Origin of the sequence: Mesorhizobium sp. B2-8-3, assembly GCF_006440815.1 — a bacterium.
In the GTDB taxonomy this organism is placed as follows: domain Bacteria; phylum Pseudomonadota; class Alphaproteobacteria; order Rhizobiales; family Rhizobiaceae; genus Mesorhizobium.
Genome location: NZ_VFTW01000038.1, coordinates 1 through 42,351 on the forward strand (window position 1 = coordinate 1; position 42,351 = coordinate 42,351).

Consider the following 42,351-nt stretch of genomic DNA (forward strand, 5'->3'; position numbering starts at 1 on the left):
GAAGGCCATCAAGCGAAAGGCCCACGGCCGACGCGAAAAGTCATGGTTCCGCATCGGACTAGACGCCCTCAGGGCATAGATCAACTTCTCACCCCAAAACGCTCTAACCGCATGGCTCAGCACTTTCCCTAAGACCATCAAAACCCAATGAGTCGTGTACTGTGGGATCCGCTTCAGCGCGACGCGCTTTACGCGCTTTACGCGGCTTCGCCGTAGCTGTCCGTCCGGAATTGCGTCAAAACGGAGAGGGAGCGCTTTGCCGGCGGAGGCCCTTAACCGGCTGTTCACCATAAAGTCCGATCCTGTGCTCCCGGCTGACGATGCGCCGGAAACCCCATCCGCCCCCCGCGCGACCTGGGGAGACTGAAATGATGGTTGCCGACATGAACAGGTTGGAGCAGGCCGCCCGCGTCTCGATGAGCGGCTTCCAGGATGCCGAGCCGCCGCCGGCGCCGCGGTCGTCGCATCTTTCGCTCCGCCTGGGCGCGATCGCGCTTCTGGCCGCCATGGCGCTGACCGCGGCCTGGCAACTGCTCTGACCCCGCATGCGGCTTTGACGTCCAGACTTCAGCGCGCCGCCATTTCGCGCGGAGCGCTTCAAGCTCCGGCCCCGGAACTTTTGTTCGCCGAGATTCGTTGTTGGCGGCGAGAGGTTTGGAGCCATGGAACACATCGCCGCATTGCTCTTCGTCGTCGGCTGTTCGAGCACGATGGCCGATTGCCGGGAACTCCAAGTGCCCGTCAGCGTCTTCGAGACGGCGCAGGCCTGCGTCGCCGAAAGGCCATTCGCCCTCGGCGACCTGCAGGGCCAGGCCCCCCGCATCATCGGCAAATGCCTCGCCGTGGATCCCGCGCTGGAGGACGACTACGACCGGATCGTCTGGAACGTGCGGCCCGACGGCACGCTGGCAGCATCGCTGGAGGTGTCCGGCATGCTTGTCGCGTCGAACGGCGGGCGCTCCGAAAAAGACTATGTTAGGCAACAGTAGAATCTGGCAGGCAAAACAGGTTTTTTCATGCTAAACGGTCGCTGGCACTGCCGAAAGTGAGGACAAAAGTGAGGAGCAATTCTATGCGGAAGATGATCATTGCCATGGTTGCTGTGGTCGCCGTCAGCGGCTGCACCACGACCGAGCAGGACGTTGTCGGCGGCGGCCTGATCGGCGCCGGTGTGGGCGGCCTGGTCGGCGGCAGCAAGGGTGCGCTGATCGGCGCGGCCGTCGGCGCCGGGTCGGGCCTCTTGGTTCGCAACCTTCGCAACGGCTACTGCGTGTATCGCCGCCATGACGGCACGACCTACCGGGCCCGCTGCAACTAGTTCCTTAGCGAAGAGAACCGGAGGCGGGTAGCCGGCCTCCGGTTCTCTTCGAATTCAGCCAAGGGCTGTTGGCCCGCTCACGCGATCAGCGGGATCCTGATTTCCACCTTCAATCCATCGTCGTGATAATCGCGCGCGATCGTGCCGCGCAATTCACGTGTGACGTTGAGATCTATCAACTTGGTGCCGAAGCCGGTCTTGACTGGCGCCTCCAGTTCCGTCTGACCCGCCTCGCGCCAGTTCAGGACCAGCGTCCTCTCGCGGTCGCGGCCTTCGACGCTCCAGTCGACCTTGAGAGCCCAGCTTCCCTTGACCGAATTGGCCGAACCGCCGGCCTCGCCATATTTCAGCGCGTTGGTGGCGAGTTCATGAAAGGTGAGCCCGAGCGCCTGCGTCGTCGTCTCGTCCAGCAGCACTTTCGGCCCTGACAACACGCCTTCGGGAAGGTCCTTGCCGAATACCTGCCCGAGCTCGATGCGCAGCAGGTCGCCGAGATCGGCTTTCTGCCAGCGCGAGCGCGTGAGCATATCCTGCGATGCCGCCATGGCCTGCAGGCGCGCCGAGAACGAAGCCGAAAACTCCTTGACGTCGGTGGCTTGCGAGGCCGTCTGCCGCGCGATCGCCAGCACGCGGGTAATCGAATTCTTGATGCGGTGCTTCATCTCCTGCAGGATCAGGTCCTTTTCCAGCAGGCTCTTTTCGGTCGCCTCGTGCAGCGCCGATTTCGCGTCATAGGCGCGTTCCTGATAGCGCGCCACCAAGGCGATGGCGCCGGCGAGCAGCAGCCCGAACAGCCCGAGCATCACCGGGATGGCGCGCGAGGACGGCGGCTCGAATGCGCTTGTCGGCCGAAACAACAAGGTCCACGGCTCGCCCGCCACGACGATATCGCGGCGTGCCAAAAGCTTCGCGCCGATGCGTTCCGCCGGCGGCGCCTCCGAACGGAACAGCAAATTGCCGGCCTCGGGCTTGCCGTCATAGACCTCGACATTGACCGGCAGAAGCGGCGAATGGCTGAGCGCGACCTGGAACAGATCCTGCGCGCGGAAGGCAACGTAAAGAAAACCGGCCGTCGAGGAGCGGCTTGCATTGATGACGTCGGGCGCGGTTTCGACGTTCAGCCGCACGAAAACCAGGAATCCGGTGAAGGTCTGCGCCACGCCGGCGCCCTGGCCGAGCTGGACCATGCCGCTCGCATGCTGCTGGTCATCCGCCATCGCCTCTTCGATCGCCGCGCGCCGTACCGGCTCGGTGAACATGTCGAAACCGATGATCGACTGGTTGGACGTGTCGAGCGGCTCGAACAGCACGATCGGCGTTCGCCATTGCTGCGTCGTGGCGGGATAGATCGGATGCGCCGACCCATGGTCGTGCAGGATGTCGCGTTCCACCGCCGCCTCGTCGCCGGTCTTGGCGAGCCTCATGAAGCCGATGCCGCGCAGCCCCGCGAAATTGTCGTCGATGTCGAGCGCGGTGAAGAAGGCCTTGAATTCGCCGCGCGAGATGTCGCCGTTGCGGGCATCGAACAGCGCCTGCGTCGAACGCAGCAGCGACAGATGCAGGTCGATGCGGCTCTCGATGCGGCTCAGCGCGTCATCGGCGGTACCCTCGAACTTGATCCGAGCCGCCTCCTGCGTCGCGAAATAGGCAAACCCCGCCATCGTCAGGCTGATCAGCGCGACGGCGACGAAGGCAACGATCGGAAAGAGCTTCTTCAAATCAAGGATGCGGCCCGTGGACGGTCGACGACCTTTATGGGCAAGTCTCCGCGCCAACACAATGGCGCGGTCAAATCATCACTGCGGCTGGTACATCACGCAGTCGTTAATTAGCCGGCTATCATCATGCCGCTATCTTCAGCGCGCCTGGACCCGGAATGGCGCCTGGCGGGCATTTGCCCAGGATGATCATTCCGAGCACTTCGTCCTGGGTGACGTCGGTGGTGCGCGCGGTCCCGACCACCTGGCCGTTCTTCATCACGCAGACCCGGTCGGCGAGCTCGAACACGTCGTGGATGTCGTGGCTGATCAGGAAGATGCCGATGCCGTCGGCCTTGAGTTGCTTGACCAGTTCGCCGACTTGCGCCGTCTCTTGCGGACCGAGCGCCGCCGTCGGCTCGTCCATGATCAGGATGCGGGCGTTGAACAGGATCGCGCGCGCGATCGCCACCGACTGCCGCTGTCCGCCCGACAGCTTGATGACCGGCTCCTTGAAGCGCTGGAAGCGTGGATTGAGGCGGCCCATCACCTTGCGCGCCTCGGCTTCCATGGCGACGTCGTCCAGCGTGCCCCAGCCCGTCATCAGCTCGCGGCCGAGGAACAGGTTGGCGGCGGCATCGACATTGTCGGCCAGCGCCAGCGTCTGGTAGATCGTCTCGACGCCATATTTCTTGGCATCGCGCGGATTGGAGATCGAAGCCTCCTCGCCATTGATGAATATCTGCCCGCTGTCGCGCTTGTAGGCGCCGGACAGGATCTTGATCAGCGTCGATTTGCCCGCGCCATTGTGGCCGAGCAGCGCCATCACTTCGCCGGGGAAAAGATCGACCGAGGCGTCGTCGACGGCGCGGATGCCGCCGAAGGCGATCGAGATGTTGCGCATGTCGACCAGCGGAACGCCGGCGGGAGCGATTTTGTCAGCCATGATCCTTCTCCTCCCTATAGTCCATGCTTGAGCATGGTCTCGTCCGAAAACCGGTTTCCACTTTTCGGCATCATGCTCAGACACGCTTGCGATAGATGGTGTCGAGCCAGACCGCGACGACCAGTACGGCGCCGACGACGATGCTCTGCAGCGGCGAATCGACGCCGAGCAGCACCATGCCGGACTGCAGCGACTGCATCAGCAATGCGCCCAGCATGGCGCCGAGCACGGTGCCGGAACCGCCGGCGAGCGACGTGCCCCCGATGACTGCCGCGGCAATGACCAGCAGTTCGTCCAGCGTCCCCAGCACATTTGTCGAGGAGTTCTGCCTGGCCGACGAGATCGCCGCCGCGATCGTCGCCAGCACGCCCATGATCATGAACACCTTCATGGTGATCCAGCGCGTGTTGATGCCGGCGAGATTGGCTGCTTCCGGATTGCCGCCGATGGCGAAGACGTAGCGGCCGAAACGCGTGCGCTTGGTGACGAAGGTCATGATCAGGCCGACGGCAACGGCCATCAGCACCGGAATGGCGATGCCATGCGCGATGAACAGCCCGCCTTCGGGAACGGCGATGTTGTTGGCGGCGGCGTAGCGGTTCACGATACCGACCGGCCACGGATAGGAATTGGCGAGCCACACCGCGCCCAGGATGACCGCGCAAGTGACCGTGGCGAGCAGCGTCTCGGCCCAGACCGGACGCAGCGGGAAGCGGAAGCGCTTGCGCTGCACGCGGCCGTTGAAATGCATGAAGATAACCGCCAGGCAGGCGACGATGCCGACGGCCCAGCTCCATCTGGCGCCGATCGAGCCCGCCGGGCCGCCGCCCATCAGCTGGAAGGTGGCGTCGAGCGGCGCCACCGTCTGGCCGCTGGTGACCCACCAGGCAGCGCCACGCCATACCAGCAATCCGCCCAGCGTCACGATGAAGGCCGGCACTTCGAGATAGGCGATGATGAAGCCCTGGAAGGCGCCGATGATGAGGCCGAGCGCCAGGCCGATCAGCAATGCCAGCACCCATATCCACGGATTGCCCAGCTCAAGCCCGACGAAGCGCACCAGGAAATGCACCTGGGCAAAGCCCATGACCATGCCGATCACCCCTTCGGCCGATCCGACCGACAGGTCGATGTTGCGCATGACGATGACCAGCACCATGCCGGAGGCCATGATCGCCACGGCCGAAGTCTGCACCGACAGGTTCCACAGGTTGCGCGGCGTGAGAAACGTGCGGCTGTCGAAGTCGAGCGGATTGACGCCGAGGCGCAGGCTGGAAATCACATGCAGCCCGATCCAGATCAAGAGCAGCGCGCCGATCATGCCGAGCATGCGGGTATCGAGCTCGGTCGCCTTCAGGAACCGGGCGACGGCGCCGAGTTCCGACGCGCGCGCGGTGTCCGCCGGTTGGGTAGACGTCGTGTCGGTCATGATTTCCTCCCGCCGGCCTGCCCGTCTGGCGCGGATGCCTGGCCAAGCCTAGAAGCTATCCGCCAGAGGCGGAAACACAAATCTTTTTGAGAAAACGCCGCGGCTTTCAGGCCGCGGCGCAGGGATTTTGATCGAGAGCCGGCAGACTTAGTTGCAGGCCTTGACGCTACCGGCGGCAACGCCCGCGCAGACTTCGTCCTTCTTGATCCAGCCGGCGTCGATGACGACGTTGAGATTGTCCTTGGTGATCGCGATCGGAGTCAGGAACAGCGACTTGACGGTGTTGCCGCCGGGCGTCGTGAAGTCCTTGGCGCCGGCGATGTCGCCCATCTTCTTGCCGTCGGCGAGCTGCAAGGCGATCTCGGCGGCGTTCTTGCCGAGCTCGCGCGCGTCTTTCCACACCGACACGGTCTGCGTGCCGAGCGCGATGCGGTTGAGCGCCGCGTGGTCGCCGTCCTGGCCCGAGACCGGAACGGTGCCGGCCAGGCCTTGCGCCGTCAGCGCCGCGACGACGCCGCCTGCGGTGCCGTCATTGGCCGCCACGACCGCGTCGACCTTGTTGTCGTTGGCGGTCAGGAACTGCTCCATGTTCTTCTGCGCGTTGGCGGGCAGCCAACCGTCGGTATAGGCCTCGCCGACATTCTTGATCTTGCCGCTGTCGATCGCCTCCTTCAGCACTTCCATGGAGCCCGAGAACAGGAAGTCGGCGTTCGGATCGGCGCCCGAGCCCTTGATGAAGACATAATTGCCTTCCGGCTTGACCTTGAACACCTCGCGGGCCTGCATGCGGCCGACTTCCTTGTTGTCGAAGGTCAGGTAGAACACGTCCTTGTTCTCGATCAGGCGGTCGTAGCCGACGACCGGAATGCCTTCATCGAGCGCCTTCTGCACCGCCGGGCCGATTGCCGAGGCATCCTGCGCCAGGATGATCAGCGCGTTGGCGCCTTGCGAGATCAGGCTTTCGACGTCGGTCAGCTGCTTGCCCGGATTGGACTGCGCGTCGGCCGAGATGTACTTGTCGCCGGCGGCCTCAATGGCGGCCTTCATCGCCGCTTCGTCGGTCTTCCAGCGCTCTTCCTGGAAATTCGACCACGACACGCCGATCACCTTGTCCTTCGCCTCGGCGACCGACGCCAGCGTCAGCGACATGGCAACGCCCGCCAGAATGGCGGCTGCGAATTTCTTCATGATATCCTCCCTGCGCCTGTGCGGCGCGACCCAGACTGGCCCGAAGGCCGGCATAGAGGCTTTTTTTCGAGCCTCAAAAAAATAGTGATCCAGCAAAACGACGCTGTCAACTGCGATTCTGATGGGTTTTGATGGGTCAGGGCATTTTTTTCGACATCCGCAATAAATAATGACACAGGCTGCGGCTTCTGCCACTATCCCTAGCATGTCACCGACAGGCCATGGCATCATCATCACAAGGCCGCGATGACTGGGAGGACGTGCGAGACGATGTCGGTCGGAATCCGTCACGACGATTTGCGCCGGCGCAACCGCGCCATGGTGATTTCGGCCGTGCGCCGCGCCGGCCAGCCCTCGCGCACGGAGATTGCTGCCACCACCGGGCTCAGCCACTCGACCATTTCGGCGATCTCCGCCGATCTGATCCAGGAAGGCATTCTCACCGAAAGCAAGGCCAGCGAGCCGACGGCGTTGAAACGCGGCCGGCCGCAGATCGGTCTGGCGCTGAACCCCGAAGCCGCCGCGGTGCTGACCGTGGTGCTGTCGCTGAACTTCCTGTCGGTCGCCGTGATCGATTATGCCGGCCAGGTGGTTGCCGAGGAGCAGCAGCGCCTCGACACGCTTGTCATGCCCCGCGACGAGCTGATCGGCGAATGCATGGCGATCGTGCGGCGCCGGCTGGGGGATCCCGACCTCGACGTGGGCAGCGTCGCCCGCATCGCCATGGGCATTCAAGGCATCACCGATTCCCATTCACGCGCCATGCTGTGGTCGCCGATCACGCCGCTGACCGACATCCCTTTCGCCGACCTCCTCGAAAGGGAATTCGGTATTCCCGCCACCATGGAGAACGACTGCAACATGATGGCGGTGGCGCTGCAATGGCGCGATCCCGAGCGCTATCGCGACGACTTCATCGCCATCCTGCTCTCGCACGGTATCGGCATGGGCCTTGTGCTGAAGGGCGCGCTGTTCAGCGGCACGCATTCCTCCGGCGGCGAGTTCGGCCATATGATCCATCGTCCGGGCGGCGCGCTTTGCCGCTGCGGCCGCCGCGGCTGCGTCGAGGCCTATGCCGGCAATTACGCGATCTGGCGCAGCGCCATGGGAATAAGCGAGGACGCCACCCCGACCGACGTCGGCGACGCCGATATGCGCGCGCTGGCCGCGAAAGCCCGGCAGGAGGACGGACCCGAACGGGAGGCTTATCGCCGGGCCGGCGAAGCGCTCGGTTTCGGCCTCGGCAGCCTGTTCGCCCTCATCGACCCGGCGCCTGTCGCCATGGTCGGCGTAAGCGCGGCCGCCTTCGACCTGATCGAGCCGGCGCTGCGAGAGGCGATCGCCCAGACCGCCGGCGGCCAGCACTCGGAATCGATCTCCTTCGACACCGAGCCGAACGAACTGCCGCTTATCCGCGAAGGCTGCGCCATGCGCGCGCTGACCTTCGTCGATCAGGAGATTTTCGCGCCGGGGGTGCAGGCCAGAGCGGGGGCCGGGAAGAACGTGGCCTGAGCGAACATGGCGCTGAAGCCGCGAATCGCACCAACGTTGGAGATTGGCCGAAGCCACCGCGACTTCGTCATTCCAGGGCGGAGCAAGGAGCGAAGCGACGCGCGCAGACCCTGGAATCCATGCCGTTACCTCGATCGTAGGGTGCAGCGGTGCAGAGTTCTGCGCCATAGCGGCGCGTGGAAGTCACGGCATGGATCCTCGGGTCTGCGCTGCGTCGCTACGCTCCTTGCTCCGCCCGTGGATGACGAAGCGCAAGCGTCTCGACTACCCACCAGCGTTAATGTTGGAGTGCCGATCCCGTCGGAACTTCCGCCCTCGGGACTAATCCTCCCTGATCGCGTACCCCGCCCCGCGGATGGTGCGGATGACGTCCGGCATGCGGCCGTTGTTGACCGCCTTGCGCAGGCGCCCGACATGGACGTCCACGGTGCGCTCGTCGATATAGATCGTCTCGCCCCAGACATTGTCGAGCAGCTGGCTGCGCGAGAACACGCGGCCGGGATGACGCATCATGAATTCGAGCAGGCGGAACTCGGTCGGGCCGAGCCTGATCTCGCTCTTCTTGCGGTAGACCCGGTGCGATTCGCGGTCGAGCACGATGTCGCCGACCTTGAGCACGCTGGACAGCACCTCCGGCTTGGCGCGGCGCAGCAGCGCCTTGACGCGCGCCATGAACTCCGGCGTCGAGAATGGCTTGACCAGATAGTCGTCGGCGCCGGTCGAGAGGCCGCGCACGCGGTCGCTTTCCTCGCCGCGCGCCGTCAGCATGATGATCGGCAGCCGCTCGGTCTCGGGCCGCATCCTGAGACGCCGGCAGAGCTCGATGCCGGAAACCGCCGGCACCATCCAGTCGAGCACGAGCAGGTCGGGAACGTTTTCCTGAAGGCGGATTTCGGCCTCGTCGCCGCGGGTCACCACTTCGACCTGGTAACCCTCGGATTCGAGATTGTAGCGGAGCAGCACCCCCAGCGGCTCCTCGTCCTCCACCACCATGATGCGTGGCGCGATCATTGGGGTAACCTTTTCGTCAGGCCGCCGGCGCCGACATTGCGGTCTCGTCCTGCTTCGGACGATTGGCGGGCAATTGCGTGCCGGTCAGCACATAATAGGCATTCTCGGCGATGTTGGTCACATGGTCGCCGATGCGCTCGAGGTTCTTGGCGCAGAACAGAAGATGCGTGCAAGCGGTGATGTTGCGCGGGTCTTCCATCATGTAGGTCAACAGCTCGCGGAAGACGGACGTGTATTTGACGTCGATGCGCTCGTCGTCGTTGCGAAGCTTGGCCAGCGCCGTGGCATCGCCCACCATGTATTCCTGGATCACGGCCTGGACCTGGATCAGCACCAGCTGCGCCATCGAATCGATCGAATGCGTGAGGTCGCGCGGCGCGGCGCTGACGCCGACCGAGCCGACGCGCTTGGCGATGTTCTTGGCGAGATCGCCGATGCGTTCGAGGTCGCCCGCCATGCGGATCGAGCCGACCACGTTGCGCAGGTCGTCCGCCATCGGCTGCCGCTTGGCGATCAGCGTGATGGCGCGGTCGTCGAGCTCGCGCTGACGAGCGTCCATGATGGCGTCGTCGGAGACGACGCGCTGCGCCAGCGCATTGTCGGTCTCGAGCAGCGCCCTGGTCGCACCGCCGACCATGGAGCTGGCGAGATCGCCCATGTCGTTGATGAGCCGGCTGATCTGCCTCAGATCCTCGTCGAAGGAGGCGACGGTATGTTCGGCCATGATGATGTCCTCGTATGAACTCAGCCGAAGCGGCCGGTTATGTAGTCCTGCGTGCGCTTCTCGCGAGGCGAGGTGAAGATCTTCTCGGTCCGGTCGAACTCCACCAGCTCGCCCAGATACATGAACGCCGTCTGCCGCGACACGCGCGCCGCCTGCTGCATGTTGTGGGTGACGATGACGATCGTGTAGTCGGCCTGCAACTCGTCGATCAGTTCCTCGATCTTGGCGGTCGACAGCGGATCGAGCGCCGAGGCCGGCTCGTCGAGCAGGATGACCTCGGGCTTCACCGCCACGGTGCGGGCGATGCACAGGCGCTGCTGCTGGCCGCCCGAGAGGCTGAGGCCGCTGGCGTTGAGCTTGTCCTTGACCTCGGTCCACAGCGCGGCGCGCTTCAGCGCCTGCTCGACGCGGCTATCCATCTCGGCCTTGCTGATCTTCTCATAGAGCCTGACGCCGAAGGCGATGTTCTCGTAGATCGACATCGGGAACGGCGTCGGCTTCTGGAACACCATGCCGATCTTGGTGCGCAGCAGGTTGAGGTCCTGCGAGCGGTCGAGGATGTTCTTGCCGTCGAGCAGCACCTGGCCCTCGGCGCTCTGCTTCGGATAGAGCTCGTAGATGCGGTTGAGCACGCGCAGCAGCGTCGACTTCCCGCAGCCCGACGGGCCGATGAAGGCTGTCACGCTGCGCTCGGGCAGGGACAGGTTGATGTCCTTCAGCGCCTTCGACTGGCCATAGTAGAAATTGAGGTTCTTGACCTCGATCTTGGCCTTCTCGACGGTCGTATCGGCTGCGTTCAGGTCGGTGGACAACATCGGTTTCATCTGTCCTCTCTGCGTCCGGTTAGGCTGCGGGCGATGATGCTCAGCCCGAGAACCGTCAGGGTGATTATGAGTGCGCCCGTCCAGGCCAGTTGCTGCCATTCCTCGTAAGGGCTGAGAGCGAACTGGAAGATGGTCACCGGCAGGCTGGCCATCGGCGCATTGAGATTGCTCGACCAGAACTGGTTGTTGAGCGCGGTGAAGAGAAGCGGCGCCGTCTCGCCGGAGATGCGGGCGATCGCCAGCAGGATTCCGGTGACGATGCCCGACATTGCCGCGCGGTAGGCGACGGAGCGGATCACCACCCAGCGCGGCGCGCCGATGGCGGCGCCTGCTTCGCGCAGCGCGTTGGGCACAAGGTTCAGCATGTCCTCGGTGGTGCGCACCACGACGGGGATCACCAGGATCGACAGCGCGACGGCGCCGGCAATCGCCGAGAAGTGCCCCATCGGCCGCACCATCAGCTCATAGACGAACAGGCCGATGATGATCGATGGCGCAGACAACAGGATGTCGTTGATGAAGCGCACCACCGTCGTGAGCTTCGAGAAGCGGCCATATTCGGCCATGTAGGTGCCAGCCAGCACGCCGATCGGCGTGCCGACGACGATGCCGATGATCGTCATGACGATGCTGCCGTAGATGGCGTTGAGCAGGCCGCCGGCGTCGCCGGGCGGCGGCGTCATTTCAGTGAACACCGCCAGGTTCACCCCGGAGAGCCCCTTGTAGAGCAAGGCGCCGAGGATCAGCGCCAGCCAGGCGAGGCCGATGCCGGCCGCGACGACGCACAGCGCCATCATCACGGCATTCTTGCGTTTGCGGCTTTGGTGAAGCGATGCGGCAGTCGACATCGGTCAGGCTCCCGTGCGGCTATCGATGCGCAACAGCATGTAGCGTGCAAGCGCGAGGATGATGAAGGTGATGATGAACAGGATCAGGCCGAGCGATACAAGCGAGGATGTATAGAGATTGCCGTCGGCTTCGGTGAATTCGTTGGCGATGGTCGCCGAGATCGTCGTGCCCGGCGCAAACAGCGAGGCGCTGATGCGGTGCGCGTTGCCGATGACGAAGGTAACCGCCATCGTCTCGCCGAGCGCGCGGCCGAGGCCGAGCATGACGCCGCCCATGATGCCGACGCGGGTATAGGGGATGGTCACGCGCCGGGTCACTTCCCAGGTCGTGCAGCCGATGCCGTATGCCGATTCCTTCAGCACCGCCGGCACCGTGTCGAACACGTCCTTGGTGATCGAGGTGATGAAGGGCAGCACCATGATGGCAAGGATCAGCGACGAGGTCAGCAGGCCGATGCCGTAGGGCGGGCCGGCAAACAGGCTGTTGAGGCCGGGGATGCCTTTGAAGAGCCAGATGACGAAGGGCTGGATCGTCGTCTGCAGGAACGGCGCGAACACGAACAGGCCCCAGATGCCGTAGATGATCGAGGGAATGCCTGCGAGCAGCTCGACCGCGATGGCGATCGGGCGCCTGAGCGGACGCGGGCAGAGCTCGGTCAGAAAGATGGCGATGCCGATGCCGATCGGCACAGCGATGAGAATGGCGATGGCCGAGGTGACGATGGTGCCGTAGATGGGCGCCAGGGCGCCGAAATTCTCGGTGACCGGGTTCCAGGATTCGGTGGTCAGGAAGGAGAAGCCGAACTTCGACAGCGCCTCCCACGAGCCGGCGACCAGCGAGATCGCGACCCCGCCGAGCAGAACCAGCACGAGGATGGCGGAAAGGCGCGTGGCCGTCCGGAATGCCATGTCGGTGAAGGCGAAGCGGCGCACTGTCGCTTCCCTGGTCCGCAGGGCGGACGATGTCGCGGCGTCGGAAACGGCTGTCATTTAGCCCCTCGCATTTCGAAAGAGACAGGAGGGCGCCGGAGACGCCCTCCTTATTCGCTAGGAATTACATGCCGGAGTAGAGCGGCTTGCCGCTCGCGTCGACGATGTCCTTGCCCCACATTTCCTCGACGCTCTTCACGACCGCGTCGGGCATCGGAACGTAGTCCAGGCCCGCGGCCAGCTCGTCGCCCTTGGCATAGGACCAGGCGAAGAACTTGAGCGCTTCGGTCGTGGCCGCAGTGTCGTCGGGCTTCTTGTAGACGAGGATCCAGGTGGCCGACGTCATCGGCCAGGATTCAGCACCGGCCTGGTTGGCCAGGATGACGCCGTAGCCCGGCTGCGAGCTCCAGTCGGCATTGGCCGCGGCGGCCGAGAACGCGGCGGCGGTCGGCTCGACCTTCTTGCCGTCCTTGTTGATCAGGTCGGTGTAGGTCAGCTTGTTCTGCTTGGCATAGGCGTATTCGACGTAACCGATCGCGCCGCCGGTCTGCGAGACGTTGTTGGCGACGCCTTCATTGCCCTTGGCGCCGATGCCCACCGGCCATTCGAGCGCGGTGTTGACGCCGACCTTCGACTTCCAGTCGGCGCTGACGTCGGCCAGGTAGTAGCTGAAGTTGAACGTGGTGCCTGAGCCGTCCGAACGGTGGACGACGGCGATCGCCTGGTCGGGCAGCTTGGCGTCGGGGTTGAGCTTCTTGATCGCTTCGTCGTTCCAGTTGGTGATCTTGCCGGCGAAGATGTCGGCCAGCGTCGGACCGTCGAGCACCAGTTCGCCCGGCTTGATGCCTTCGAGATTGACGACCGGAACGATGCCGCCCATCACCATCGGGAACTGCGCGAGCCCGGTGGAGTCCAGATCCTCGCCCTTCAGCGGCGCGTCGGAAGCGCCGAAGGTCACGGTCTTGGCCTTGATCTGCTTGATGCCGCCGCCGGAGCCGATCGACTGGTAGTTGAGACCGATGCCGGTCTCCTTCTTGTAGGCGTCGGCCCACTTCGCATAGATCGGATAGGGGAAAGTGGCGCCGGCGCCGGAGATATCGGCTGCCATTGCGGCGGAGATGCTAAGGGTTGATGCCGCAGCCATTGCAATCGCAACGGCCGCCGAGCGGATGAAATGTCTCATGTGGCCTGCTCCTGTTCGGAAGATGGTCTTTCGGCACCCGTTCTATCGGCGCCCGGTGAGCGCAATAGCCTTCGATTATTACAGTCGCATGACAGTTTCGTGTCAGCCCGGTAACGCCTGAACGGGGATGCTCGGAAGGGTCCGCGGCGGCCTCGAAGGACCGGCCGGAGTTTGCCGCGGGAATCAGTAACTTGTCTGACTTTTGAAACAAAATTTATCCCGGCGGCCGGATGACGGCCGCCGGGAAATAAAATCCGGACGAGAGTGCGTTGCCTGAATGCCAGAGCGGATCATGGCCTGGCCATCGCCGAAAACAGGTCCGTTGGGGTAGAGTCGACGCTGTTTCTTGTTGGCGGTCGCTGCTCCCGCCCGTAACCGAAGAGCGGAATCAATGTCACGATTGTCCGAGCTTGGCGTTTGCTTTGATATGGTGCGATCGCACCATACGCATGCGTCAACGCCCTGCGCCCGCCAGCCGGCTAAAATCCGCCTTGACTCTTGATTTCGCGCAGTTCCGGGACGGACGGCTACGCGAAGGCGCCGGAGCCTGAGCGTTTCACGCTTTTCCCGATATTGCTCTAACCTGCGTTGCGCCGGGTCTCGACGTCCGAGCCCAGCCATCGCTCGAGCTTTTCGAGCAGCGCCCGCGGACTGATCGGCTTCGGCAGGTAATCGTCCATGCCGGCCTCCAGGCAGCGTTCGCGGTCGCCCTTCAGCGCGTGCGCGGTGACGCCGACGATCGGCACATGCGTGCCCATGTCCTCCTCGAGCCTGCGGATGGCGCCCGTCGCCTCCAGCCCGTTCATTTCCGGCATCGACACGTCCATCAGGATCATGCGCGGATTGAGCCTGCCGAAGGCGTCGAGCGCCTTGCGGCCATTGCCGACGATCTCGAAGCGGTAACCGGTCTCGCCGAGGATCTGGGTGAACACCATCTGGTTCACCTCATTGTCCTCGGCGACGAGGATGTCGAGCCCGCGCTCCGCATCGGCAGGGCGTGGACGCGCCCGCGCCGGCGGCGGCTGCAGCATGGCGCGGTCCGATGCCGCCGTCTGCGCCGGAGCGGCTTGCGGGGAGCTGCCGGCGCCAATGACGGGTTGCGGCTGCGCGGCCGTGCTGCTGTGGCGGTGGCGCTGGATGGTCGAGACCAGCGTTTCCAGGAGAATGGAGGAGCGCGCCGGCTTGATCAGTTGCGCATCGATGCCGAGGTCGCGATAGGCCGTGCCGGCAAGCGACTGGTCGACCGAGGTCAGCATGATGATGGGCGTATGCGCCAGGCCCGCCGTGTTGCGCACGATGCGCGCCATCTCGGCGCCGGTCATGCCGGGCATCTGATAGTCGAGCACCACGCAATCGACCGGCACGCCATAGGCGGCGGCGGCAATCAGCACCTTCAACCCCTCGGCGCCGCTTTCGGCCGCGCAGGAATCGAACGTCCACGACGCCATCTGCTCGCTCAGGATCGAGCGGTTGACGGCGTTGTCGTCGACGATGAGCACGCGCGCGCCGGTGACATCGACCGGCATGATGCGCTGCCCGCCCTGCTCGGCCCTGGGCAGCGTGACGGTGAACCAGAAGGTGGAGCCCTTGCCTTCGGCGCTGTCGACGCCGATCTCGCCGCCCATCATCTCGACCAGCCGCGAGGTGATGGCAAGGCCAAGCCCGGTGCCCTCATGCCGCCTGGTCGAGGAGGTGTCGACCTGGCTGAATTTCTCGAACACCAGCTTCAGCTTGTCTTCCGGAATGCCGATACCGGTATCCGTCACGGAAATGGTGAGCTTCGTGCCCGCGGGGACCCGGTCGCCCGTCACGTCGACCAGGACATGGCCCTCGTCGGTGAACTTCACGGCGTTGCCGAGCAGGTTGGTGACGATCTGCCTGATCCGGCCGACATCGCCGACGAACTGGCCGTCGAGCCCCGGCTGGACACGGACGATGAGCTCGAGGTCCTTCTCCTTGGCGCGCGTCGACACCAGCGTCGCCACATCCTCTATCGCCTCGGCGAGATTGAAGGGCGCCGGGTCGAGCACCATCTGGCCGGCATCGATCTTGGAGAAATCGAGGATGTCGTTGATGATGGTGAGCAGCGCGTTGCCGGATTTGACGATGATGTCGGTGAACGTCTTCTGCTTCGGATCGAGGTCCGACTTTGCCAGCAGCTCTGCCATTCCAAGAACCCCATTCATCGGCGTGCGGATCTCGTGGCTCATATTGGCGAGGAATTCCGACTTGGCCCGGTCGGCGAGCACGGCGCGCCGGCGCGCCTCGCTGAGCTCGGCCTCGCGCTGCTTGAGCTCGGTGATGTCGGTGGTGGAGCCGATCAGATAGAGCGAGCCGTCAGAGGCGATCATCGCGCCCTTGCGGGCGAACTGGTGCCTGACGCTGCCGTCCGGCATCGTCACCGTCTCTTCGATCTCCTGCGTCTCGCCGGTGCGCAGCACGGCCAGGTCGCTGGCGACGAAGGCTTCGCCGTCCGCGCCGAAAATCTCGACATCGGTCTTGCCGACGGCTTCTTCCTTGCTGAAGCCGGTGAGATCGCACCAGCCCTTGTTGACGTAGAACTGCCTGAGGTCCGAGCGCTTGGCGTAGATCGACACCGGCACCTTGTCGATGAGGCTGCGGAACACCTCGTTCTCGCTCATGCTCTGCCGGAGCGCCTGCTCGCGCGCCTTGACGTCGGTGATGTCGGTGCTGGAGCCGACCAGATGCACGGAGCCGTCGATCGCCACCAGCCGGCTCTTGCGCGTCATCAGCTGCCGGACCGTGCCGTCGCGGTGGGTGACGGCCTCCTCGATCTCGCGCCCCGAGCCGGTCGCCACGACGTCGGTGTCGTCATTGCTGAAACCGTCCGCCTCTTCCGACGCGAAAAGCTCGCGATCCGTCTTGCCGAGCACCTCGTCCTTGGCGAAGCCGGTCAGCGCGCACCAGGCCTTGTTGACGAATTCAATGCTGAGATCGTCGGCCTTGATGAAGGCGGCCACGGGCAGCTCGTCCATCACGTGCCGGTAGAGGTCGATCTGGCGCATGGAGTCGCGCAACGCCTTCTCGCGCGTCTTGATGTCGGTGATATCGACGCGCACGCCGATGAACGTCCCGTCGTCGGTGCGCATGTCATAGACCTGGTACCAGCGCCCGTCGGCGTTGAGGCGTTCGTAGGCGGAGCTCGGCAAACGGTAGCGCGTGAGCATGGCGTCAAGCCAGCGTTCGGTGTCGACGCCATACAGACCGTCGATTTCGGCGTCGCCGCTCGAGCGGAAGTAGCCGACCGAATGGCCGAGAGACAACGCCTCGCGGAATGTGCGGCCCGGCTGCCAGGCCGGCTTCAGCGCCGGCAGCGTATCCTGCAGCTTGCGGTTGGCGAAGACGAAGCGATCGTCGCGATCGTAGATGATGACGCCGGCCGGCAGCGACTCCAGCACGGTGGCGAGGTTCCTGCGTGCGTCCTCCGCTTCTGTCTCGCGCTGTTTCATGTCGGTGATGTCGACATAGGAGATCAGCCGCTTGCCTCCGGGAAGCGGCGCCAGCGAGGCGATCAGTGTGCGGCCGTCCTTGCGCGGCAACTGCCTGGACCCCGCGGCTCCGGCGCGGATTTCGGCCTCCCGTTCGGCCACATGGCTTTGCCAGGCCTGTTCCTCGCCGCCGAACGGATCGGCGTCACGGCTGGCTTCCATGAGGTCGCGAAAGCGACTGCCGGCCGGAGCGCGCCGCGGATCGATCTTCCAGAAATCGTAGAATGCCCGGTTGACCACCTCCGCCCGCAATTCGGCATCGAGAACGATGACGCCGATCGGCATCGAATCGACCATCAGGCTCAGATTGGCAAGCGCCTCCGAAGTCCCGGCCATATCGTGGACGCCACCGAGAAAGGCCCCGTTGTCGCGCATATCCGCCTTGTTGAAGCTCCGCGCGCTGTCCGCCTCGACAGTTCCGTCCGTGTCCGCCATTCCTACCCCCAGGACCGAACCGTGCCGGTCCGTCGGCGGAATGTGCCCGACAAGCATTAACGATCCGCTAACCATAATGATTGCAACCGCCTGCCGCCGGTCCCGTTGAGCCAGATTCCGGTTGTGGCGCCGGCTGCGATAATCCGCCCGTTGGCGATCGAGGCAACGACGCATTATAAGGTGCCTGAGGTGTTGCTAATGTTTGGTCGAATCGCGGCTTTCGTCCTGTGCCCGGCGCTGCTTGCAGCGGGCGGCTGCGTGCGCAGCGACGACGGCACGGTGATCGTTCCCAACCGGATGGATGTCAGGCGTGTCTGGGACGAGGCGCCGCCGGGAACGACCGGGCCGCGGCAGATCGCGTCGGACGTCTTTCCTCTGCCGCCAGGCCCGCCGCCGGGCCCGGCCGTCCGGCGCTACCCCAGGCGCGCTTCGATGACGCCATCCCTGAGCCAGGACATGCCGGACGAGTCTTCCGGCGAGCAGAGACCCCTCGCCTGCAGGAATGTCGGCGAAAACGGCAAGCGCTACCGGGTCGTCTGCGAATAATGTTGCCTGGTCAAAATAGCCAGGCGGCCCTGCCGCAAGGCAGGGGAAGATGGCCCGATCAATTCGCGGGGAAGAAGGCCGGCCCGACCACGCGCACCGGCTTTGCATCTGCCGGGACAAGCGCCTCGGGCTGCGCGATCGAGCTGGTCGCATCCGCTCCCGCGCCCTGAGCACCGCTCGATGGAATCTCCGAGACCGTGCCCATGTCCGGCCTTGATGTCGGCAAGGGAATGATGGCGTTTTCCATGTTGCGCGGCCTCACCGTGCGCGCCCTGAGCTCGGCCACTCGCTGGGAGTAGCGCTTGAGGTCGCAGGCCTTGAACTCGGCGGCATCGCGATAGCGGAAGGCGGTTGGGAGTTCGGTATAGGGCTTGCGCGTCTCGACCGCGACCATCTGGTCGGTCTCAAGGCTCGGATCGCTCAGCGTATAGAGATCGACACCCGCATCGTCGCAGATGTAGCGGCATTGATCGACCGTATCTTTGAGGTCCCCGCCTCGCGCGAATTGCGAATTCGGTGCAGGGAAGAAATAGCCGTCCGAGAGGCGAACGCAAAACAGCATCGCATTCCCGCCATATGCCGGGGTGGAAGCCTCTGGGTTGGACGCCTGCTGCTGCGGCGCCTGCTGCCGCTTGGGAGCCCCCTGACAGCCAAGCGCCACGTATCTCGCCTGCAACCCGGAGGAGTCGCGGCCGGAATTGCCGATGCTGGCGATCCGGCGCTGCACCTCGGTCCGATTCCGGGCAAGATCCGCGCAGGCATTGAAGAAGCCCCCGACGGCGCCGACGGCGCTGCAGCGGCGCTGCCTCTCCAGCCCCTGGATCGCGGCGAGCTGGCGCCGCAGTTGCCCAAGCTCGGGGCTCGCCGCGTCGCGGCCACCGGACAGGATCTGGCTTCTCAGCGCCGAGCAAGAATCGGCATAAGAAACCTGCGTCATCGCCAAGATCGCCATGACCACCAGCAATGATATCTTAAGAAGCCGCAACCTCGTCATCGGGCGCCACCCCTGTTCGAAGATTTAATTGATACAAGCTAATTGAGAGATAACTCATATACACAAAGCTTAGCCGGGAACTCACCTATATGATTCAAGTGTTACGCCAAAGCTTGTGAAGCGAATATTACGCTTTCATTTCAAGATTGAGACAGTAGCCGAAAAACCATTTTCAGGTCGGCCAAAGCAGGGCCGCTGCGCGATCACGGACTGCTGATGAAACCTTTGACCGGCGATAAACGTTGTTGGCGTTGATGTGAGCCGCGCAGTGCAGAGGAGACTGAAGATGTCCATTCACTTCACCGTCTCTGGCTTGACCAGGAACCTGATCCATTCTCTTGGGCTGGATCATGAGCAGGCGCCGAGACCCCTTACCCCCGAACAAAGCCTTCTGCTGGATTGCTACCTGGCCGGGCAGATCCCGGACTCCGCCTGGAACGATTACGTCTTCGAGATGCCGGAATTGGAAAAACACGCCCAGGTCAGACGCGCACGCGGTTGACTTGAGCGCGGCACGGCCGGGCTCGGCGCCTTAGAGGACTTCCAGGAAAGTGCGAGTGGCTAAAGCGCGTCGCCTGAATCCGTTTCAGCGCGACGCGTTTTAGGTCTTCGGCGAGTTGAACTGCAGCGTGAAGACGTTTCCGGCAACGCCTTGCGCCAGCGACGGCGAAAAGCTGAGCGGCAGGCAATCGTTCAGGGCCTTGGTCGCCGCATCGACATAGGCCTTGCGCGCCTTGTCGTCGCCGCTGACATGGATGGCGGTCGTCCTCGGCGGCCCGATCAGCGTGCCGTCGCGCTTGAAGCTGAAGCTGAGCGTGACGGAGGAATTGTCGGAATTGGCCGGCGGTGTCCAGCAGGCGAGCAACGCGGCGCCGACCTCGTTCATGCTGCTGAGCGACGCGGCGGCCGATGGAAACGGCGCGATCGACAGCGCGCCCGCCATCATCAAGGATCTTGCCATGTTCATCGCGGATTCCTCGTTGCCATCGCTCAACCGCCTGGCGGCATCGTACGACCCATGACGGAGATGACAATAGGCTTTCAACCCGCCCGTCGGCGCCGCAATCATACTGTCGTGATTGCGGCGCCGACGGCCGCGAAAAAAAGCAAAAGGCCGGCACGGAGCCGACCTTTCCCTTGCCTCGTCATGGCGCCAGTACATCCGTGGTCGCGGCGAGGACTGCGACCAGTAGACAGGCCTTAGGTAAACGAAACCTTAACCCCGAGGAACTGCTACGCCCTGGCCTGCGATTTCACATGCGCGATGTAGCCGCGCACGTCGCCGGCGGGTTCGGCATAAGCCTTGCCGAGCTTCTTCTCCAGCGCCGCCATATACTCGTTCGCCCATTTGGGCAGCACGTAGTCGATGACCGCCAGGAATTCGAGCGTTGCCGCCAGCCTTATATCGGCGATCGACGGGTTGTTGCCGCCGATGAACGGTTTGCCGTCGCGGAAGAAGGAATGAAACACCTCGAGCGGCTCCGCGATCGCAGCCATCGCCGCCTTCTGCGCTTCCGATTTCTTGTCGGGATGGGCGTCGCCGTGGCCGACCTCGCCGGCATATTGCGGGAAGCCGAGGGCCGGATACGTCGCGCGCGCGACATACGGATAAAGTGTGCCGACCAGATAGAACATGGCGCTGTCGATCATCGCCCGCTTGGCCGGCGCCTTCGGATAGAACTTATCCAGCCCGTGCTTGTTGGCGAGATACTGCATGATGGCGCAGCTTTCCCACAGCACGCCGCGCGGCAGGCCCTTATCCTCGATCATCGGCGTCAGATGCGCCGGATTGCGCGCCAGGAATTCGGGCGAACGCGTTTGGCCCCAGGCATCGGTCTCCGTCGGATCGAGCCCGGCCGCGCGCGCGAACACCCGCACCGTCATGTTGTTGACGCTCGGCCTCAGCACGCTGAGTTTCACGCCGGGCTTCTTGGCCGGCTTCGCTTTGGGCGCCGCTTTTGCCGCCGGCTTTGACGCCGCCTTGGCCGAAGCTTTGGCGGCCGGCCTGGCCGCCGCTTTCGGCGCCGCCTTGGCCGCGGGTTTCTTTGCACTCTTCGCTGCAGCTTTTGCCATGTCGGTCCTCCCTGACCCGTTAATAAGGATTTTTAGCCGCCCTGCTTTCCGACAGGGTTTCGCGTGACCGCTCGACCAGCGCCTGGATGGCGTCGGCCAGATGCAGTTCGGCGATGTTGTAGTCGCCGCGCGCCACGCGGATCTTGTGCGCCTCCATCAGCACGTCTGCAGGGGTGAAGCCGGCCGGCGGTTCGAAGCGGTAGGAAGCAAGCTCGACCAACAGCCCCAGCGGATCCTCGAAATAGATCGAGTCCATGAAACCGCGATCCTTCACACCGCTGTGCTTGATGCCGCGCTCGTCGAGCCGCGCGACCGCCTGCAGGAAGGTGACCCGCGATACCGAGAACGCGATGTGGTGGACGCAGCCGATATCGGTCGGTGTCCGCCGCTTGACGGGGACCCGAGTCTCGTCGGTGAAGACCGTAATCAAACGCCCGTCGCCCGGATCGAAATAGAGATGGCTTTCGCTCGCCTTGTCGAGATTGGGCTGTTCGAAGATGAAAGGCATGCCGAGCACGCCCTCCCAGAAGTCGATCGAGGTCTGGCGCCCGGCGCCGACCAGCGTGATGTGATGAACGCCTTGCGACTGCAGCTTCCGCATTGGCTCCTCCCCGCCTGCACTTGCGCCTTGCCGGTTTCCAGGTGCCTGGCCGCGCTCGGATCAGCCTCGGCACGCGACCACCGCCCGGTTCTCGTTGCACTCCGCATTCCGCATCCTGTCGGATCGCGGCCGGAGCGCGATGAGGGGATGCTAATTCAATCCGGGACGTTACGCCAGAAGCGCCGCCGAGCCTTCACTGCGCTTGCGAGCCGTTGCCGCCGTCGGCGATGATGCGGATCGATCGCCGCTGTCCGGTTTGGATTCGGATGGCGGCCAGGCACTCACTCGATTCATGACCCCAGTTCTGCCCCTTGCAGGCGAAGTCGATCCCCGATCGGGGAACGATGCGCCGCTCTTTGCCAGCGGTGTTGACGGCAAGCGGGTCCGGATCACGCGCGGCGGAAGAGGTAACGCTCGATAGCCAACCGATGGCGATCAGCATCAGACAACAGCCGCATCCGATCAGGACGGCCATTCGCCACTCGGGGATCCCCCTCAGCGGCCACGGGGAACGGCTCTCTGTCGCGTTCATCTCACTCACCCACACTTTGCCCGCCGATCTCGAAGCGCGCGCGGGCGCCGCCGCGGGCGTCTCGATCCTCAGGTCAGGATCCACGCCACGGTCCTCCCGGCATCGGCCGGCACACCTCCGATTCCGGCGGACAGATGAGGCGAAATGGCACCGAGCGGCACATCCAGGATGTGCGCGATCGCCTTGAGGGTCCGGGTGGAGGCCGTCTTTCCGGAGCGCTCTATCTGCGACAGCATGCTCGGGGTTATTCCGGCTTGGGCGGCGAGTTGCCTTCCGCTCAGGCCGCGCAGGACCCTGACGGCGCGAACCGGGTTCTCGCCGGCGGCGATCCTGTCGAGGACGCGCTTGGGCAATGGACTGTTGGGGGCAGGCTCATCGAGCTCGCTCACACCCGCCATCGCGGTCCGCTTGAGTATGCGGAACTGGGATTCCGGCAGCACGACCATGCGCTCTTTCGAGCCTGGGTGCTTGATGAATTGGACGTTTAGCTTCATGGCGACCGGCGTTCGGGTTTGGCTTGCTGCGCGGCTCGAGACGGAGCCTCGATTACCTGAAAATAAAAAGCACGAAGATCAGAAATGAGATCGACAGGATCGCGGCTACGGACAGAAGCGCCAATATCTGAAAGCTGATCGGCAACTGCCGAAACCGTCTCCACGTCCACGGTTCCTTTTCCCAGTGCTGAAATCGCGGCAACCCCAGCTCCCTCGGCCTGAGCCCGTCGTGCCGGCGAACCGGACGAAGATCATCGTTTCAAACCACGTCGACAGGTTGCCGATGTCGACGACCTTCGACATAGCCCCTTTGGCGGGGGCGTGACATCTGTCGAAAGTCAGGGGCGATGATGACGAAAGTCATATTCGTTTGCGGCCGGTTCGGGCTTACGTCAAAGTGGACTGCCGCGCGCTGCGGCTGTTTTTGCGAGAACGAATGATCGATATCGGCACAGAATTACTGCCGGCCGCGCAAGCGGAAGTCATCGGGCTTGCTGTTTTGCGGGCCGACAGGACAGTTCAGCAAAAAGTGGGGCGCCTGGTCGAGTGGCTCCCCGCCCTTGGAGCGGACTGCTGCCTGTGCACGCTCCTGGTCGGGATGGAAGCCGAGATGGCGGCCTTGTCCGAGGGACGCCGCGATCTGATCGCCTTGTCGGGCGTGCGGGCCGAATTGCCGGGGCTGGACCGTCCCGTCACCGCGGTCATCCTGTGGAATGGCGATCGATCGCACTACGTCGTCATCGCGATGCCCGACTTCACCGCGCGCCAGGCCGAGATCATGTTCGAAAGCGAGCGGCGCGCCCGACGCTTGATGGAGCAGCAGCTCGAAGCCGCCAATTCCGAGGTGCGCTTCGCCTCGCTCGCCCGCACCCGCCTTCGCCTGGCGCGCGACCTCCACGACACGCTCGTGCATTCGATCGTCGCATTGCTGACGCAAATCCGGCTGACCAGGCATTTCCTGGCGACCGATCCAGCCCGCGTTTCGGACGGGCTCGCGGTTGCCGAGGAAGCCGCGATAACCGGCTTGGCGCGGGCGCGCGACGCCATCGCCCGGCTCAGGATGCCCGACGACCTCGAACCGGGTTCGGATGTCGAGAAGATGCTGTCGGACTTCGCGCAGCAGACCGGCATCGAGGTCTCCATGCAAATCGCTGACGGAGCCCGCCCCGGGCTGCAGGATCACGAGACGACGGTTCGGCGCATCGTCGGCGAAGCGTTGCGCAACGTCGAGGCGCATGCGAAGGCGCGACGGGTCCGGTTCGACGCGGCCGTGGAAAGAACCGAAGCTGGCGCAAGACTCATCGTCGATGTCCGCGACGACGGACGTGGCTTTGACGGGACCGTCCCCAAACAGGGACATTTCGGGCTGATTGGAATGGCCGAATTCGCCGAGCTCGCGGGGGGGCAATGCGCGGTGGAAAGCGCGCCGGGGGCGGGCACGCTGGTTCGGACATCCCTTCCCCTGACCGTGCCGGCAACGAACGACCGGTCCGGCATCGTGGGTGCGTAGAAAGTTGGGGGTGTAGCAAGATGACCGATCCGCGCCTGAAATCCGAAAGGATACGCGTGCTGATCGCCGAGGATCAGACATTGATCCGGGAAGGCCTTGCCACGCTGCTTGCCCAGCAAAACGACGATTTCGAAATTGTCGGCGCCGCGGCCGACGGCGAGCAGGCGATCGAGTTCGCGCGCCGGTACCGCCCGGACGTCGTCCTGATGGATCTGCAAATGCCGCGCGCCGACGGCGTCACGGCAACCCAGCGTATCCTGCGCGAATTTCCGGGAACCGGCATCGTGGTCCTGACCACGTTCGAGACCAACGACCTGATTTTCGAGGCTGTCAGCGCCGGAGCCAAGGCCTATCTGCTGAAGGACTCGAGGATCGACGAGATCGCGGCGACGATCCGGACCGTGGCGAACGGCCAATCCGCGCTTTCACCCGGTGTCGCCGCGAAAATTCTCGAGGAATTCAAGCGATTGCGTCCGCGGCACGCCCCGGCGAGCGCGTCGATCCGCAACGACCTGACCGCGCGTGAGAACGAGATCCTGAAACTGATCATCGAAGGCAAGAGCAATGGCGAGATCGGCGCGCAACTGCATCTGGCCGAGGGCACGATAAAGAATTACGTCAGCACGATCCTGGAGAAGTGCGGCGCCAAGAACCGGACCGAACTGGCCATAAAAACGATAGGCTGAACGACCGTTCGGTGCGCCGCGACCTTTGGGTTTCTCCCACCGGACCTGCCGGGCGATCGAACGCGCAAAAAGGCCCGCGGCTCCGAGGTTTTTGCGGGGAAGCCACGGGCAGTCTTGTTGCCCGCAAGCAGGGATACGAGCGCGTCGGCATGCCCGGCTTCCATCTCGGCCAACTGGGCTTTGACGGTCCGCATGGTGTCGTCGAGCCTCGTGAGCAATTCCGCGCCGATTTTCATTGTTTGAAGCCTTGCCCATGGTTCGCGCGGGCAGGCGGAACGCTGTGCCGGGGATTTCCGCTGGTCGGCCGCGAAGGCTCGCGGATCGAGAATCGACGCAAGGCTACGCAGGGTCGGAGGCGGCCGGGCCTGACCCGGCCGCCTCGGACGATCCCGCTATTTTCTCGCGAGCAGGTCGCGGATTTCGGTCAGCAACTGTACGTCGGCCGGCGGCGGTGCAGCGGCAGGCGCGGGCTTTTCGCGCTCCAGACGCTTGCGCATATTGTTCACGGCCTTGACCATCAGGAAGATAATAAAGGCAAGGATCAGGAAGTTCAGCACCACGGTGATGAAGCTGCCATAGGCGAAGACCGCGCCCTCTTTCTTGGCATCGGCCAGCGCGGTCGAATGAACGTTCGAGGACAGTCCGAAGAAGTAATTGTTGAAGTCCAGCCCGCCGAAAATCGCGCCGACGATCGGCATGATGATGTCGTTGACCAAGGAATCGACGATCTTGCCGAAGGCGGCGCCGATGATGACGCCGACGGCCAAGTCCATCACATTGCCCTTGGAAATGAATTCCTGGAATTCTTTCAGCATCCCCATCTCCTCTTAGCCCATTTGCCTGTTTGCACCGTCAGGCGAAGGCGTTCTCGCGCCTGAAATGCTTGACGAGCAGGTAGTAGAAGACCGGGCGGTGTTTGTTGCGGTTGGTGCGGCCGTACTGGTCGATGACCCTGGCGAGCCCCGCGTCCAGGCCGGCATCGGCCGTCAGCCCCAGTCTTTTGATGAGAAAGTTCTTCTTGACCCGTTCCAGCTCCTCCTTGTCCGAGGCCGAAACGGTGGATGCATCCTTGTCGTAGATCGCCGGACCGCAGCCCTTCGTCACCTTCGTCAAGAGATCCAAATCCGCCGTAAGGCCGCATTTGACCCTCAGGTCCGCCGCATATTTGCTGATCAGTTCGTCCTGCTTGCTCACACGCTTGCCCTCTCGTTTTCGGCTGGACAGCGACACCGCTGTCGAGTCGCGCGGCGTGGTTGCCGCAAAAGCCGTCTGGATTTGTCTTGCTGTCCGTCAGTGTCAGCCGCGGTGCGTCGCGAGCACCCCGTCGGGGCTGGCCTGGTCGACCGCGGCCGGAAGATGTTGCGCCAGGGCAGCGGCCACCTGGTCCAGCGGAATCCCGAACTGGCTCGCCAGTTGCTGAAGACGCTGGTCGCCAAGCGCCGCCTTGATCTCGTCGGGCGCGACGGGAAGATTTGCGGCATTGGTGCTCAGCCAGGATTCGACACGGTCGCCGAGACCCGACTTCTGCAGCATGGCAAGCACACCCTGATAACCGCCAACGCCGGTCAGCGCATCGGCCAGGAGTGACGAGCCTCCGCCCTGCTGTTCGCCTTGCAAGGCACTTTGTAGACTGTCCAAAAATCCCATCTGGAAACCTCCCGTCGAAAAATCACGTCCGCCGTCGCGCAGCGTTCCGGCGTGCTGATCTAGGCCGTTTCAAGGGGTTGCGGCACCTGACGAAGGTCAGGACCGGAGATGACGAAAGTCATATTCGGCAGCAGCCGGATCGCCCTCGAACCGGGCATCGCTCCTGGCAAGGCGGCTCCGCGTCTTTCCCGGTGCAGGGGCTGCTCGGCCTGCATTCGATTGAGCTCGGATTCGATTCAGCCCCGAAGGGCGACTGGCGTGCGAGCAGTCATTGCGATAGGTGACGATTGATAGGGCGGCACAATTGCCACGCTCGACGCGAGATAGCTCCCACAAAGGCAATAAGTCGATTGCCTGTCACACGAATTAGGATTTGATATAACGGTCGTCACCGTATCAGTGAGCGTGAGAACCGAGGAAAGAACATGAAAGCCGCCGAGCAAGCCGCAAAAGCCGCGGATGGAGCCGCATCCGCGAACGGATCCGAAGCCAAAATCCATGCCGAGGCGACGATCGACCAGGTTCGCAATCTCCTGTTCGGAGGCGCGCAGCGGTCGCTCGAAAGCAACCTTGCCGACCTGCGCGAGGAGATGCAGGCCACCATCAAGCAGCTCCAGGCGGACTTTGCCAAGGAGCTCGCAACGCTCCAGGCGCACGTCCTGGAACTGGAGCGGGAAACCGAACAGAAGCGGCTCGCCTCGCAAAGGGATATCGGCGCCGCGATTTCGGACCTTGGAGCAACCATCAGCGGGCTAGGGTCCGGGCGCGCGGGAAAGTAGCATGACGTCCGCCGCCGGCCAGAACCGTGAGATCGAGCAGCTTAGAAAACTGCTCTTTCAAACGGAGGCGGCGCGTCTCGAGGCGCTGGGCGCGGACGTCGCCCTGCTTCAGCAATACATCGGCAGCCCCGACCGTCTGGAAACGGCGACGGCAGACATATTGGTCGCCGCGCTGGAGCGCGCCGAAGTCGTTCGGCCGCGCGAGCTGGCGAACGTCATCGCGCCATCGGTAGTCTCCGCGATTCGCAGCGAGATCAGGAACTCGCGCGACCTCATGGTCGACGCGCTCTACCCGATCACGGGCAGGCTGGTCAGCGCGGCCGTGGCGAACGCCTTCAAGGAGCTCGTCGCGCGGCTGGAGCAGCGCCTCAACGCCCTGACATCGACGGAGCTGTGGATCGGGCGCGTCAAGTCGCTGGCGACCGGCCGGCCGATCAGCGAGTTCGTTCTGGCAAACGCCAGTCCGCCGCGCGTCAACCGGCTGCTGATGATCGAACGCGGCAACGGTCGCCTCGTCGCGGACTGGAAGCGCGAAGAGACCTCCGACGAGCGGGCCGACCTGCTGAGCGCGATGGTCGCGGCGATCCTGGAATTTTCCGTTCAGGCCCTAGCGGGGGAAGGCAATCTGCAGCAGCTCGATTTCGGCGGACGCGAAATCGTGCTTCGCGCCTCGCCTCGGTTCATCCTGGCCGCGGAATGCATCGGCCCCCTTCGCCCCGTCGACAATGACAGGATCAATTCGCTTTTCTTCGACACGATCGAGAACATGGATCGCGGCCTCGACTGCGACGCCGCCATGCTGGCGTCGCTGGCCGCCTCCATCGAAGCCGCTCCCGCCGCGGAGCGTAAAGCACGTCGGGCCGGAAAGGTCGTCCTGTTCGTCCTCGCGGCTCTCGTCGCCGCCGGGCTGGCATGGCTGGCGAGCGTCTATTTGACCCGCACGATGCTGGAGCGGCGCACCAACGATGCGCTCCAGGAACTGGCCGGCAAGCAACCGCTGCTGGAAACGTTTCCCCTGCGCCTGGATTTTGATCACCGCAATCGCAGCGTCTCGGTCTCCGGCATAGAGCCAAGCCAGGTGCAGACGGCTCCGCTGATCGACGCCCTGGCCAAGGCCGCAGCGCCCTATCGGGTCGTCGGCCGGATCGGCGTCGTGCCGGGCACGGAGCAGGTGGCGGCGCTCAGCGCCGACATCGAAGCCCTGCGGCAATCGGTGACCGGCCTCCAGGCGGGTATCGACGAAAACCACCAGGTGATCGCCGAGCTGCGGCAATCTCTTGCCGGCTTGCAGAAGTCCGCCGGCGAGACCGGCGAAGCGGTTGCCGGCCAGAAGCAGTCCCTCGCGGGCTTGCAGGCCCGCATCGACCAGACGCGCGGACCAAGCGAAGAAGAGCTGCGATCCCTTGCCGGCCTGCGGGCGGGCATTGATGAAACACGCGCGGCGCTCGCCGAGGAGACAAAATCCAGGAACCAGCAGTACGACGCCCTGCAATCGATGGTCGACAGCCCGGCCGAGCGGCTCAACCGCTTCATGGCCTCGACGGCAATTTTCTTTGGCACAGGCGACGCCTTCGCCGACGACAAGGAGGCTGGGCAGCAGATTGCCAATCTTGCCGGGCTTCTCGCCGGCAACGATCTAAGAATCCGTGTCGTAGGGCACGCGGACGATACCGGAACGGATGTCGCCAACCGGGTGGTTGCCCGCAAGAGGGCCGACCAGGTGGTGCGAAGATTGACCTCGCTCGGGATCGAGCCGTCGCGATTGTTTGTGGTGTCGCGCTCGTCATCGCTGCCGATCTCCGACGTGCCGAGCGAAGGCAACCGCCGCGTCACCTTCGAAAACGTGTTCCGCGCCGAGCGCCCTCAATGATGCTCAGCGCAAAGGTCATGCTGCTTGGCGACATGGGTGTGGGCAAGACATCCATCATGTACCGTCTCGTGCACGATCGTTTCGACGGCGAATACAAATCGACACTCGGCGTCGAGGTGCTGAGCTACGATGTTCCGGCCGATCCGGTTCGCGGCGGCGACACGGCGCGGCTTGTGCTGTGGGACACCGACGGCGATTTCGGGACGCGTATTTTCGACACCGTCTACGTCACCGGCGCGTCGGCCGCGATCGTCGTGTCGGACGTGACGCGCCCGCAAACCGTGACGCGCATGGTCGAGCTGGTCCGCAGCTTCGAGGCGAGATTTCCAGGCAGGCCATACCGGGCCCTTGTGAACAAGATCGATCTCGCCGAGGCCCCCGGCAGCGCCGAAGAGATCGGCCAGCTGCCGCGATCGAGCGTCAAGTTCGTGAGCGCCAAGAACGGCGAGGGAATCGTCGATGCCTTTGCCGAACTCGCCGAAACGATACGGCGCCGGCAGTTGTAGTTCGGCAAAAAGTTCGGCTTGTTTGATTGTCTTGGTACGCCCAAGGGGAATCGAACCCCTGTTCCCGCCGTGAGAGGGCGGTGTCCTGACCGCTAGACGATGGGCGCGCTCAAGAACCGGCTACATAGGCTGGCGGCCGGGAAAAAGCAACCGAGCAGATTCGCGAAAAGTGTCGTACGGTTTTCCGACAAGAATCTGCGACAAAACAAAAGTCCTAAGCGGAGCATTCATTGGCTTGCCGATGAGTGCTCCGCCTAGGGTTTCGACCGCTTCGCGCGCTTTGCTGGCCGCCACCGATCAGCCCTGTCGTTTCGGCTCGATCAGGTCCCAGAGATTGCCGTAGAGATCGGAAAAGACGGCCACCGTGCCGTAGGCCTCGAAGCGCGGCGCCTCGCGGAATTCGACACCCTTTGCGAGCATCGCCCGATGGTCGCGGGAAAAATCGTCGGTCTCGAGAAACAGGAAGACGCGGCCGCCGGTCTGGTTGCCGATGCGGCTTTCCTGCTCTTCGCCGAACGCTTCCGCCAGGAGCAGCCGCGCCCCATGGCCCTTCGCCGGCGCGACGGTGACCCAGCGCTTGCCGCCGCCGAGGTCGACATCCTCGCTCAGCACGAAGCCGAGCCGCTCGACATACCAGGCGACCGCCTCGTCGTAATTGGCGACGACGAGCGCCACGGTCGCGACGCTGCGGCGTTCGGCAAAGCCGCTCATTTGTTACGGATCGAGAACTGGCCGATGATGCGGCGTTCGGCGATGTCGTAGACGAAGATCGAACGGCTGCCGTCGGCAAGCTCGGCATCGATCGACAGGCGGTTGCCGGAGAGCGACTGGCTGATCACCTTGGCGCCGACGGGCAGCACAATGTCGCCCGACAGCGGCGCGCCGGCCGGAGCCTGGACATCGCCGGCGGGCGCCGCCACCGGCGCGTTGCGGGCTTTGTAGACAAGCGCCCCGATCACCACCATAAGGGCGAGGAACAGTAGGCCGAGATTGACGATCATGAAGCGGACGAGCTTGCGGCGCACGTTCTCGGCCGCGGGGTCGAGCGGCTTTTCCTCATCTTCTTCGGCGATTGGCCGGGCCATGGCTAGACAATCCGCAACGGTTTTCGATGAGCGCTCATAACGAAGAGACCCCGATATTGATAGAGGACGAATTGGCGGACGAGGAATTGGCTGCTGGCGAAGCCGTCGTGCTGGAAACCGGCGCCGACGCCGCCGGCCAGCGTCTCGACCAGTGGCTTGCCGCCCGGCTCGGGCCGGAGCTCTCGCGTAGCCGCGTGCAGGCGCTGATCAAACAGGGCGCGGTCTCCATCGCCGGCAGGCAGGTGCTGGAAGCCAAGCGCAAGCTGATCGCCGGTGAGCGGATCGAAATTCTGGTGCCCGCGCCGGAGCCGGCCGAGCCGCAAGGCGAGGACATTCCCCTCGACATCCTCTACGAGGACGACGAGCTGATCGTCATCAATAAGCAAGCCGGACTGGTCGTCCATCCCGGCGCCGGCAACTGGACCGGCACGCTGGTCAACGCGCTGATCCATCATTGCGGCGACAGCCTGTCCGGCATAGGCGGCGTCAGGCGGCCGGGCATCGTCCATCGCCTCGACAAGGAAACCAGCGGCGTCATGGTCGTGGCCAAGACCGACCGCGCGCATAAGGCGCTGTCGGAGGCCTTTGCCGACCACGGCCGCACCGGCGATCTCGAACGCGCCTATCTGGCGCTGGTCTGGGGCATTCCGCAACGGCCGACGGGCACCGTCGACGCCGCGCTCGGCCGCGCCGCCGATCGCATCCGCCGCGCGGTGGTGCCGGAAAGTCGTGACGATGCCCGCCATGCCGTCACCCATTTCAGCGTCGTCGAGCGCTTCGGCGAAGGACAGCAGGCTTTCGCCACCGCAAGCCTGGTCGAATGCCGGCTGGAGACCGGCCGCACCCACCAGATCCGCGTCCACATGGCCCATATCGGCCATCCGGTGATCGGCGACCCGGATTACGGGCAGGCCTTCCGCACCAAGGCCAACCGGCTGCCCGAACCCTTGAAAGCCAAGGTCAGCGCCTTTCCCCGGCAGGCCCTGCATGCCTGGCTCCTTGAATTCCGGCACCCGACCACCCATCTATCGATGAGGTTCGAGGCGCCAATACCAAGGGACATGGAGGAATTGGTCGGCGGCTTCCGCAAGCTCTGAAACCTGCCATTAAGACGCTTCAAACCGACCATCAAAAAACCTGACTGGCGTTGTTCACTTCAGCGTGACACACTGTTTCGTGTTGAACAAATGCTGTCTTTTCTGGTTTTGTTCCTATATACACAGGTTGTCGCGGATGAGCCTTTGGCATCCGTGACGAATGCCCGCCGCTTTTCGGGGGCATCCACTCCAAAGAGAGAGGGGCGCTATCATGGCCCAATCATTACCCAGTATCGTTTCCGGTGAAGGCGGTCTCGCCCGTTACCTGGAAGAAATCCGCCGCTTTCCGATGCTTCAGCCGCAGGAAGAGTACATGCTCGCGAAACGCTACGCCGAGCATCAGGACACCACGGCTGCCCACAAGCTCGTCACCAGCCATTTGCGGCTCGTCGCCAAGATCGCCATGGGCTATCGCGGCTACGGCCTGCCGATCGGCGAGGTGATCTCGGAAGGCAATGTCGGCCTCATGCAGGCCGTTAAGAAATTCGAACCGGAGCGTGGTTTCCGGCTCGCCACCTATGCCATGTGGTGGATCAAGGCCTCGATCCAGGAATACATCCTGCGCTCGTGGAGCCTGGTCAAGATGGGCACCACCGCCAACCAGAAGCGTCTATTCTTCAACCTGCGCAAGGTGAAGGGCAAGATCCAGGCGCTCGACGATGGCGACTTGAAGCCCGACCAGATCGCCGAGATCGCCACCCGCCTCAACGTTTCCGAGGCGGAAGTGGTATCTATGAACCGCCGCCTGTCGGGCGACGCTTCGCTCAACGCCCCGATCCGGGCGAGCGAGGGCGAGTCCGGCGAATGGCAGGACTGGCTGGTCGACGACCACGAAAGCCAGGAAGAGATGCTGATCGAGCAGGACGAGCTGGAAAACCGGCGCTCCATGCTGTCGGGCGCTCTGTCCGTGCTCAACGACCGCGAGCGGCGCATCTTCGAGGCGCGTCGCCTCGCCGAAGAGCCGCTGACCCTGGAAGAGCTGTCGGCCGAGTTCGACATCAGCCGCGAGCGCGTGCGCCAGATCGAGGTACGCGCCTTCGAGAAGGTGCAGGACGCGGTCAAGGCCGCCGCCAAGCGCCAGATCCAGGCGCTGCGCACCATCGAGGCGCAGCCGGCGGCGTAAAGCCACCGCGCATTGAGTAGCAAAACGGCGGCGCCAGAATCTGGCGCCACCGTTTTTATTTGGCGAAAGCGGTGGCGCGCCCCCTTCTCCCGTCGCTATGCCAGGAGAAATGCCCGGTTCACCCTCCGCAGCCGCAGCGGAGGATGGGCAGCAATCAGGGGCAGCGCCGAGGCTGCGAGGTTGTCAAGTCAGAACAAACAATCGGACCGGGGAGCAGGCGCGCGCTCATCTTCGACCGCCGCGCCGCCCCTCATCCGCCCTTCGGGCACCTTCTCCCCGTTTAACAGGGAGAAGGAAAAAGGCTCATCACGCCGAAGGCTGCTTCGTCTTGCGCAAATACGGCAGCACCGTCTCGTACGCCCCGAAGCGCTTGATCGCGTCCTCATTGGAGACGGCGGCGGTGATGATGACGTCGTCGCCCTGTTTCCAGTTGGCTGGCGTCGCCACCTGGTGCTTGGCCGTCAGCTGGATGGAATCGATGACGCGCAGGATCTCGTCGAAGTTGCGGCCCGTGGTCATCGGATAGGTCAGCGCCAGCTTGATCTTCTTGTCCGGGCCGATGACGTAGACCGAGCGCACGGTGGCGTTGTCGGCCGGCGTGCGGCCCTCAGAGCTGTCGCCGGCGCCCGCCGGCAGCATTTCATAGAGCTTGGCGACGTGCAGGTCTTTGTCGCCGATCAGCGGATAGTTCACCGTCTGGCCGGTAGCGGTCTTGATGTCGGCCTGCCATTTCTCGTGGCTCGACACCGGATCGACGGAAATGCCGATGATCTTGACGTTGCGCTTTTTGAAATCGCCTTCCAGGCCGGCCATGGTGCCGAGCTCGGTGGTGCAGACCGGGGTGAAGTTCTTCGGATGGCTGAACAGCACCGCCCAGCCGTCGCCGATCCAGTCGTGGAACTTGATGGTGCCCTGCGTAGTCTCGGCCGTGAAATCCGGCGCGATATCGTTGATACGAAGACTCATGACCTATCCCTACCCTTTTTTGTGAAACCGCCGGCGCACCCCCTTTCGGCGGTGGCCGGACGTTAGTTCTAGCACCATGAAGGTAGGGTTCAAACGCCGGGAGTAGGAAGCTTGCCCATGGCAGGCGAAAATTTTTCGCCGTCGCCCGCAATTGGAGGCAGGATTTTCGATTTACCGCTGGCGCCGGGCGCTCAGGCTTTCTTTAGCGCGAGCGTCGCCGCGAGATCTTCCATGCGCTGCGCAAGCGCGCCGAGCGCCGTTGTGAGCACGCTGTCGCTCTTGTCGGCTTTGGTCAGCGCCTCGTCACGCGTCTTGCGCAAGGTCAGCACTTCGCTCTCCATGCCCTTGACGCGCTTGGTGAGCTCCGAAAGTTCGTCCATCACCATGATGCCGGCCATGACGGTAAGCCGCTGGTCGCCGATCTCGCCGAAGGAATCCTTCAGATGCGAGACATAGCGGTCGAAGCGCTCGGCAAGGTCGATCAGGTGCTCTTCCTGGCCCTCGTCGCAGGCCATGCGATACTGTTTGCCGTCGATGGAAACGGTGACCTGTGCCATTGCCTTACCTGTCCAGAACCGCGCGGATGGTTTCCATGGCGGTCACCAGCCGCCGCGACACTTCCTTGTTGGCATCTTCCAGACGCTCGGCGCGCGCTTCGGAATTGTCGAGCTCCTGCGCCAGGCGCGAACGGTCGGCGTTCATGCGCTGCACCTCGGCCTCGGCTTCCGAGTAATCGCGCTCATGCTCGAGCTTCGCCGCCACGGCGTTTTCCAGCCCTTCCATGGCCTTGCCCAGCCTGGCGATGACTTCCTTGAGGGTCGTTTCCCCGGTCATGGCCTCGTCCTATGCCCTGCCCATCACCGAATCGCGCGCGTTCAGAATGCGTTACCTCGGAAAGATTAGGCACCGGGTGAAGGGCGCGTCAACAAAGCTCTCGCGACTGTCCCCCGCTATCGCTAATGTAAGGCGCTCGATGCCATCACAAGCCCGGCAAAATCCGCCCCGATTTGTTGACTAAAAGGCCGTGCCTGCTATGTGTCCCGGCATCCTTTTCCAAGGGTTCTCCCAAGCTCCAACCCACTTCCGGAGGAAGCATGACGTCGCGTGAACAACATGATCGGATGGCCAACGCGATCCGTTTCCTTTCCATGGATGCCGTCGAGAAGGCGAACTCCGGTCACCCCGGCCTGCCGATGGGCTGCGCCGACATCGCCACAGTGCTGTTCAGCCGTTTCCTGAAATTCGACGCCAAGGCGCCGCACTGGGCCGACCGCGACCGCTTCATCCTCTCCGCCGGCCACGGCTCGATGCTGCTCTATTCGCTCCTCTACCTCACCGGCTATGAGGACATGACGATCGACCAGATCAAGAATTTCCGCCAGCTCGGCTCCAAGACCGCCGGCCACCCGGAATACGGCCATGCCGCCGGCATCGAGACCACTACCGGCCCGCTCGGCCAGGGCCTGGCCAATTCGGTCGGCTTCGCGCTCGGCGAGCGCATCATGAACGCAGCCTTCGGCAACGACCTCGTCAACCATTATACCTATGTGCTGGCCGGGGACGGTTGCCTGATGGAAGGCGTCTCCCACGAAGCCATCGCGCTGGCCGGGCATCTGAAGCTCAACAAGCTGATCGTCTTCTGGGACAACAACAACATCTCGATCGACGGCCCGGTCTCGCTCGCCGACAACACCGACCAAGTCGCCCGCTTCCAGGCGTCCGGCTGGAACGCCAGCCACATCGATGGCACAGATCCGGAAGCGATCGCCTACGCCATCGAGGCGGCGCGCCATTCCGACAAGCCGACCATGATCGCCTGCAAGACCACCATCGGCTTCGGCGCCCCGACCAAGGCAGGCACCAACAAGGCGCATGGCTCGCCGCTGGGCGCCGAGGAAATCGCCGGCGCGCGCAAATTCTTCAACTGGGACTCGCCGCCCTTCGAGATTCCGGCCGACATCCTCGATGCCTGGCGCGCCGTGGGTAAAAACAGCACCAAGGCACGCACCGACTGGGAAGGCCGTCTGGCCAAGGCCGAGCCGAAGCTGAAGGCCGAGTTCGAGCGCCGCCTTGCCGGCAAGCTGCCGTCGAACTTCGATGCCGTCATCGCCGATTACAAGAAGAAGCTGTCGGCCGACAAGCCGAAGGTCGCCACCCGCAAGTCGTCGGAAATGGCGCTGGAAGTCATCAACGGCGCCGTGCCGGAGACCATCGGCGGCTCGGCCGACTTGACCGGCTCCAACAACACCAAGACCAGCCAGACCAAGAACATCACGCCCGACGATTACGGCCAGCGCTATGTCCACTACGGCATCCGCGAGCACGGCATGGCGGCGGCGATCAACGGCCTGACACTGCATGGCGGCCTGATCGCCTATGGCGGCACCTTCCTGTGCTTCTCCGACTATGCCCGCCCCTCGATGCGCCTTGCCTCGCTGATGGGCATCCGCTCGATCTTCGTCATGACGCATGACTCGATCGGCCTCGGCGAGGACGGCCCGACCCACCAGCCGGTCGAGCATCTGGCGGCGCTGCGCGCCATCCCGAACCACAATGTCTTCCGCCCGGCCGACGCGGTCGAAACCGCCGAGTGCTGGCAGATCGCGCTGGAATCCGAAAAGACGCCGTCGACCCTGGCGCTGACCCGCCAGAACCTGCCGACCGTGCGCACCGAACACTCAGCGAAGAACCTCTCCAGCCAGGGCGCCTACGAACTGGCCGCCGCCAGCGGCGAGGCCGTGGTGACGATCTTCGCCACCGGCTCCGAGGTCGAGATCGCCCTCGGTGCGCGTGACCTGCTCGAAAAGCATGGCCACCCGACCCGCGTCGTCTCGGTGCCCTGCTTCGAGCTGTTCGACCAGCAGAGCGAGGACTATCGCAAGAAAACGATCGGCGACGCCAAGGTGAAGGTCGCGATCGAAGCCGGCATCCGCCAGGGCTGGGACCACCTGATCGGCATCGACGGCATCTTCGTCGGCATGCACGGCTTCGGCGCCTCGGGCACGATCGAACAGCTCTATCCGCATTTCGGCATCACCGCCGATGCCGCGGCCAAGGCGGTCGAAGCCCGTCTGCATGGCAAGTAGGAATTGCCTCGGGCCTGGCAACACCGATTGGCGGTTTTGCCGGGCTGGACCAACCTAATCGATTTAAATGCGACGTTCTGCGGCTGGATTCTTGTGCCTTCCGCCGTTATGAAACTGCGGACCCATCCGCTTTCCAGCCCCCAAGGGAGAGAACAATGACCGTCAGAGTTGCCATCAACGGATTTGGCCGCATCGGCCGCAACATCCTGCGCGCCATCCACGAATCCGGCCGCAAGGACATCGACGTGGTCGCCGTCAACGATCTCGGCCCGGTTGAGACCAACGCGCACCTGCTCCGCTATGACAGCGTGCATGGCCGCTTCCCGCATGAGGTTTCGGTCGACGGCGACCAGATCTCCGTCGGCAAGGAGACGTTCAAGGTCACCGCGATCAAGGACCCGACCCAGCTGCCGTGGAAGGAGCTCGGCGTCGACATCGCGCTCGAATGCACGGGCATCTTCACCGCCCGCGACAAGGCCGCGGCTCACCTGACCGCCGGCGCCAAGCGCGTCATCGTCTCGGCCCCGGCCGAAGGCGCCGACCTCACCGTCGTCTACGGCATCAACCATGACAAGCTGACCAAGGACCACATCGTCATCTCGAACGCGTCCTGCACCACCAACTGCCTGGCGCCGCTGGCGGCCGTTCTGCACGAGACCGTCGGCATCGAGAAGGGCATGATGACGACGATCCACTCCTATACCGGCGACCAGCCGACGCTGGACACCATGCACAAGGACCTCTACCGCGCCCGCGCCGCGGCGCTCTCGCAGATCCCGACCTCGACCGGCGCCGCCAAGGCGATTGGCCTCGTTCTGCCCGACCTCAAGGGCAAGCTCGACGGCATCTCGATCCGCGTGCCGACCCCGAACGTCTCGGTCGTCGACCTCAAGTTCATCGCCAAGCGCTCGACCACGCCGCAGGAGATCAACGAGGCGCTGATCGCCGCCTCGAAAGGCAAGCTGAAGGGTGTTCTTTCCGTCACCCATCACCCGAACGTGTCGATCGACTTCAACCACGACCCGCATTCCTCGATCGTCGCGCTCGACCAGACCAAGGTGATGGACGGCAACTTCGTTTCGGTGCTGTCCTGGTACGACAACGAATGGGGCTTCTCGAACCGCATGGGCGACACCGCCGTCGCCTTCGGCAAGACCATCGCCTGATCGTAGCTTTGCTCCGCAGTTTGAAACGCCCGGCCTCGGCCGGGCGTTTTTTTATTGGCCGGCTGAGCCAAAAACCACGCCGTTGCCTTGCACTGGTCATGTCTTCGCCCCACTCTCCGGTAAAGCGGAAAACAGAGGGTTTGGGAGGGGGCAATAGCGGATGGAGCATGCGATCTATCTCGTGACGCTGGTCGGTACGGCGCTCATTGTCGCCGCAGCGTTTTCGAGCCTGATCGCCTTCCGCTTCGGCGCTCCCTTGCTGCTGCTCTTCCTCTGCATCGGCCTCGCCACCGGCGTCGACGGCCTCGGCATCGAATTCGACAATGCGCGGCTGGCTTATTTTGCCGGCTCACTGGCTTTGGCGATCATCCTGTTCGATTCCGGTTTCGGCACGCCGCTCAACGCGCTCAGGCAAGCAGCCGGGCCCGCGCTGTCGCTGGCCACGATCGGCGTTATCCTGACCACAGCCATCTTCAGCGCCGCCGCTTCCTATGTTCTCAAACTCAGCTGGCTGGAATCCTCCCTGCTCGGCGCCGCCGTCGCCTCCACCGACGCGGCCGCCGTCTTCTTCCTGCTGCGCGCCGGCGAAATCCATCTGCGCGAGCGCGTGCGCGCCACGCTCGAGGTGGAATCCGGCACCAACGACCCGATCGCCATCTTCCTCACCATCACCCTGGTCGAGATCATCGCCGCGCATGCCAACCCGGAAGCCAATGTGCTGGCCACCAATCTTTTGCTCGGCTTCCTCGCCAATATGGGGCTCGGCGCCGTCATCGGCGTGCTCGGCGGCTTCGGCATCGTGCGTCTTGTCGAGCGGCTGAACCTCGATCACGGCCTGCTGCCGATCTTCGTGCTGACGCTGTCGCTGATGGTGTTCGCGGCGGCCGGCGCCATCGGCGGCTCGGGCTTCCTCGCCGTCTACCTTGCCGGGCTGATCGCCGGCAATTCCGATATCCGCGCGGTCACTATCCTGAAGCGTTTCCAGGACGGCATGTCGTGGCTGGCGCAGATCATCATGTTCCTGATCCTTGGCCTGTTCGCCACGCCCTCGCAGTTCCCGGCGATCCTGGTGCCGGCGATCCTGCTCGGCCTGTTCCTGATCTTCGTGGCGCGGCCCTTGGCCGTCTGGCTCTGTCTGATCCCGTTTCGGCTGCCGCGTCCCGAGGTCGCCTTCGTCTCCTGGGTCGGCCTGCGCGGCGCGGTCTCGATCCTGCTCGCCATCACGCCGCTGCTCGGCGGCCTCGAGCATGGCCGCCTGATCTTCAACGCCGCCTTCATCATCGTGCTCGTGTCGCTGGTGGTGCAGGGCTGGACGGTCGGTCCGCTGGCGCGGCGTCTCGGCCTGATCGTGCCGGCCCGTCTTGGGCCGCTGGACAAGGTGGAGCTCGAATTGCCGGGCTCGGCCCATCATGAGCTGCTCGCCTATCGCGTCGCACCCGGCAGCCCGGTGGCGCGCGGCGAGCGCATCCCGCGCTGGGCAAGGCCCTCGCTGGTGCTGCGCGACGGCCGCTCAATGCGCTTCCAGGACATGGGCCGGCTTGCGGCCGGCGATCAGGTCTACATCTTCGTGCCGGACCGCTACCCGCGCCTGCTCGACAAGCTTTTTGCCAGCCGCGCCGTGGTCGACCCCGAGGATGCCGACTTCTTCGGCGCCTTTGCCGTCGATCCTGCCCGCTCCGCCGCGGAGCTGGAAGCCGCCTACGGACCAGGCCTGACCGAAGCGGAACAGAAGCTCACCGTCGCCGCGCTGGTATCGGAGCGGCTCGGCGGTCATCCCGAATATGCGGACCGCGTGGTGATCGGCCCAATCGAGCTGATCGTGCGCGATGTCGATGAGAAAGGCCGGATCGCCGGCCTTGGCCTATCTTTCGAGCCGACCGCGCCGGTCGCGCGCGTGCCGGTGTTCATGAGCGCCGGCGAGATCGGCGACCGCATCGCCGCGCTCGTCCGCAACTGGCGCAGGCCGGCGGAAAAGCAGGCGGCCGACGACGTGCCGATCGGCACCGTGGCGCCCGAGCCGGACGGGCGGAAGGCAACCGGCGAAGGCTGATATCTCACGCCGACATCATTTTTGCGCGCGCGCTATCGACGCGACCCTTGCATCGTCCTTCGCGCCGGGTAAGGTCGCCGCGTTTTCGCTAAAAAGGAACGACCATGGCCGGCTTCAAGACACTCGACGATATCGGCGCCGTCAGCGGCAAGCGCGTGCTTGTGCGCGTCGACCTCAACGTTCCCGTGGCCGACGGCAAGGTGACCGACGCCACCCGCATCGAGCGCATAGCGCCGACCATCGCCGAGCTCTCGAAAAAGGGCGCCAAGGTCATCCTGCTTGCGCATTTCGGCCGCCCCAAGGACGGCCCATCGGCCGAATTCTCGCTCGAGCCGATCGCCAGGGCCACGGCTGAGGTTCTCGGCCGTCCGGTCGGCTTTGCCGCCGACTGCGTCGGCGACAAGGCGGCGGATGCCGTCGCGGCGATGAAGGACGGCGACGTCCTGCTGTTTGAAAACACCCGCTTCTACAAGGCCGAGGAGAAGAACGAGCCGGCCTTCACCGAAAAGCTCGCCGCCAATGGCGACATCTATGTCAACGACGCCTTTTCCGCCGCGCACCGCGCGCATGCCTCGACCGAAGGCCTGGCGCGTCATTTGCCGGCCTATGCCGGCCGCACCATGCAAGCCGAGCTCGACGCGCTGGAAAAGGGCCTTGGCGATCCGGCACGGCCGGTCGTGGCCATCGTCGGCGGCGCCAAGGTTTCGACCAAGATCGACCTGTTGATGAACCTCGTGAAGAAGGTCGACGCGCTGGTGATCGGCGGCGGCATGGCCAACACGTTCCTGGCCGCGCGCGGCACCGACGTCGGCAAGTCGCTCTGCGAGCATGACCTTGCCGGCACCGCCAAGCAGATCATGATCGAGGCGGCGGAAGCCGGCTGCGCCATCATCCTGCCCGCCGACGGCGTCGTGGCCAAGGAATTCAAGGCGGGCGCGTCCAGCGAGACCGTCGCCATCTCGGACGTGCCGGCCGACGGCATGATCCTCGATGTCGGCGCAAAGACCGTACAGAGCGTCAACGACTGGATCGACCGCGCCGCCACGCTGGTCTGGAACGGCCCGCTCGGCGCTTTCGAGATCGAGCCCTTCGACCGCGCCACGGTGGCGGCGGCAAAGCATGCGGCAGCCCGCACCAAGGCGGGCAACCTTGTGTCGGTCGCCGGCGGCGGCGACACGGTGGCGGCACTCAACCATGCCGGCGTCGCCGACGACTTCACCTATGTCTCGACCGCCGGCGGCGCCTTCCTCGAATGGATGGAAGGCAAGCCGCTGCCCGGCGTCGAGGTGTTGAAGCGGTAAACAGTCAGAGACCAGGCAAAGTCCGCGCGGCTTTCAATCGATTCTAGCTTTCCGGCGTCATTCCTTTGGCGGTAGTCTTCTGCTAGCGCGGAACAAACGCAGCGTAGGAGAGCACCATGAGCGAACGTCTCGAAGATATCGCCGCCGCGATCGTGGCCGATGGCAAAGGTCTTTTGGCCGCTGATGAAAGCTCCGGCACCATCAAGAAGCGCTTCGACGTCATCGGCGTCGAATCGACCGCCGACAACCGGCGCGACTACCGCGAGATGATGTTCCGCGCCAAGGAGGCGATGACGAAGTACATCTCCGGCGTCATCCTCTATGACGAGACCATCCGCCAGAAGGCTGCCGACGGCACCCCGCTGGTCGATATCATCAAGGCGGCAGGCGCCATCCCGGGCATCAAGGTCGATCTCGGCGCCAAACCTCTGCCGAACTTTCCCGGCGACACCATCACCGAGGGCCTCGACGGGCTGCGCGAGCGACTCGCCGACTATTACAAGCTCGGCGCCCGCTTCGCCAAATGGCGCGCGGTGATCGACATCGATACCGGCAAGGGCGTGCCCTCGGCCAATTCGATCGCCTCGAACACCCACGCGCTGGCCCGCTACGCCGCGCTCTGCCAGGAGGCCGGCATCGTGCCGATCGTCGAGCCGGAAGTGCTGATGGACGGCGCCCACTCGAT

Annotated in this window: 44 protein-coding genes and 1 tRNA gene; 18 read left to right on the forward strand and 27 right to left on the reverse strand. The window is 64.1% G+C overall.

Going from position 1 to position 42,351, the window contains the following annotated elements; genetic code table 11:
• Nucleotides 1–368 precede the first annotated feature (368 nt).
• From FJ418_RS32125 to FJ418_RS30120, 3 genes are all read left to right on the forward strand, one after another.
• A complete protein-coding gene (locus FJ418_RS32125) occupies nucleotides 369–539 on the forward strand; it encodes a hypothetical protein (protein ID WP_181167148.1) in 171 nt (56 codons plus the stop codon).
• Nucleotides 540–662: 123 nt separating this feature from the next.
• Nucleotides 663–989: a hypothetical protein gene (locus FJ418_RS30115; RefSeq protein ID WP_140657994.1), complete on the forward strand. Its 327-nt coding sequence runs from the start codon at nucleotides 663–665 to the stop codon at nucleotides 987–989.
• 83 nt (nucleotides 990–1,072) lie between these two features.
• The gene (locus tag FJ418_RS30120) at nucleotides 1,073–1,318 is read left to right on the forward strand and encodes a YMGG-like glycine zipper-containing protein (protein WP_140648119.1); all 246 of its coding nucleotides are present in this window, start codon (nucleotides 1,073–1,075) and stop codon (nucleotides 1,316–1,318) included.
• Nucleotides 1,319–1,395: 77 nt separating this feature from the next.
• Here FJ418_RS30120 and FJ418_RS30125 read toward each other — a convergent pair whose 3' ends face one another.
• The 4 genes from FJ418_RS30125 to xylF all read right to left on the reverse strand — a co-directional run bounded on the left by FJ418_RS30125 (nucleotide 1,396) and on the right by xylF (nucleotide 6,578).
• A complete protein-coding gene (locus FJ418_RS30125) occupies nucleotides 1,396–3,036 on the reverse strand; it encodes a CHASE domain-containing protein (RefSeq protein WP_140871854.1) in 1,641 nt (546 codons plus the stop codon).
• 124 nt (nucleotides 3,037–3,160) lie between these two features.
• The gene (locus FJ418_RS30130) at nucleotides 3,161–3,961 is read right to left on the reverse strand and encodes an ATP-binding cassette domain-containing protein (RefSeq protein WP_140657998.1); all 801 of its coding nucleotides are present in this window, start codon (nucleotides 3,959–3,961) and stop codon (nucleotides 3,161–3,163) included.
• 76 nt (nucleotides 3,962–4,037) lie between these two features.
• Entirely contained in the window at nucleotides 4,038–5,390 is a 1,353-nt protein-coding gene (locus FJ418_RS30135) for a sugar ABC transporter permease (protein WP_140871856.1), read from the reverse strand.
• A 147-nt stretch (nucleotides 5,391–5,537) separates the two neighbouring features.
• The gene (gene xylF, locus FJ418_RS30140; RefSeq protein ID WP_140871858.1) at nucleotides 5,538–6,578 is read right to left on the reverse strand and encodes a D-xylose ABC transporter substrate-binding protein; all 1,041 of its coding nucleotides are present in this window, start codon (nucleotides 6,576–6,578) and stop codon (nucleotides 5,538–5,540) included.
• A gap of 270 nt (nucleotides 6,579–6,848) precedes the next feature.
• Between xylF and FJ418_RS30145 the strand changes: the two genes are divergently transcribed.
• On the forward strand, nucleotides 6,849–8,090 hold the full coding sequence (locus tag FJ418_RS30145; protein WP_140648124.1) for an ROK family protein: 1,242 nt from the start codon (nucleotides 6,849–6,851) through the stop codon (nucleotides 8,088–8,090).
• Between the two features lie 321 nt (nucleotides 8,091–8,411).
• Here the strand turns inward: FJ418_RS30145 and phoB are convergent, their stop codons facing one another.
• From phoB to FJ418_RS30180, 7 genes are all read right to left on the reverse strand, one after another.
• Nucleotides 8,412–9,101: a phosphate regulon transcriptional regulator PhoB gene (phoB, locus tag FJ418_RS30150; protein WP_010911896.1), complete on the reverse strand. Its 690-nt coding sequence runs from the start codon at nucleotides 9,099–9,101 to the stop codon at nucleotides 8,412–8,414.
• A 16-nt stretch (nucleotides 9,102–9,117) separates the two neighbouring features.
• Nucleotides 9,118–9,825 carry a phosphate signaling complex protein PhoU gene (gene phoU / locus FJ418_RS30155; protein WP_140647910.1) on the reverse strand — a complete coding sequence of 236 codons (708 nt, stop codon included), beginning with the start codon at nucleotides 9,823–9,825 and terminating at the stop codon, nucleotides 9,118–9,120.
• Between the two features lie 20 nt (nucleotides 9,826–9,845).
• On the reverse strand, nucleotides 9,846–10,649 hold the full coding sequence (gene pstB, locus FJ418_RS30160; protein ID WP_140647909.1) for a phosphate ABC transporter ATP-binding protein PstB: 804 nt from the start codon (nucleotides 10,647–10,649) through the stop codon (nucleotides 9,846–9,848).
• Nucleotides 10,646–11,497, reverse strand: a complete 852-nt coding sequence (pstA, locus tag FJ418_RS30165) for a phosphate ABC transporter permease PstA (protein WP_140647908.1) — start codon at nucleotides 11,495–11,497, stop codon at nucleotides 10,646–10,648. The genes pstB and pstA overlap by 4 nt, the downstream gene beginning before the upstream one ends.
• Before the next feature lie 3 nt (nucleotides 11,498–11,500).
• A complete protein-coding gene (gene pstC / locus FJ418_RS30170) occupies nucleotides 11,501–12,487 on the reverse strand; it encodes a phosphate ABC transporter permease subunit PstC (protein ID WP_140647907.1) in 987 nt (328 codons plus the stop codon).
• 64 nt (nucleotides 12,488–12,551) lie between these two features.
• Entirely contained in the window at nucleotides 12,552–13,610 is a 1,059-nt protein-coding gene (gene pstS, locus FJ418_RS30175) for a phosphate ABC transporter substrate-binding protein PstS (protein WP_140871860.1), read from the reverse strand.
• A 578-nt stretch (nucleotides 13,611–14,188) separates the two neighbouring features.
• Nucleotides 14,189–17,554: a response regulator gene (locus FJ418_RS30180; RefSeq protein ID WP_246683274.1), complete on the reverse strand. Its 3,366-nt coding sequence runs from the start codon at nucleotides 17,552–17,554 to the stop codon at nucleotides 14,189–14,191.
• Between the two features lie 198 nt (nucleotides 17,555–17,752).
• Between FJ418_RS30180 and FJ418_RS30185 the strand changes: the two genes are divergently transcribed.
• Nucleotides 17,753–18,100, forward strand: a complete 348-nt coding sequence (locus FJ418_RS30185) for a hypothetical protein (RefSeq protein WP_246683275.1) — start codon at nucleotides 17,753–17,755, stop codon at nucleotides 18,098–18,100.
• 58 nt (nucleotides 18,101–18,158) lie between these two features.
• Here the strand turns inward: FJ418_RS30185 and FJ418_RS30190 are convergent, their stop codons facing one another.
• Nucleotides 18,159–19,037: a DUF2865 domain-containing protein gene (locus tag FJ418_RS30190; protein ID WP_246683276.1), complete on the reverse strand. Its 879-nt coding sequence runs from the start codon at nucleotides 19,035–19,037 to the stop codon at nucleotides 18,159–18,161.
• A gap of 343 nt (nucleotides 19,038–19,380) precedes the next feature.
• On the opposite strand from FJ418_RS30190, the gene FJ418_RS30195 reads away from it, so the two are divergent.
• Nucleotides 19,381–19,596 (forward strand): hypothetical protein, encoded by a 216-nt coding sequence (locus FJ418_RS30195; protein WP_140647904.1) that lies wholly within the window; start codon nucleotides 19,381–19,383, stop codon nucleotides 19,594–19,596.
• A 99-nt stretch (nucleotides 19,597–19,695) separates the two neighbouring features.
• On the opposite strand, the gene FJ418_RS30200 is transcribed toward FJ418_RS30195, so the two are convergent.
• From FJ418_RS30200 to FJ418_RS32130, 6 genes are all read right to left on the reverse strand, one after another.
• Entirely contained in the window at nucleotides 19,696–20,055 is a 360-nt protein-coding gene (locus FJ418_RS30200; protein ID WP_246683279.1) for a hypothetical protein, read from the reverse strand.
• Nucleotides 20,056–20,327: 272 nt separating this feature from the next.
• Nucleotides 20,328–21,167, reverse strand: coding sequence for a glutathione S-transferase family protein (locus FJ418_RS30205; RefSeq protein ID WP_140871866.1), 840 nt, complete (start codon nucleotides 21,165–21,167; stop codon nucleotides 20,328–20,330).
• Between the two features lie 19 nt (nucleotides 21,168–21,186).
• A complete protein-coding gene (locus FJ418_RS30210) occupies nucleotides 21,187–21,768 on the reverse strand; it encodes a VOC family protein (protein ID WP_140871868.1) in 582 nt (193 codons plus the stop codon).
• A 193-nt stretch (nucleotides 21,769–21,961) separates the two neighbouring features.
• Nucleotides 21,962–22,243 carry a hypothetical protein gene (locus FJ418_RS30215; RefSeq protein WP_140871870.1) on the reverse strand — a complete coding sequence of 94 codons (282 nt, stop codon included), beginning with the start codon at nucleotides 22,241–22,243 and terminating at the stop codon, nucleotides 21,962–21,964.
• 125 nt (nucleotides 22,244–22,368) lie between these two features.
• Entirely contained in the window at nucleotides 22,369–22,746 is a 378-nt protein-coding gene (locus FJ418_RS30220) for a helix-turn-helix transcriptional regulator (RefSeq protein WP_181167149.1), read from the reverse strand.
• Between the two features lie 44 nt (nucleotides 22,747–22,790).
• Nucleotides 22,791–22,964: a hypothetical protein gene (locus FJ418_RS32130; RefSeq protein ID WP_181167150.1), complete on the reverse strand. Its 174-nt coding sequence runs from the start codon at nucleotides 22,962–22,964 to the stop codon at nucleotides 22,791–22,793.
• Nucleotides 22,965–23,230: 266 nt separating this feature from the next.
• Here FJ418_RS32130 and FJ418_RS30225 point away from each other — a divergent pair, with 266 nt between their 5' ends.
• Both FJ418_RS30225 and FJ418_RS30230 read left to right on the forward strand, forming a co-directional pair.
• The gene (locus tag FJ418_RS30225; protein ID WP_140871872.1) at nucleotides 23,231–24,304 is read left to right on the forward strand and encodes a histidine kinase; all 1,074 of its coding nucleotides are present in this window, start codon (nucleotides 23,231–23,233) and stop codon (nucleotides 24,302–24,304) included.
• A gap of 56 nt (nucleotides 24,305–24,360) precedes the next feature.
• Complete coding sequence (locus FJ418_RS30230; RefSeq protein WP_246683277.1) at nucleotides 24,361–24,990, forward strand: response regulator transcription factor; 630 nt, start codon at nucleotides 24,361–24,363, stop codon at nucleotides 24,988–24,990.
• A 392-nt stretch (nucleotides 24,991–25,382) separates the two neighbouring features.
• On the opposite strand, the gene mscL is transcribed toward FJ418_RS30230, so the two are convergent.
• The 3 genes from mscL to FJ418_RS30245 form a co-directional block, all read right to left on the reverse strand.
• On the reverse strand, nucleotides 25,383–25,805 hold the full coding sequence (gene mscL / locus FJ418_RS30235) for a large conductance mechanosensitive channel protein MscL (protein WP_140871874.1): 423 nt from the start codon (nucleotides 25,803–25,805) through the stop codon (nucleotides 25,383–25,385).
• A gap of 37 nt (nucleotides 25,806–25,842) precedes the next feature.
• A complete protein-coding gene (locus FJ418_RS30240) occupies nucleotides 25,843–26,184 on the reverse strand; it encodes a DUF2853 family protein (protein ID WP_140647912.1) in 342 nt (113 codons plus the stop codon).
• Nucleotides 26,185–26,286: 102 nt separating this feature from the next.
• Complete coding sequence (locus tag FJ418_RS30245) at nucleotides 26,287–26,679, reverse strand: YidB family protein (RefSeq protein WP_281407594.1); 393 nt, start codon at nucleotides 26,677–26,679, stop codon at nucleotides 26,287–26,289.
• 383 nt (nucleotides 26,680–27,062) lie between these two features.
• Between FJ418_RS30245 and FJ418_RS30250 the strand changes: the two genes are divergently transcribed.
• The 3 genes from FJ418_RS30250 to FJ418_RS30260 are packed head-to-tail and all read left to right on the forward strand — an operon-like array spanning nucleotide 27,063 to nucleotide 29,792.
• Nucleotides 27,063–27,416 carry a hypothetical protein gene (locus FJ418_RS30250; protein ID WP_140871876.1) on the forward strand — a complete coding sequence of 118 codons (354 nt, stop codon included), beginning with the start codon at nucleotides 27,063–27,065 and terminating at the stop codon, nucleotides 27,414–27,416.
• 1 nt (nucleotide 27,417) lies between these two features.
• Nucleotides 27,418–29,286: an OmpA family protein gene (locus FJ418_RS30255; protein WP_140871878.1), complete on the forward strand. Its 1,869-nt coding sequence runs from the start codon at nucleotides 27,418–27,420 to the stop codon at nucleotides 29,284–29,286.
• Nucleotides 29,283–29,792, forward strand: coding sequence for a GTP-binding protein (locus FJ418_RS30260; protein ID WP_246683278.1), 510 nt, complete (start codon nucleotides 29,283–29,285; stop codon nucleotides 29,790–29,792). Before FJ418_RS30255 ends, FJ418_RS30260 begins: the two co-directional genes overlap by 4 nt.
• 32 nt (nucleotides 29,793–29,824) lie before the next feature.
• Here FJ418_RS30260 and FJ418_RS30265 read toward each other — a convergent pair.
• The 3 genes from FJ418_RS30265 to FJ418_RS30275 all read right to left on the reverse strand — a co-directional run bounded on the left by FJ418_RS30265 (nucleotide 29,825) and on the right by FJ418_RS30275 (nucleotide 30,877).
• Nucleotides 29,825–29,899 (reverse strand) — tRNA-Glu (locus tag FJ418_RS30265).
• A gap of 190 nt (nucleotides 29,900–30,089) precedes the next feature.
• The gene (locus FJ418_RS30270) at nucleotides 30,090–30,503 is read right to left on the reverse strand and encodes a VOC family protein (RefSeq protein WP_140871880.1); all 414 of its coding nucleotides are present in this window, start codon (nucleotides 30,501–30,503) and stop codon (nucleotides 30,090–30,092) included.
• The gene (locus FJ418_RS30275) at nucleotides 30,500–30,877 is read right to left on the reverse strand and encodes a fimbrial protein (RefSeq protein ID WP_140871882.1); all 378 of its coding nucleotides are present in this window, start codon (nucleotides 30,875–30,877) and stop codon (nucleotides 30,500–30,502) included. Before FJ418_RS30275 ends, FJ418_RS30270 begins: the two co-directional genes overlap by 4 nt.
• A 26-nt stretch (nucleotides 30,878–30,903) precedes the next feature.
• Between FJ418_RS30275 and FJ418_RS30280 the strand changes: the two genes are divergently transcribed.
• On the forward strand, nucleotides 30,904–31,974 hold the full coding sequence (locus tag FJ418_RS30280; RefSeq protein WP_140871884.1) for an RluA family pseudouridine synthase: 1,071 nt from the start codon (nucleotides 30,904–30,906) through the stop codon (nucleotides 31,972–31,974).
• Nucleotides 31,975–32,185: 211 nt separating this feature from the next.
• A complete protein-coding gene (gene rpoH / locus FJ418_RS30285; protein ID WP_140647889.1) occupies nucleotides 32,186–33,097 on the forward strand; it encodes an RNA polymerase sigma factor RpoH in 912 nt (303 codons plus the stop codon).
• A 306-nt stretch (nucleotides 33,098–33,403) separates the two neighbouring features.
• On the opposite strand, the gene FJ418_RS30290 is transcribed toward rpoH, so the two are convergent.
• The 3 genes from FJ418_RS30290 to FJ418_RS30300 form a co-directional block, all read right to left on the reverse strand.
• Nucleotides 33,404–34,063 carry a peroxiredoxin gene (locus tag FJ418_RS30290; RefSeq protein WP_140647888.1) on the reverse strand — a complete coding sequence of 220 codons (660 nt, stop codon included), beginning with the start codon at nucleotides 34,061–34,063 and terminating at the stop codon, nucleotides 33,404–33,406.
• 191 nt (nucleotides 34,064–34,254) lie between these two features.
• Nucleotides 34,255–34,620, reverse strand: coding sequence for a cell division protein ZapA (locus FJ418_RS30295; protein WP_140647887.1), 366 nt, complete (start codon nucleotides 34,618–34,620; stop codon nucleotides 34,255–34,257).
• Nucleotides 34,621–34,624: 4 nt separating this feature from the next.
• Entirely contained in the window at nucleotides 34,625–34,897 is a 273-nt protein-coding gene (locus FJ418_RS30300) for a DUF4164 domain-containing protein (RefSeq protein WP_023763725.1), read from the reverse strand.
• Between the two features lie 260 nt (nucleotides 34,898–35,157).
• Between FJ418_RS30300 and tkt the strand changes: the two genes are divergently transcribed.
• From tkt to FJ418_RS30325, 5 genes are all read left to right on the forward strand, one after another.
• Complete coding sequence (tkt, locus tag FJ418_RS30305; protein WP_140871886.1) at nucleotides 35,158–37,149, forward strand: transketolase; 1,992 nt, start codon at nucleotides 35,158–35,160, stop codon at nucleotides 37,147–37,149.
• A gap of 155 nt (nucleotides 37,150–37,304) precedes the next feature.
• Nucleotides 37,305–38,315, forward strand: a complete 1,011-nt coding sequence (gene gap, locus FJ418_RS30310) for a type I glyceraldehyde-3-phosphate dehydrogenase (protein ID WP_140704687.1) — start codon at nucleotides 37,305–37,307, stop codon at nucleotides 38,313–38,315.
• A gap of 160 nt (nucleotides 38,316–38,475) precedes the next feature.
• Nucleotides 38,476–40,365 (forward strand): potassium/proton antiporter, encoded by a 1,890-nt coding sequence (locus FJ418_RS30315; RefSeq protein ID WP_246677383.1) that lies wholly within the window; start codon nucleotides 38,476–38,478, stop codon nucleotides 40,363–40,365.
• Between the two features lie 104 nt (nucleotides 40,366–40,469).
• Nucleotides 40,470–41,666 carry a phosphoglycerate kinase gene (locus FJ418_RS30320; protein ID WP_140871888.1) on the forward strand — a complete coding sequence of 399 codons (1,197 nt, stop codon included), beginning with the start codon at nucleotides 40,470–40,472 and terminating at the stop codon, nucleotides 41,664–41,666.
• A 116-nt stretch (nucleotides 41,667–41,782) separates the two neighbouring features.
• On the forward strand, nucleotides 41,783–42,351 hold a 569-nt coding region (locus FJ418_RS30325), incomplete at its 3' end, for a class I fructose-bisphosphate aldolase (protein WP_140871890.1).

Bases quoted from the DNA above. Each gene is read 5' to 3' on its own strand.
- FJ418_RS30275 (WP_140871882.1), bottom strand. From the start codon at position 30,877: ATGGCCCGGCCAATCGCCGAAGAAGATGAGGAAAAGCCGCTCGACCCC.
- FJ418_RS30225 (WP_140871872.1), top strand. From the start codon at position 23,231: ATGATCGATATCGGCACAGAATTACTGCCGGCCGCGCAAGCGGAAGTC.
- FJ418_RS30120 (WP_140648119.1), top strand. From the start codon at position 1,073: ATGCGGAAGATGATCATTGCCATGGTTGCTGTGGTCGCCGTCAGCGGC.
- FJ418_RS30190 (WP_246683276.1), bottom strand. From the start codon at position 19,037: ATGACGCAGGTTTCTTATGCCGATTCTTGCTCGGCGCTGAGAAGCCAG.
- pstS (WP_140871860.1), bottom strand. From the start codon at position 13,610: ATGAGACATTTCATCCGCTCGGCGGCCGTTGCGATTGCAATGGCTGCG.
- phoB (WP_010911896.1), bottom strand. From the start codon at position 9,101: ATGATCGCGCCACGCATCATGGTGGTGGAGGACGAGGAGCCGCTGGGG.
- FJ418_RS30260 (WP_246683278.1), top strand. From the start codon at position 29,283: ATGATGCTCAGCGCAAAGGTCATGCTGCTTGGCGACATGGGTGTGGGC.
- FJ418_RS30205 (WP_140871866.1), bottom strand. From the start codon at position 21,167: ATGGCAAAAGCTGCAGCGAAGAGTGCAAAGAAACCCGCGGCCAAGGCG.
- gap (WP_140704687.1), top strand. From the start codon at position 37,305: ATGACCGTCAGAGTTGCCATCAACGGATTTGGCCGCATCGGCCGCAAC.
- FJ418_RS30145 (WP_140648124.1), top strand. From the start codon at position 6,849: ATGTCGGTCGGAATCCGTCACGACGATTTGCGCCGGCGCAACCGCGCC.
- FJ418_RS30280 (WP_140871884.1), top strand. From the start codon at position 30,904: ATGAGCGCTCATAACGAAGAGACCCCGATATTGATAGAGGACGAATTG.
- FJ418_RS30195 (WP_140647904.1), top strand. From the start codon at position 19,381: ATGTCCATTCACTTCACCGTCTCTGGCTTGACCAGGAACCTGATCCAT.
- FJ418_RS30295 (WP_140647887.1), bottom strand. From the start codon at position 34,620: ATGGCACAGGTCACCGTTTCCATCGACGGCAAACAGTATCGCATGGCC.
- pstB (WP_140647909.1), bottom strand. From the start codon at position 10,649: ATGAAACCGATGTTGTCCACCGACCTGAACGCAGCCGATACGACCGTC.
- xylF (WP_140871858.1), bottom strand. From the start codon at position 6,578: ATGAAGAAATTCGCAGCCGCCATTCTGGCGGGCGTTGCCATGTCGCTG.
- FJ418_RS30290 (WP_140647888.1), bottom strand. From the start codon at position 34,063: ATGAGTCTTCGTATCAACGATATCGCGCCGGATTTCACGGCCGAGACT.
- FJ418_RS30200 (WP_246683279.1), bottom strand. From the start codon at position 20,055: ATGGCAAGATCCTTGATGATGGCGGGCGCGCTGTCGATCGCGCCGTTT.
- FJ418_RS30115 (WP_140657994.1), top strand. From the start codon at position 663: ATGGAACACATCGCCGCATTGCTCTTCGTCGTCGGCTGTTCGAGCACG.
- FJ418_RS30320 (WP_140871888.1), top strand. From the start codon at position 40,470: ATGGCCGGCTTCAAGACACTCGACGATATCGGCGCCGTCAGCGGCAAG.
- FJ418_RS30180 (WP_246683274.1), bottom strand. From the start codon at position 17,554: ATGGCGGACACGGACGGAACTGTCGAGGCGGACAGCGCGCGGAGCTTC.
- FJ418_RS30315 (WP_246677383.1), top strand. From the start codon at position 38,476: ATGGAGCATGCGATCTATCTCGTGACGCTGGTCGGTACGGCGCTCATT.
- pstC (WP_140647907.1), bottom strand. From the start codon at position 12,487: ATGACAGCCGTTTCCGACGCCGCGACATCGTCCGCCCTGCGGACCAGG.
- phoU (WP_140647910.1), bottom strand. From the start codon at position 9,825: ATGGCCGAACATACCGTCGCCTCCTTCGACGAGGATCTGAGGCAGATC.
- FJ418_RS30270 (WP_140871880.1), bottom strand. From the start codon at position 30,503: ATGAGCGGCTTTGCCGAACGCCGCAGCGTCGCGACCGTGGCGCTCGTC.
- FJ418_RS30130 (WP_140657998.1), bottom strand. From the start codon at position 3,961: ATGGCTGACAAAATCGCTCCCGCCGGCGTTCCGCTGGTCGACATGCGC.
- rpoH (WP_140647889.1), top strand. From the start codon at position 32,186: ATGGCCCAATCATTACCCAGTATCGTTTCCGGTGAAGGCGGTCTCGCC.
- mscL (WP_140871874.1), bottom strand. From the start codon at position 25,805: ATGCTGAAAGAATTCCAGGAATTCATTTCCAAGGGCAATGTGATGGAC.
- FJ418_RS30300 (WP_023763725.1), bottom strand. From the start codon at position 34,897: ATGACCGGGGAAACGACCCTCAAGGAAGTCATCGCCAGGCTGGGCAAG.
- tkt (WP_140871886.1), top strand. From the start codon at position 35,158: ATGACGTCGCGTGAACAACATGATCGGATGGCCAACGCGATCCGTTTC.
- FJ418_RS30250 (WP_140871876.1), top strand. From the start codon at position 27,063: ATGAAAGCCGCCGAGCAAGCCGCAAAAGCCGCGGATGGAGCCGCATCC.
- FJ418_RS30210 (WP_140871868.1), bottom strand. From the start codon at position 21,768: ATGCGGAAGCTGCAGTCGCAAGGCGTTCATCACATCACGCTGGTCGGC.
- FJ418_RS30185 (WP_246683275.1), top strand. From the start codon at position 17,753: ATGTTTGGTCGAATCGCGGCTTTCGTCCTGTGCCCGGCGCTGCTTGCA.
- pstA (WP_140647908.1), bottom strand. From the start codon at position 11,497: ATGTCGACTGCCGCATCGCTTCACCAAAGCCGCAAACGCAAGAATGCC.
- FJ418_RS30135 (WP_140871856.1), bottom strand. From the start codon at position 5,390: ATGACCGACACGACGTCTACCCAACCGGCGGACACCGCGCGCGCGTCG.
- FJ418_RS30220 (WP_181167149.1), bottom strand. From the start codon at position 22,746: ATGGTCGTGCTGCCGGAATCCCAGTTCCGCATACTCAAGCGGACCGCG.
- FJ418_RS32125 (WP_181167148.1), top strand. From the start codon at position 369: ATGATGGTTGCCGACATGAACAGGTTGGAGCAGGCCGCCCGCGTCTCG.
- FJ418_RS30215 (WP_140871870.1), bottom strand. From the start codon at position 22,243: ATGGCCGTCCTGATCGGATGCGGCTGTTGTCTGATGCTGATCGCCATC.
- FJ418_RS30255 (WP_140871878.1), top strand. From the start codon at position 27,418: ATGACGTCCGCCGCCGGCCAGAACCGTGAGATCGAGCAGCTTAGAAAA.